The organism is Mesorhizobium sp. WSM4887 (genome assembly GCF_029625865.1).
GTDB lineage: Bacteria > Pseudomonadota > Alphaproteobacteria > Rhizobiales > Rhizobiaceae > Mesorhizobium.
Window position 1 is genome coordinate 1,502,138 of record NZ_JARTVP010000001.1, and the last position, 57,388, is coordinate 1,559,525.

At 63.5% G+C, this 57,388-nt stretch carries 51 protein-coding genes (1 of these 51 only partly in view); 25 read left to right on the forward strand and 26 right to left on the reverse strand.

Annotated features, from left to right (window positions below; genetic code table 11):
- Window positions 1–25 precede the first annotated feature (25 nt).
- The 3 genes from P9230_RS07210 to P9230_RS07220 form a co-directional block, all read right to left on the reverse strand.
- Window positions 26–472 carry a cyclic nucleotide-binding domain-containing protein gene (locus P9230_RS07210; RefSeq protein ID WP_067326300.1) on the reverse strand — a complete coding sequence of 149 codons (447 nt, stop codon included), beginning with the start codon at window positions 470–472 and terminating at the stop codon, window positions 26–28.
- Between the two features lie 102 nt (window positions 473–574).
- On the reverse strand, window positions 575–3,289 hold the full coding sequence (locus P9230_RS07215) for an ABC transporter ATP-binding protein (RefSeq protein ID WP_127246025.1): 2,715 nt from the start codon (window positions 3,287–3,289) through the stop codon (window positions 575–577).
- 15 nt (window positions 3,290–3,304) lie between these two features.
- Entirely contained in the window at window positions 3,305–3,658 is a 354-nt protein-coding gene (locus P9230_RS07220; RefSeq protein ID WP_095800379.1) for a hypothetical protein, read from the reverse strand.
- Window positions 3,659–3,741: 83 nt separating this feature from the next.
- Here P9230_RS07220 and P9230_RS07225 point away from each other — a divergent pair, with 83 nt between their 5' ends.
- On the forward strand, window positions 3,742–4,413 hold the full coding sequence (locus tag P9230_RS07225) for a class I SAM-dependent methyltransferase (protein ID WP_082953982.1): 672 nt from the start codon (window positions 3,742–3,744) through the stop codon (window positions 4,411–4,413).
- 77 nt (window positions 4,414–4,490) lie between these two features.
- On the opposite strand, the gene P9230_RS07230 is transcribed toward P9230_RS07225, so the two are convergent.
- Genes P9230_RS07230 through P9230_RS07240 form a run of 3 tightly spaced genes read right to left on the reverse strand, consistent with a single transcriptional unit; the run spans window position 4,491 to window position 8,104 of the window.
- A complete protein-coding gene (locus tag P9230_RS07230; protein WP_278118086.1) occupies window positions 4,491–5,648 on the reverse strand; it encodes a glycosyltransferase family protein in 1,158 nt (385 codons plus the stop codon).
- Window positions 5,645–6,889, reverse strand: a complete 1,245-nt coding sequence (locus P9230_RS07235) for a glycosyltransferase family 4 protein (RefSeq protein WP_278118088.1) — start codon at window positions 6,887–6,889, stop codon at window positions 5,645–5,647. The genes P9230_RS07230 and P9230_RS07235 overlap by 4 nt, the downstream gene beginning before the upstream one ends.
- A complete protein-coding gene (locus P9230_RS07240) occupies window positions 6,890–8,104 on the reverse strand; it encodes a glycosyltransferase family protein (protein ID WP_278118089.1) in 1,215 nt (404 codons plus the stop codon).
- 672 nt (window positions 8,105–8,776) lie between these two features.
- Between P9230_RS07240 and P9230_RS07245 the strand changes: the two genes are divergently transcribed.
- Window positions 8,777–9,640 carry a FecR domain-containing protein gene (locus tag P9230_RS07245; RefSeq protein WP_067326280.1) on the forward strand — a complete coding sequence of 288 codons (864 nt, stop codon included), beginning with the start codon at window positions 8,777–8,779 and terminating at the stop codon, window positions 9,638–9,640.
- 175 nt (window positions 9,641–9,815) lie between these two features.
- Here the strand turns inward: P9230_RS07245 and P9230_RS07250 are convergent, their stop codons facing one another.
- The 4 genes from P9230_RS07250 to uxuA form a co-directional block, all read right to left on the reverse strand.
- Window positions 9,816–12,020, reverse strand: a complete 2,205-nt coding sequence (locus tag P9230_RS07250; RefSeq protein ID WP_278118092.1) for an adenylate/guanylate cyclase domain-containing protein — start codon at window positions 12,018–12,020, stop codon at window positions 9,816–9,818.
- A gap of 215 nt (window positions 12,021–12,235) precedes the next feature.
- Window positions 12,236–13,480, reverse strand: coding sequence for an MFS transporter (locus tag P9230_RS07255; protein ID WP_067326274.1), 1,245 nt, complete (start codon window positions 13,478–13,480; stop codon window positions 12,236–12,238).
- A 139-nt stretch (window positions 13,481–13,619) separates the two neighbouring features.
- Window positions 13,620–13,757 (reverse strand): MaoC/PaaZ C-terminal domain-containing protein, encoded by a 138-nt coding sequence (locus tag P9230_RS07260; protein WP_206628220.1) that lies wholly within the window; start codon window positions 13,755–13,757, stop codon window positions 13,620–13,622.
- 71 nt (window positions 13,758–13,828) lie between these two features.
- Window positions 13,829–15,013, reverse strand: coding sequence for a mannonate dehydratase (uxuA, locus tag P9230_RS07265; protein WP_278118094.1), 1,185 nt, complete (start codon window positions 15,011–15,013; stop codon window positions 13,829–13,831).
- A gap of 190 nt (window positions 15,014–15,203) precedes the next feature.
- Between uxuA and P9230_RS07270 the strand changes: the two genes are divergently transcribed.
- From P9230_RS07270 to P9230_RS07285, 4 genes are all read left to right on the forward strand, one after another.
- On the forward strand, window positions 15,204–15,935 hold the full coding sequence (locus P9230_RS07270; protein ID WP_066994028.1) for an FCD domain-containing protein: 732 nt from the start codon (window positions 15,204–15,206) through the stop codon (window positions 15,933–15,935).
- Window positions 15,936–15,952: 17 nt separating this feature from the next.
- Window positions 15,953–16,738, forward strand: coding sequence for an SDR family oxidoreductase (locus P9230_RS07275; protein ID WP_095823341.1), 786 nt, complete (start codon window positions 15,953–15,955; stop codon window positions 16,736–16,738).
- Window positions 16,739–17,374: 636 nt separating this feature from the next.
- Window positions 17,375–18,055, forward strand: a complete 681-nt coding sequence (locus P9230_RS07280) for a WecB/TagA/CpsF family glycosyltransferase (protein WP_245457004.1) — start codon at window positions 17,375–17,377, stop codon at window positions 18,053–18,055.
- Window positions 18,052–19,278 carry an NAD(P)/FAD-dependent oxidoreductase gene (locus tag P9230_RS07285; RefSeq protein WP_128292960.1) on the forward strand — a complete coding sequence of 409 codons (1,227 nt, stop codon included), beginning with the start codon at window positions 18,052–18,054 and terminating at the stop codon, window positions 19,276–19,278. The genes P9230_RS07280 and P9230_RS07285 overlap by 4 nt, the downstream gene beginning before the upstream one ends.
- Before the next feature lie 99 nt (window positions 19,279–19,377).
- Here the strand turns inward: P9230_RS07285 and P9230_RS07290 are convergent, their stop codons facing one another.
- Window positions 19,378–20,535, reverse strand: coding sequence for a GNAT family N-acetyltransferase (locus P9230_RS07290; RefSeq protein ID WP_067326263.1), 1,158 nt, complete (start codon window positions 20,533–20,535; stop codon window positions 19,378–19,380).
- A 280-nt stretch (window positions 20,536–20,815) separates the two neighbouring features.
- On the opposite strand from P9230_RS07290, the gene P9230_RS07295 reads away from it, so the two are divergent.
- Window positions 20,816–22,291 (forward strand): hypothetical protein, encoded by a 1,476-nt coding sequence (locus tag P9230_RS07295; protein ID WP_067326258.1) that lies wholly within the window; start codon window positions 20,816–20,818, stop codon window positions 22,289–22,291.
- On the opposite strand, the gene P9230_RS07300 is transcribed toward P9230_RS07295, so the two are convergent.
- Both P9230_RS07300 and P9230_RS07305 read right to left on the reverse strand, forming a co-directional pair.
- Window positions 22,277–23,371, reverse strand: coding sequence for a glycosyltransferase family 4 protein (locus tag P9230_RS07300; RefSeq protein WP_278118099.1), 1,095 nt, complete (start codon window positions 23,369–23,371; stop codon window positions 22,277–22,279). The two genes, P9230_RS07295 and P9230_RS07300, sit on opposite strands and share 15 nt — an antisense overlap.
- On the reverse strand, window positions 23,368–24,780 hold the full coding sequence (locus P9230_RS07305) for a lipopolysaccharide biosynthesis protein (protein ID WP_067326253.1): 1,413 nt from the start codon (window positions 24,778–24,780) through the stop codon (window positions 23,368–23,370). Before P9230_RS07305 ends, P9230_RS07300 begins: the two co-directional genes overlap by 4 nt.
- Before the next feature lie 238 nt (window positions 24,781–25,018).
- Between P9230_RS07305 and P9230_RS07310 the strand changes: the two genes are divergently transcribed.
- From P9230_RS07310 to P9230_RS07320, 3 genes are all read left to right on the forward strand, one after another.
- A complete protein-coding gene (locus P9230_RS07310) occupies window positions 25,019–27,169 on the forward strand; it encodes a GumC family protein (RefSeq protein WP_278118101.1) in 2,151 nt (716 codons plus the stop codon).
- Window positions 27,170–27,189: 20 nt separating this feature from the next.
- On the forward strand, window positions 27,190–28,296 hold the full coding sequence (locus P9230_RS07315) for a cellulase family glycosylhydrolase (RefSeq protein ID WP_278118103.1): 1,107 nt from the start codon (window positions 27,190–27,192) through the stop codon (window positions 28,294–28,296).
- A 66-nt stretch (window positions 28,297–28,362) separates the two neighbouring features.
- Window positions 28,363–29,880, forward strand: a complete 1,518-nt coding sequence (locus P9230_RS07320; protein WP_278118105.1) for a hypothetical protein — start codon at window positions 28,363–28,365, stop codon at window positions 29,878–29,880.
- 41 nt (window positions 29,881–29,921) lie between these two features.
- Here the strand turns inward: P9230_RS07320 and P9230_RS07325 are convergent, their stop codons facing one another.
- A complete protein-coding gene (locus tag P9230_RS07325; RefSeq protein ID WP_278118107.1) occupies window positions 29,922–30,806 on the reverse strand; it encodes a hypothetical protein in 885 nt (294 codons plus the stop codon).
- A gap of 512 nt (window positions 30,807–31,318) precedes the next feature.
- On the opposite strand from P9230_RS07325, the gene P9230_RS07330 reads away from it, so the two are divergent.
- Genes P9230_RS07330 through P9230_RS07340 form a run of 3 tightly spaced genes read left to right on the forward strand, consistent with a single transcriptional unit; the run spans window position 31,319 to window position 34,163 of the window.
- On the forward strand, window positions 31,319–31,873 hold the full coding sequence (locus tag P9230_RS07330; protein WP_127215205.1) for a MaoC family dehydratase: 555 nt from the start codon (window positions 31,319–31,321) through the stop codon (window positions 31,871–31,873).
- The gene (locus P9230_RS07335) at window positions 31,870–33,027 is read left to right on the forward strand and encodes a CaiB/BaiF CoA-transferase family protein (RefSeq protein ID WP_278118109.1); all 1,158 of its coding nucleotides are present in this window, start codon (window positions 31,870–31,872) and stop codon (window positions 33,025–33,027) included. The genes P9230_RS07330 and P9230_RS07335 overlap by 4 nt, the downstream gene beginning before the upstream one ends.
- A 14-nt stretch (window positions 33,028–33,041) precedes the next feature.
- Window positions 33,042–34,163 carry an extracellular solute-binding protein gene (locus P9230_RS07340; RefSeq protein WP_067327085.1) on the forward strand — a complete coding sequence of 374 codons (1,122 nt, stop codon included), beginning with the start codon at window positions 33,042–33,044 and terminating at the stop codon, window positions 34,161–34,163.
- A 25-nt stretch (window positions 34,164–34,188) separates the two neighbouring features.
- Here the strand turns inward: P9230_RS07340 and P9230_RS07345 are convergent, their stop codons facing one another.
- Entirely contained in the window at window positions 34,189–35,025 is an 837-nt protein-coding gene (locus P9230_RS07345) for an amidohydrolase (protein ID WP_278118111.1), read from the reverse strand.
- Between the two features lie 120 nt (window positions 35,026–35,145).
- Complete coding sequence (locus P9230_RS07350) at window positions 35,146–35,931, reverse strand: IclR family transcriptional regulator (protein WP_095781194.1); 786 nt, start codon at window positions 35,929–35,931, stop codon at window positions 35,146–35,148.
- Between the two features lie 157 nt (window positions 35,932–36,088).
- Here P9230_RS07350 and P9230_RS07355 point away from each other — a divergent pair, with 157 nt between their 5' ends.
- The 10 genes from P9230_RS07355 to P9230_RS07400 all read left to right on the forward strand — a co-directional run bounded on the left by P9230_RS07355 (window position 36,089) and on the right by P9230_RS07400 (window position 45,400).
- Window positions 36,089–37,402: a sugar ABC transporter substrate-binding protein gene (locus P9230_RS07355; RefSeq protein WP_278118112.1), complete on the forward strand. Its 1,314-nt coding sequence runs from the start codon at window positions 36,089–36,091 to the stop codon at window positions 37,400–37,402.
- A gap of 106 nt (window positions 37,403–37,508) precedes the next feature.
- Window positions 37,509–38,405, forward strand: a complete 897-nt coding sequence (locus P9230_RS07360) for a sugar ABC transporter permease (RefSeq protein WP_278054618.1) — start codon at window positions 37,509–37,511, stop codon at window positions 38,403–38,405.
- Between the two features lie 2 nt (window positions 38,406–38,407).
- Window positions 38,408–39,274 (forward strand): carbohydrate ABC transporter permease, encoded by an 867-nt coding sequence (locus P9230_RS07365; RefSeq protein WP_278118114.1) that lies wholly within the window; start codon window positions 38,408–38,410, stop codon window positions 39,272–39,274.
- A 4-nt stretch (window positions 39,275–39,278) separates the two neighbouring features.
- Window positions 39,279–40,376 (forward strand): sn-glycerol-3-phosphate ABC transporter ATP-binding protein UgpC, encoded by a 1,098-nt coding sequence (gene ugpC, locus P9230_RS07370; RefSeq protein ID WP_278118116.1) that lies wholly within the window; start codon window positions 39,279–39,281, stop codon window positions 40,374–40,376.
- A 2-nt stretch (window positions 40,377–40,378) separates the two neighbouring features.
- Window positions 40,379–41,500: a mandelate racemase/muconate lactonizing enzyme family protein gene (locus P9230_RS07375; RefSeq protein WP_278118118.1), complete on the forward strand. Its 1,122-nt coding sequence runs from the start codon at window positions 40,379–40,381 to the stop codon at window positions 41,498–41,500.
- Between the two features lie 2 nt (window positions 41,501–41,502).
- Complete coding sequence (locus tag P9230_RS07380) at window positions 41,503–41,832, forward strand: L-rhamnose mutarotase (protein WP_278053754.1); 330 nt, start codon at window positions 41,503–41,505, stop codon at window positions 41,830–41,832.
- A complete protein-coding gene (locus P9230_RS07385) occupies window positions 41,825–42,898 on the forward strand; it encodes a Gfo/Idh/MocA family oxidoreductase (RefSeq protein WP_278054071.1) in 1,074 nt (357 codons plus the stop codon). The genes P9230_RS07380 and P9230_RS07385 overlap by 8 nt, the downstream gene beginning before the upstream one ends.
- Before the next feature lie 8 nt (window positions 42,899–42,906).
- On the forward strand, window positions 42,907–43,359 hold the full coding sequence (locus P9230_RS07390; RefSeq protein WP_095777210.1) for a MaoC/PaaZ C-terminal domain-containing protein: 453 nt from the start codon (window positions 42,907–42,909) through the stop codon (window positions 43,357–43,359).
- A gap of 18 nt (window positions 43,360–43,377) precedes the next feature.
- Window positions 43,378–44,109, forward strand: a complete 732-nt coding sequence (locus P9230_RS07395; RefSeq protein ID WP_278118120.1) for an SDR family oxidoreductase — start codon at window positions 43,378–43,380, stop codon at window positions 44,107–44,109.
- Between the two features lie 13 nt (window positions 44,110–44,122).
- The gene (locus P9230_RS07400) at window positions 44,123–45,400 is read left to right on the forward strand and encodes an L-fuconate dehydratase (protein WP_278118122.1); all 1,278 of its coding nucleotides are present in this window, start codon (window positions 44,123–44,125) and stop codon (window positions 45,398–45,400) included.
- 61 nt (window positions 45,401–45,461) lie between these two features.
- Here P9230_RS07400 and doeB read toward each other — a convergent pair whose 3' ends face one another.
- The 10 genes from doeB to P9230_RS07450 form a co-directional block, all read right to left on the reverse strand.
- On the reverse strand, window positions 45,462–46,463 hold the full coding sequence (gene doeB, locus P9230_RS07405; protein ID WP_127215511.1) for a N(2)-acetyl-L-2,4-diaminobutanoate deacetylase DoeB: 1,002 nt from the start codon (window positions 46,461–46,463) through the stop codon (window positions 45,462–45,464).
- Window positions 46,464–46,468: 5 nt separating this feature from the next.
- Window positions 46,469–47,647, reverse strand: coding sequence for an ectoine hydrolase DoeA (gene doeA, locus P9230_RS07410; protein ID WP_127241150.1), 1,179 nt, complete (start codon window positions 47,645–47,647; stop codon window positions 46,469–46,471).
- Between the two features lie 37 nt (window positions 47,648–47,684).
- Complete coding sequence (locus P9230_RS07415) at window positions 47,685–48,677, reverse strand: cyclodeaminase (protein WP_278118125.1); 993 nt, start codon at window positions 48,675–48,677, stop codon at window positions 47,685–47,687.
- Complete coding sequence (eutB, locus tag P9230_RS07420) at window positions 48,674–49,669, reverse strand: hydroxyectoine utilization dehydratase EutB (RefSeq protein ID WP_278118360.1); 996 nt, start codon at window positions 49,667–49,669, stop codon at window positions 48,674–48,676. The genes P9230_RS07415 and eutB overlap by 4 nt, the downstream gene beginning before the upstream one ends.
- An 11-nt stretch (window positions 49,670–49,680) precedes the next feature.
- A complete protein-coding gene (gene eutA / locus P9230_RS07425; RefSeq protein WP_067327080.1) occupies window positions 49,681–50,457 on the reverse strand; it encodes an ectoine utilization protein EutA in 777 nt (258 codons plus the stop codon).
- Between the two features lie 5 nt (window positions 50,458–50,462).
- Window positions 50,463–51,122, reverse strand: coding sequence for an ectoine/hydroxyectoine ABC transporter permease subunit EhuD (gene ehuD / locus P9230_RS07430; RefSeq protein WP_067002307.1), 660 nt, complete (start codon window positions 51,120–51,122; stop codon window positions 50,463–50,465).
- Window positions 51,123–51,138: 16 nt separating this feature from the next.
- Window positions 51,139–51,798, reverse strand: coding sequence for an ectoine/hydroxyectoine ABC transporter permease subunit EhuC (gene ehuC / locus P9230_RS07435; RefSeq protein ID WP_067326184.1), 660 nt, complete (start codon window positions 51,796–51,798; stop codon window positions 51,139–51,141).
- A 181-nt stretch (window positions 51,799–51,979) separates the two neighbouring features.
- Window positions 51,980–52,831 (reverse strand): ectoine/hydroxyectoine ABC transporter substrate-binding protein EhuB, encoded by an 852-nt coding sequence (ehuB, locus tag P9230_RS07440; protein WP_067326181.1) that lies wholly within the window; start codon window positions 52,829–52,831, stop codon window positions 51,980–51,982.
- Window positions 52,832–52,934: 103 nt separating this feature from the next.
- A complete protein-coding gene (gene ehuA / locus P9230_RS07445; protein WP_067326178.1) occupies window positions 52,935–53,720 on the reverse strand; it encodes an ectoine/hydroxyectoine ABC transporter ATP-binding protein EhuA in 786 nt (261 codons plus the stop codon).
- Window positions 53,721–53,856: 136 nt separating this feature from the next.
- A complete protein-coding gene (locus P9230_RS07450; protein ID WP_278118128.1) occupies window positions 53,857–55,242 on the reverse strand; it encodes a PLP-dependent aminotransferase family protein in 1,386 nt (461 codons plus the stop codon).
- 84 nt (window positions 55,243–55,326) lie between these two features.
- Between P9230_RS07450 and P9230_RS07455 the strand changes: the two genes are divergently transcribed.
- Together P9230_RS07455 and P9230_RS07460 are read left to right on the forward strand one after the other, a co-directional pair.
- Entirely contained in the window at window positions 55,327–55,812 is a 486-nt protein-coding gene (locus tag P9230_RS07455; protein WP_127216188.1) for an Lrp/AsnC family transcriptional regulator, read from the forward strand.
- 129 nt (window positions 55,813–55,941) lie between these two features.
- On the forward strand, window positions 55,942–57,388 hold the 5' portion of the coding sequence (locus P9230_RS07460; RefSeq protein WP_278118130.1) for an NAD-dependent succinate-semialdehyde dehydrogenase. The gene runs 47 nt beyond the window's last position; only the first 1,447 of its 1,494 coding nucleotides appear in the window; its start codon is at window positions 55,942–55,944; its stop codon lies off the right edge, out of view.

The following is a 57,388-nucleotide window of genomic DNA, read 5'->3' on the forward strand; positions in this document are numbered from 1 at the left end:
CGCCCGTCGTGGCCAACAACTGCTGCTAGGCGTTTCGTGCGTCGATCAGGTCCGCGGTCGTATGGCTTAGACGATCGGCAAGAACCCGCAATATCTCGATGGTCATCTCCGGGAACTCCTTCATAAGCCTCAGGAAATGATCCTTGCTGATTTTCAAGGCTTCCAGCGGACTTGCCGCTCTGACGGTGGCAGTGCGGGAGCTGTTGCACAAGATGGCGATCTCGCCAACGATCGAATTTGGCGCCAGTTCGGCAACTTTTATCGGCCCGCTGTCGGAATCGACCAGAACATCCGCACTGCCTGAAAGGATGACATAGGCGGCGTCTCCCTCGTCGCCCTGCCGGAAAAGGATCTGGCCGGCGCTGTAGCTCACACGATCGGATGTGAACGCAAGCAGCTTGAGCTTTGTCGGTTCGATGCCGGAGAACAAGGGAACGCGTTGCAGCATTCCAACTTCATCCTTGAGCAGCATTGTCGCAAACCTTCTCAAAATTCGCGTTTGCCAGGCGCCGTATCCCGAGGCCTTGCAGCCAATTCCCACCGACAGAACGATCCCATCTCAATGCCCGTTGATCTAAGACAGCAGTTCCTTGAAGATACCCTTCCCTGCCAAAAGTGTCTCGAGCGTTCCGTCTTCCACCAATTTACCCGAGTCGAAGACGATAACGCGATCGAACATCATCCCCATTGCCGGATTCGTCACGACCCACACAATTGCCGGCGAATGGCCGTCGCACCTGGCTTCGTCGAGCACGTTTCGCAGCACCTTGTCCTGCGCACGCTGGTCGAGCGCCGACAGCGGCCGGTTGAGAATGAGAAAATCGGGACGCTTGAGCAGGGCCCGGGCAACATCGAGCTTCTGCCGCTGTCCAGCGGTCAGCCGCCTGCCGCCGGCGCCGACGTTGAAGTCCAGGCCAACATCCAGAAGTTCGGCATAAAGCCCCAATTCGTCGAGAATGTCATAGACGATGGAGCGGATGCGATCCGGCGCGTCGGGATGGTTGTTGCCCACACGCCCGAACAGGACATTATCCATGACGCTGGCCGCGGCAATGTATTTGGCAGGATCATAGCGTTCGATCGCATTTTGCAGCTCGGACGGCAGGGTTTCATAGAACCGGTTGCGTGCAGCGACGATCTTGCTCATCAGATCCTCGCTCAGCAGGCCGAAGCGGTGCCGGGGCTCGATATAGGCAAAGCTCAGTGTAACGATCATGGCGCGATCGTTCTCCGAAACTGCCTCGTAGGGACGGTTCTTGAGCCGTTGTAACAAGGTTTCGTAGGCGGGTATCTCTTCGGCGCCCATGAAGGCGAGCTGCTGGAAGAACTGGTGATCGGGCGGCAGGTCGGCAAACAGCTCGATCGCCTGTTCGGCGATCTCCATGCCCATCTCGAAAAGCGTGCGGTCGAGGCCGGCTTGCCTCAGCACAGACGCAAAATAGGGATTGGCCGCTAGCGCCTTGTCGGCCAGTTCGGGGCCGGCGGCGGCTCCGAAGAGCAGGTTTTGGCCGATCGATGCTTCCTTGTTGTAGGCGCCTGGTTCGAAAGGAACCACCAGTCCGCTCAGCCCTTCCTGTTCCAGCCGGGTTCGAAGCGCCGCACGCAGTTCGACGATGCGCCTGGCGAGTTCCGTGTGACGCGTCAGGTCAGCCGAGGAGCGCAAGCCAAGATCCAGAATGTCGCGCGACAGAAGCACTGCGTCGAGCACCCGGCGCACCGCCTCAAAGAGGTCGTGCGGGCCGGTGGCGCCGGCGGATGCATAGTCGATCCAGTCGCTCCGGATGTCGAGGTCCGAATTGCCCGACCGCCGCGCCTCGTGAACGTTCCAGCGCTGCTGGTCTGCCGCAGCACCCTCATAAGGGACCGATGTCAGCGGCGCATGCTTCAACCCATAGAGCAGGTTATCACGGAGGCTTGCATGGAACAGGAAAACATCCGACGAGGCGTAGGACATGCGCCGGCCGGTCACCGCTTCGGGAAGTTCAAGCAGGTCGTCGGCGCCCGAAGCGATCTTCCCGCTGTCCGGCCAGTTCAGCCTCGCGAAGGCTTCCGCAAGCGCCTCCGCTCCACCTGTTGCGGTGCTGACCAGCGCCACCGTCTCACCCGGCTTGACCTGGAGCGAGATCCGGTCGAGGAGCATTCCACCGCCATCGTCCGCTATGGACAGATTGATCGCCGACAGCGGGTTGGTCATCGGACCGGGAGCATCGATCGTCAACGCCCCAATTCTTGGCGCAATGAGACCCTCGACGGTGAATTGCTCAACGACCTGCTGGTATTTGACCTGGACATCCTGGCGAGCCTGATCCCAGTCGATCAGTTCCTTCATCGGTCCGGGCAGGTCCTTGTAGGCGCTGATCACGGCCACCAGTTGGCCGACGTCCAGCCGCCCCCGAATGACCAGGTAGCCACCGATCATGTAGAACAGAAAGGGCGTGAGCTGCGCCAGGAAATTGTTGAGGAACTTCACCATGAATTTCCATTGGTAAAGATCGAAGCGGATCTTGAAAATGAGGCCGAGCCGGGCAGCTATGTCGGCGCGCTCGTAGTTTGATGTGTCGTGGACGTGAACCGCGCCGATGCCGTCGACGATTTCGCCGACCCGGCCCGAGAGCGCGCGCGCCGTCAACTGCCGTTCGCGCCCGAGCACGATCAGCCGCCGCCGCATGCGCGGGATGAGGACGATCTGGATCACCACGATCACGACCGCAATCGTTCCGAGCCAGAAGTTTTGCACCATGATGAACAGCATGGCCGTCAGCGCCTGACCGCCGAGCAGCACCGGCTGCAGGAAGGCATCGCCGATGAAGCCCCCCAGCGGCTCCACCTCGTCCTTCACCATGGTCGCCACTTCGGCGGATTTCACGCGTTTGAAGTAAATCGGCGGAAACCGCAGCACGCGATCGATCAGATCGAATCGGATACGCCGCAGCATACGCTCGCCAAGTCGGCCTTTGTATGTGTTGATGTAGAGTTTGAACAGGCCGTTGATGATGACTAGCAAAAGGAAAACAATACTCAGCGCAAACAGCGTCTCCGTGCGGTCGAGCTGAAAGCCGGAGAAGAACTGCACCTCACCAATGAATGGCAGGTCATAGTGCAGCCTCATGAACGGCTGGGTCGCACCGGGTTCTCCGAAACCCTTACCTTGGATGGGGCCATTGACGATCAGCTTCGGCAGATCGAAGGATATGAAATACGGGATCATCGAAAGCACGACGATCATCAATATCCAGACCTGCTGCTTCTTGGTGTGCGTCCAGATATAGCGGGCTAAACTGGGTTCCATCCGACCGTGGACCGTTCAATTGCAAGGCTGCAGGACATAGAAGCACCTGCTGGCTAATGGCGCATCGGCAATTTCTTCGTCGCCAACGACATGCTTCGAGCCACAGTGCACCGTGATTGTCCTGCGCTCAACGATGAAAGGACGCTGCGAGGCGGCGCGATCCAGTTCAGGCGCATGGTCGATGACCGCAACACGGGCATTGTTGATTAGCGAAGAAAGCAGCTGGCCAAACGATTGACGGCTGCCGTGGCGTTTTGGCGAACGGCCGCCACAGCTGCGCTGCTGATGCTGGCGCATGAACGCCGATGGTCCGGACTGATGCGACAGCCCCTCTCCGGCACGGGGCAATGGCGAAGCGGCGTGCAGCATGATCAACGTCCGCGAACCAACCAGCCTTGCCGGGGCAAGATTGCGTTGTGTCGCCCGAAATCCCAACCTACAAGACGAGTATGATGGATGTCACGCAACCACGCAATGCGGGCATGGACGGGCACGAACAGGCCTTGGACCTCACGCGGGGAATTGCCGCCTATGTCAACCACCCTCTCGTGGCAGGGCTGTCGCGCGTCATCGCGAGGCATCCGCAGGCCGATATCGCCAACGCCTTCAACCACAAGCAGGTCGCCTGCAAGATGTGGGCACTCGACAAGCTGTTCGATAGCTGCGGCGGCCGGTTCGGGCGCATATGGGTTCTGGGTGGATGGTACGGCGTATTGCCGGCAATGCTTTTCAACGATGCTCGCTTCGACATCGGAGCGATTGATAGCATCGACATCGATCCTGAAGTCGCGCCGGTCGCCCGGACCCTCAACCGGGATGCCGTTGACCGGTTCCGCGCGCTGACGGCAGATATGTACGCCGTTGACTATGCGGCCGCGCAGCCCGACCTGGTGGTCAATACGAGCTGCGAACACATAGTCGATCTGCGCGCCTGGCTTGCCCTGCTTCCGCGGGGCACGAATGTATTGCTGCAATCGAACGATTATTTCAGCGAGCCGACCCACATCAACTGCGTGGCTTCACTGGCAGCCTTCGAAGCAATGGCGGCCCTACGGGAGGTGCGGTTCTCGGGCGAACTGCCGACAAAAAATTATACGCGCTTCATGCTGATTGGAACTGTTTAACGCATTTCGCTCGAAAGAAGCGTGACGGCTGTCGAATAACGACGTCGCGCGAATCTCACCGGGGCGACGCGCGTTAGCTAGAGTTCCGTTTTCAGGGACCATGTTCGATGTCGCTCGCGCAGGATTTGGGCCGAGCGACGCGCGCCTTCCAGATCGAGACGATGCGCGGACGGCCTCGGTCCAGCAAGCGCCTGTTCGATCGCTCGCGCCAAACCTTCAGGCGTTAGGTCCTTTTCCGTCAGCACCGTTGCAAGACCCATTTCTTCGAGCATCAGGGCGCGAACCGTCTGTTCGGTTTCCGCACCCGCCGCAAATGGAACGAGTAGGGAGCGACAACCCGCGCGAAGCACGTCGCAGACCGTGTTGTAACCCGCCTGCGAGACCGAGAGGCGGGCGCCGGTCAGCAGGCTGGCGAAATCCTCGCGGAACCGGAAGACGGACAGGCCCGGCGTGGCATCACGTGCGATCGCGTCGAAATCGCCTTTCGGCAGGTTGGGACCGGTGATCAAACACCATTTCCAAGCGCTGTTGGCATTCCGCGCCGCTGCAACAGTGGCACTAACGAGGCTCTTTCCGGCAGCCCCGCCGCCAACCGACACCAGAACATCGAAGCGCTCGGAGACCGCGGGCGGTGGCGGCGCGGCAACGAGCCCAGTGTAGGCGACCTTGGCCCTGATCGCCCCGACCAGTGGAAAGGTCTTGTCGATGGTCGCGAAAGCCGGATCGCCGTGGACCATGACAAGGTCGAAATGCCTGTTGATGAGATCGACCGTTTCCTCGTTTCGGCCCGGCTTGACGCGCTCCTGAAGGATATCACGGACGGACGTCGCCAGCAGCGGTCTGGGTGATGTCGCGTCGATGGCCTCGATCAGCGGCAGGAGTTCGAAACGCATCTGCCGGCGTCCAAATGGAAACGCCTCGACAATGACGATATCGGGCCCGCAATCCCGATAGGCCTGCAACAGCATCTCCGAACGCCATCTCCTGAAAGCATCGTCGATGGGTTTGCCCTGCAGGTCGACAAGTCCGGAAAATCCCTCATCGCCGGAGGTGACGGGTGGCAGAGATACAGATTTGACGCCCGATCCTGGAAACCCCGCGATCGGCGCGCCGCCCGTCACCACGGTTACGTCAAACCCGTCATCGACCAGAGCCGCCGCAATGCGGCTGGCGCGCGCAAGATGGCCGATACCGAGGAGGTGCTGGACATAGAAGAAGGCGCGCAGTCGCTTCATTCGGCGGTCCGCCACTCCCGCTCGAAGAGTTCCTTGAGCTGCCCAATGCTTGTCATATGATCGAAATTGGCGCGCACGCGCCACTCTGCAGCGTCACCGAGGCGGGCGCGCAGCACGGGATCACGGATAAGGCGCTCCAGCGCCTGTGCCAGGGCAATTGGATTTTCTGTCGGGACCAGCAGCCCGGTTTCATCCGAAGATAAAAGCTCCGGCACGCCGGAAATATCGGTCGACACGCAGGCGAGCCGCTGGCTGGCCGCCTCAACCAGAACATTCGGCAGACCGTCCCGGTCGCCATTTGCGGTGATCCTGCAGGCCAGGGCGAAGATGTCGGCGCGGCGGTAGTGCTCAAGCACCTCCTCCTGAGCAAGCGCGCCTCTCCAAGAGACGCGACCATCCAGGCCGAGCTTTTGCGCCAGCGCCTTGAGCCGTTCCAGTTCGTCGCCACCGCCGATATGCTCGAAACGCCACGCCAAATCACCAGGCAGGAGGGCAAGCGCCTCCAGCAAGGTATCGTAACCTTTCTTTTCAACGGCGCGCCCGACACTCAGAACGATAACCGGTTCGTCCGGTGCCGAGCCGTCATGCGGTTTGCGCGCCCCGCGGAAGCTGCCGAAGCGATCAAGGTCGAGCCCATGATAGCTCAGATGTAAACACGAGTTGCCGTTTGCGAGTTTTTTCAGACGGTCGAAGCCGGTTTTCGTGCAGGTGACCGTCCAGCGGGCCGAGGAAAGCTTGCCAGCCAGATCCCAGTCAGCCGAAGTCCAGATGTCCTTTGCATGGGCCGAGCAGCTCCACGGCAGACCGCGAAGCTGGCTGGCATAGCGTGTCACCGATGCCGGTGTGTGCGCGAAATGCGCATGCAGCCAGCCCGCATCTTCCGGCCATTCGGCCGCCAACACGAGCGCTTGCCCGAAGCGGCGCACGCGATTGCGCGTAAAGTCGCGGGGGATGTCGGCAGCCAGCGATCCGAACGCGCGCCAGAAGCCTGGCCGCAGCAGACAAGCAAACAGCGAGCGAACCACGCGCAGCGGTTCTTCATGCAGGTATTCCGGCAGATAATGGACGGGCGCTTTGATCTCGTTATGCACCGGATGGCGTTTTGCGTCGGTTGGCCGCCTCAGCGCAACGAGTATCAGGTCGAACCCCGCTCGCTCCAACCCGAGCAGTTCCTGCGCGATGAAGGTTTCCGACAGCCGCGGATAACCCTTCAGAACCACGACGATCTTGCGATGTTGCACTCAGTTGATGCCTTCAATGACCGAAAGATGATGGCCGGCCTGCCTGTCGAGCAGTTCCGCGACGATCGCGGAAATATGAGGCAGCCCTTCCAGCCTCAGATGCGGATTGCTCTGCGATGGGCGGGGCCGATCCGGCAGCACCTTCAGTGTATCGGCAAACCGCTGGGAATCCTCAGCTTCTTCCGGGGAAAGCATCTTGATGAGACCGAGTTCGGCTGCTCGCCGTGCGCGGATCAGTTGCTCCTCGCGCGGCTTGACGCGGGGCACGATCAGCGCCGGCTTGTCGAAAGACAGTATCTCGCAATAGGTGTTGTAACCGCCCATCGCCACTACCGCCTTGGCGCCGGCAATCAGCTCTTCCATGCGGTTGTCGAATTCGATGATCTTGATATACGGGATTTTGGACCCCTTCTTAAGAAACTTGTTGCGCTTGCGCGCCGGCATGTAGGGCCCAAGCACGATCAGCGCCCTATGCTGCAATTGCGGATCCTGCTGATAGGCATCGATAACGTTGTGGATCAGATCGGCGCCGTCGCCGCCGCCACCGGTCGTAACGAGGATATAGTCGCCCTCGGGGCGGTGGCCGGGCAACTCGTTCTTCTGCAGGCTCCGTTGCAGGAAACCGACGAACTTCATCTTTGCCCTGATAGCCGGCGGCACATCCAGGCCGGTCAACGGATCGTAAAAATCCGGCGGACCGTAGGCCCAGACCTTGTCGTAGAACAGGCCTATCTTGCGCATCACATCCCTGCGTTCCCACTCTGCTTCCAGCAGATGCGGCGCATCCATCACCTCGCGCAGGCCAAGCACCAGCGTAGTGCCTCGCGTCTTGAGGTAGGACAGCGTGTCCTCGATCTCACCGCGCAGCCCGAGCGGTTCCTTGTCGACGATGAAGATATCCGGCCGAAACGTCTCGGCTGTGTGGCGAATGATCGACTGGCGCATTCTTAGCGTCTCATGCAGATCGATATCCTTTTCCAGCGAGGTGTATTCGCCGTTGCGCAACTTGATGACGCTCGGGATCTTCACGAAGTCGACGCGGGCGCGGTAGTCGAAGGCGCCGGCGATAGGCGCGCCCGAAATGATAAGCACCTGAAGTCCGTGGAAATCCTCGACCAGGGAATGCGCGATCGTGCGGCAGCGCTGCAAGTGGCCGAGCCCGAACGTGTCGTGGCTGTACATGAGAATTCGAGCATCTTGTACGTGCTGGGTCATTGTCGAACCTCTTTAGAATTCTCGCCTGAGGACCGCGGGCCCCCGCAGGATTCGAACCCATTTCTCGCGGGTCTATCGACCTGTTTTGAACATGAGGGAGCAATTTTTTCAAATTATATTACCCAAGAGGGTTCATATGCTGAGCAGCGTCTGCTCAGCTGCTATGCACATTGGATGCGATGCCCAGCCTATTTGCCTTGTCGGCCTCGTGCGCTGCAGATAGATCACGGCGGATACATGCACTTGTATCGAGACGGGTCGCGGGCTGGCCGATTGCTTGCTTTCAGAAAAGCGGCCAGGGCGATGGCGCTCCTCCCTCGTGGCCGACGCGGCTAAACTGCCCAAGAATGGGCTGAAGATCTTCAAAGACAGCGCGCCGACACAAACCATGATCGATGCCCCAGATGCGGGCGCTCTCGCGCCGCCCACGCAGAACATCGCCTTGTCCCTCAGCCAGACGAATTCAGTAACAGCATTGGCGTTATCCCACCTCCGACCCGATGAGCGAGGGGGCAACCCGCGCGGCCCACCCAAGCGCAGGACCTAACGTCGACGATTGTGCCTTCGAGCGTCGCCCAAGCGAAAGAGCCATATCCTACTCAAATTGAGGTATGACTCCGCGGGGACAGCCTTTCAAGCATGTGCTAATAAAGTCGTTTCGGGGAGGATGCCATGCCGTCCTTGAGGTGGGCTGCAGTTGTCGCGCTTGCCGCGAATCTCATCAATGCGACACCGACCATAGCCGCCGAAGCAGTGGGCCGGGCAGTCGTGATCAAGACTGCCGTTACCGGCGCAACCGGACCACTGGTGGTCAGCGCACCCGTTCATCGGGACGAACGAATCAGGACATCCAATACCGGGCTTGGCCAATTCGTGTTCCGGGATGGCACCAAGCTGGCGGTGGGGTGGGGTTCTTCCGTCGTCCTCGACAAATACGTCTTCAACGATGATAATTCGGTGAAGAAGCTCACCATCCGCGCTGCCAAGGGAACGTTTCGCTGGATAAGCGGGAACTCGCCTTCGTCCGCCTACCAGATTGTGACGCCCGCAGGCACAATAGGCGTGCGGGGAACAGCATTCGATGTCCACATCGCGCCCAACGGCAAAACCGCCGTCGTGCTGCTGAAGGGGTCGGCCCGATTCTGCAGCGGCGGCGGATGCAGGGAACTGAAGCGGCGCTGCGATTGCGTGGTCGCGACGCCGTCAGGCGCGATGTCCGACGTTATCAAGGTCAATCGATCTGTGCTCACCACACTCGGCACCTCGCGGGCATTGCCGTTTCTGACCGGCAATCAGCAGCTCTCGGGAGGCTTTGACGCAATCGGCGGAAATTGCGGGCTTACGGCTGCCATTCAGCAGGAGCATACGGCGCGGCCGGAGCGGCGCAACTCACCGGCACCACCCAGTCCGGGCACCCCCGATCCGCCGAGCCCGCCGCGGGGCGACAAAGATGACGGCAACAACGGCCATGGAAATGATCCGGGCAAGCACGATCCCAGCAATCCCGGAAAATCCAAGGGTCCTGGCAAAAAGTAGCGGCAGGGGTGGCCGGCAGTGGCAAGAGCAGCGGATAGCCGCTCTTTTTCTCGGCGCGTCCGTATCCGACTTCGCCAACCGGTCTGGGCCAACTCGCCCCTACGTCGGAGTGGACGAAATTGTTGCCCTTGAACACCACCGAGTCGAGCGGTCGACCGCCCTACATCAATGAAGGTCAGGAGCCGGAGCCGAATTGTTGCTCCGCATAGCCGGCATTCGCTTCCATCGCCGCTCCCGCCCGCTTGCCAACAAAATCATCCGCTCTGCGCGAGATCCGGCCATAGAATTCCTGCAACCCTGTCGGCAGGCCCGCAGCCTTGGCTTTGGCCGCCGCGATCATCTTTCGGGTGCCTGGCAAGCGCGATTGCAACGCCTCCACGAGCTTGCCGTGGAGAAGCCGCAATTCGGCAAAATCCGGCGACGACCCAACGTTTTCATCGCCTACGACGGCATTGATTCTGGTCCTCGTGCTCTTTCCCTTGAGTTCCAGCGATCCCGCGTCGAGCAAGGCCCAGCCTTGCAGCGATCTTACTGTGTCGTCGGACGCGAGGATATCAAAACTCACCGTCTTGCACGTTGTCTCGATACGCGCTGCGATGTTCACCGCGTCGCCAACGGCCGAATAGTTGAAACGCGACTCCGCGCCCATATTTCCGACACAGGCGACGCCGGTATGGATTCCGATACCGATGCGAACCGTCTGCCCGGCCCCGAATCCGAATGCATCGCTTTCGTTGAGGCGGGCAATCGTCTCGCGCATCGCCAATGCCGCGCGAGCGGCTTTGCGGGGATGATCGGTGACGTCGACCGGGGCATTCCAAAAGGCCATGATCGAATCGCCGATGAACTTGTCGAGCGTGCCTTCATTGGCGGTGACATGACGGCTGAGCGCGTCGAGAAGCGTGTTCAAAAACCGCACGACGGCGGTGGGCGGCAGTCTTTCGCTGATCTCCGTGAAGTTTCGCACATCGACAAACATCACGGTCAGCTCTCGGTCGTCGCCGCCAAGACGAAGCGCGTCGCGCGTGTGCTCGATCCGGTAGAGAAGCGATGGCGACAAATACTGACCGAAGGCCCGCCGGATCGCGCGCCGCTCTCGATCAGTCACCAGGAAGCGGAAAGAGGTTGTCGCGAAATGCGTGATCGTGCCCATGAGGATCGGCGCAAACGGGTCGAACAGCAGTCCCGCAAGCGAAAAGGCAAACCATGATGCGACGAGCGCCAGTCCCGTGATCGCAAGGCCGCAGGCGAGCGCAATCACGGGGCTTACGAAAATCGTCAGAATCACCAGGAGGCTGCCGAGCATCGCGATCGACGCGATTTCCAGCCCGTTTGCCCAATCAGGCCGAGACAGATAGTGGCCGGACAGCACCTGTTCAACGATCTGCGCGTGGATCGAGACGCCCGGCACGTTCTCACCGAGCGCGGTGACACGAATGTCCTGCAGCCCGGCGGCCGAAGTGCCGACAAACACGATGCTGCCTTCGATCGCGGCCCTCGTTTCGGACGAGACGCCGCCGGGTGCAAGCACGTCCTTCGCCGAAACATAACGCTCGGCCCTGTCGGGACTGACATAGAGCCAGAGTTCGCCGGCCGAGGTCACCGGGATAACGAAGTCGCCGATCTTGACGGAGGTCATTATGCCCTGCCGATCCGGCGCGCCGGCAATGAGATAGGTGGAGGCCCCCTGCGCTACTCTTATGGCTTCGAGGGCAAGATCCGGATAAAGCTGCTCGCCATCAGTCAGAAAGAGTGGGGCTGTCCTCACCACAGCGGTAGATCTGCCGGGATTGAGGCTGATGTGTCCGATGCCGGCTGAATTGGCCTCAAGCTGCGGCCGCAGCGGCGTGGCTGCCTTGATAGGCGGAGGAGCAGCGATCGGGCTCTCGCCCATAAAGGCAATGCCAGCCTTGATTTGCGGCCGATAGTTCCCTTCGTTGGAGATGCCGTAGCCCAGGATAACTGGCTTGCCGGCGATCGACCCGGCGAAGATCTCGTCATTGTCGGGCAGGCGGTCGAGCAGGGCCGGATCGATGCCCGGCACGTCGCGGAGGACAGTGCGAGGCGACAGACGGTCGGGCTCGGCGAAAAGAATGTCGAATGCGATGGCTGCCGCACCAAGCTCCGTCAGCTTTTCGACCAGGGCCGCCATGCGATCCCTGGGCCACGGCCACTGCCCGAACTGCTGCAATGAGGCCTCGTCGATGTCCACCACGCGGACGGGCATCGACTCGAAGCGGCGAGGTGCCAGCCTCTGATACTGGTCGAACGTCGCTTCGCGGGCGAGTCTCAACGGCTGCGGGTCGCTCGCCCGGACAATGGTAAGCGCTGCGACCAGCGACAGACCCAGGGTGACGCCGGCCAACTGGGCGCGTGTCATGACATCTGCACCAGTAACTGTGCCGCGTATCCTGCCTGCATGGCCCCGCTCCGGGAGGCAGCTTTCGAGCCTCGAAGCTAGGCTGCATTGTTCCCGGCAAATGTGCAATCGCCAACCTTACGCCCAACGGAGCAGCGCGGGCCGTGCGCTGGCGATTTGCGTAGCGACGAAGTTCTCAATCGGCTCCAGCGCTAGACAGTCGAGGAGCAAGAGCGCTAGCGGAGGCCGCCGGCCATTTTCTCGCTCTCCGGCAAGTTTCGCAACCACAGCATAGCGGCCGCCCCAAGAAGCGGACCCGGCACCAGCAGCAGGAAGGCCCAGCGCCAGCCACCGATGAAGTCGGCGAAGCGCGGCGTCAGCCAGATGGCGAGCACCGTCAGCGCAAAGCCGGCGCCAAGCTGCACCGACAGCGCCGTGCCGACGAAGCGGCGATCGCCGAGTTCGGTCACTGCGGCTGAGAATTGCGCCGAATCGCCGATCACCGAAATACCCCAGACGACGGCGACCAGCATGAAGAGCCAAAGCGGCCCGGCAAACAGGAAGCCCATCAGCAGCGCACAGCTTCCCGAGACGATCATCATGCCGGCGGTGGTCGCGGTTCTGCCGATGCGGTCCGACAGATAGCCGCCCAACAGGCAGCCAATGATGCCGGAGGCGACGACGAAGAAGGTCGAAAGCGAGGCGGCAGCGGCCGATCCGATCGCCTGCGCCTCGAATGCCGAGCGCGTATAGGCAAGCAGCCACGCCCACATGGCGTAGAGTTCCCACATATGGCCGAGATAGCCGAGATTGGCCAGGAGCAGCGGCCGCTCGCGAAACACCTGCCCGATGCGCGATGGCTCGAACACCGCCTTGCCGAAAGGATAGGGCCCCTCCCTTGCGAACAAGAGAAACAGGAGCGCGCCGACCGTCGTTGCTAGACTGGCGGCCGCGACCACCGGCCGCCAGTCGAGCGCGGTCAGGACAGCGCGAAAAAGATGCGGCAGCGCCGAGCCGATGGTGAGCGCGCCTATGACTGCGCCGAGCGCCAGCCCCCGGTCGCGCGTGAACCAGGTGGCGACGAGCTTCAGCGCCGGCGGATAGACGCCGGCAAGTGCTGCGCCGGTGACAATACGCGCGGCGATCACGCCGCCCGGCCCGAGATGAAACAGCAGGCTCGCATTGGCGAGCGCGGCGACAAAAGCGGCGGCCGCCATCAGCCGGCTGAGCCGCACCAAATCGGGAAGGTTGACCAGGCTCGCCCCCAGCGCACCGATCACGAAGCCGACCTGAACGCCGTTGGTCAGCCAGGCCTCCCCGCCGGCGCCGAGCGCAAGCTCCTGCCTCAGTTCGGGCAGGATGGCGGTCGCCGAAAACCAGGTGGTCAGCGACAGAACGACCGCCAGGCAAAGCAGCGACAGCACGCGCCAGCGGCCGCTGTCGGCGGCCATGCCAAGCGGGCTGCCGCTCACCGCGCTCATGCGCCTTGCAGCGGGACGGTCAACACGGTCGCCGCGCCGGTGGGACAAAGCTCCCCTGGCCGTTGCGTAGGCTGGTCTCGATCTTGCAGATCGGCTTGTCGGGGCGCAACTTCTTGACCTCCACGCGTCCGATGATCGCCTACTCAACGCCGACCGCCTTGACGAACTTCCATGCGATTTCGAGAAAGACGGTCCCGGGCCCGGGCAAATCCTCCGCGACCAGGGCATTGAGAATACCAGAACTGACGCCGCCGTGGAGGATCGGCTTGCCGAACACCGATTCTCGGCCAGCGCGGTCATTATGCAGCGAATTGCGCTCGCCGGTAATGTGGGTGGAGAGTTTCGATTCTATGCCAGCCCGAACCGTTCGACGGCCCGCATGATGCCGCGCAGTTCGGCGAGGCCCTTCAGCCTGCCGATCAGCGAATAACCGGGATTGATCCTGGTCTTGCCGATGTCGTCGGCGAGCAGATGTCCGTGATCGGGTCGCATCGGAATGCGCCAGTCGGCGCGGCCTTCCTTTCGACGGCGCGCTTCCTCCTGCATCAGGGCGAGGATGACATGCGCCATGTCGGTGCCGCCCTCGAGATGCTCGGCCTCATAGAAGGAGCCGTCATCCTCGATGGTGACGTTGCGCAGATGGACGAAATGGATGCGGCCCGCGAACTCCTTGACCATGGCGACGATGTCGTTGTCGGCGCGCGTGCCGTAGGAGCCGGTGCAGAATGTCAGCCCGTTTGCCGGGCTGTCCACGGCATTGAGGATGAATCGCGCATCGTCAGCTGTCGAAACGATGCGCGGCAGGCCGTAGAGCGAGAAGGGCGGATCGTCGGGATGGATGCACATGCGCACCCCTTCCTGTTCGGCGACCGGAATAATCTCGCGCAGGAACCAGGCGAGATTGTCGCGCAATTCCCTTGGCCCAATCGAATCGTACTCGGCCAAGGCCTCGCGAAAAGTGTCCCGGTTGTAGCTGCGCTCGGTGGCGGGCAGTCCGGCGATAAGGTTACGCTCGATCCGGTCGATTTTCTCGTCGCTGAGCTCTTTCAATCGCGCTTCCGCTTCGGCGATGCGCGCGGCGCTGTAGCCGGCCTCGGCATTCCGTCGCTTCAGCACGAACAGGTCGTAGGCCGCGAAATCGATCGCGTCGAAACGCAATGCATAACCCGTCGTCGGAAGGCGATACGCCAGATCGGTGCGGGTCCAGTCGACCACAGGCATGAAATTGTAGCAGATCGTCGCGATGCCGGCCTTCGCGAGCGCTCGGATCGTATCCTTGTAAAAGCCGACATAGCGCAGCCGTTCCGGCGAGCCGATCTTGATCGAGTTGTGGACGGGGATGCTCTCGACGACCGACCAGGTCAGCCCCGCCGCCTCGATGATCCGCTTGCGCTCCAGGATGTTTTCTAGCGGCCAGGCGCGCCCGTCATAGATGTCGTGCAGCGCCGAGACGACGCCCGTCGCCCCGGCCTGCTTGACGTGATCCAGCGTCACCGGATCGTCCGGGCCATACCAACGCCAGCACTGCTCCATTTGCTGCCTTCCTTTGAGAGAGAGCGGAAACTTATTGTTGGACCAGGATGAGAGTCAATCGACAATTTCGGCTTTCTCGAACGCCTGACGGCCGACAGGTAGCGCGGTAAACTGATCGAGACGGCGTCCAACTCGATTGTTTTCCCGGAATCTTGGGATATCCTGGTCCAACAATTTGGGAGATTCGTCATTGGAAAATTCTCATGCCGCGCGCGAGAGCGGCGCCCGCCGCCACGCCGGCGGCAGCTCGGCGGTCGATGCCGCGGCCGGGCGGATCCTCGATCTCATCCGCTCGCGGCAGCTGAATGTCGGCGACGTGCTGCCGACAGAGCGCGAGCTCAGCGAGATCACCGGCGCCAGTCGCAACACCGTGCGCGAGGCTTTGCGCGCTATCCGGACCTACGGGCTGATCGAACCGAAACCCCGCGTCGGGGCTGTGCTCGCGGACGGGCATAGCATCGCCATCCAGAATTTCTTTGCCGCGCATATGGATGTCTCGCGCTCCTCCTTCGCCGACATTCAGGGCTTCAGGCGCATCATCGAAGTCGGCATCGGCGACCACATCGTGCTCAACGCCACCAACGAGCAGATCGAAGCGCTCGACGCGGTCAACGCGCGGATCGTCGAGAGCCGCTCGATCCAGGAGGCCGCCGAGAATGATTTCGACTTCCACATGGCGTTGATCGGGCTGGCGGACAACCGCATGCTGTCGGACATGTATTCCTTCCTTTCCCCGGTGATCCTGCGGATCATGACCATCGGCAAGGAGATGCGCCCGGTCCTGGCCGACACCCGCGCCGCGCATGGCGAGATCGTCGCCGCCCTGCGCGCGCGCGACAGAGTGGCCTACGCCTACCTGATGAGCCGCCATCTGGATTTCGCCCTGCGATTCCTGCCGGAAGAGCCGGGTTCCGACACGTGACTGAAGGAGTTCCCGCAATGAAGGATTTTGTTGGCAAGGTCGCCCTGGTGACGGGGACGACGGGAATCGGTCTGGCAACCGCCAGGCGCCTCGCCGCAGGGGGTGCTGCGATCATCGCCTGCGGCATCGACCGCTCGGCCAATGCGGCAATGAGAGCGGAGCTGGAAAGTTCCGAAGCCGGCGCGCTGGTCGTCGACACCGACGTCTCCGTGGCGGACCAGGTCCGCGATGCCGTCGCTGCCGGGGTCGCACGGTTCTGCGGCCTCGACGTGATCGTCAATTCGGCGGCCGTCCATCCCTACGGGACCGCGACCACGACCGACTGGGAAACATGGAACAAGGCCATGACGGTCAATGTCGGCTCGATCTACCTGACGGCGCATTACGGCATCCCCGAAATGATCCGCCGTGGTGGCGGCGCCATCGTCAATGTCGCCTCGGTGCAGGGTTTCGCCTGTCAGCAGAACGTCGCCGCCTATGCCACGACTAAGGGCGCAATCCATACGCTGACGCGTTCGCTGGCGCTGGATTACGCGGCGGCTGGCATCCGGGTCAATTCGGTCAGCCCAGGCTCGATCCGCACACCGATCCTGGAGAAGGCCGCGCGTGGCGAAACCGGCAGCGATGCCGATGTCGAGGAAGCGTACAGGCGCTTCGGTGCGGCGCATCCGCTTGGCCGCATCGGCGAACCAGAAGAAGTGGCCGAACTCATCGCCTTTCTGTGCTCCTCCAGAGCGAGCTTCTGCACCGGCGCGGATTACAAGATAGACGGCGGCCTGACCGCCGGCATCGGTGTGAAATAGAGGCATGAAGATCGGTCTTGGCCTTTGCCGGAGTAGCTGACGCCGGACGATTTCCGCTTTGCCCGTCAGGCGGCGCCATGAATGTCGCTCCCCGCCTCACAACTGATTTTCGTGGCCCCGACGATCACCCAGGATAGATCAGGAGCTCGTTGGCATTGCAATGTGGTCGCACCAGTGGCGATCAAATCGCATTCGTGTTGAAAACGCAGGTTCAAAATCACCCAAAAGCAAGTGAAGTCGAGGTCAAAAGGTTTAAACTGATTTATATTTCGATTCAAATTGTCCATATTAACTAACTATTAACATGTCGCTTAACTTTTTGATTTTTTTACGTATGGTGCCATGAAGGAGGTAGTTCGAACTACCGGAGAATGGGGCGACTTCTCCTATGCGAAAAGTTTTAGAAACAGCGTTACGACCGGCGGATCGGATCCGCTCCACTCCAGCCAACATCTGAACCATGAGACCTCTCGTTTTCCGCGGCTGCAGCACCAGACTTCGACCGGACGTCCAAGCGTGACCGCCGTGGCAGCGCTAGAAGCAGCCCCTTCCCGGCAGGACCTGCCTGCATTGCCGACGGTGCAGCTTGGCGGGCTGCCTGTCACCGTGATCGACCGGCAGGGCGCCGCCCGCTTGATGCTCGCGGCGGCGCGGCAGCACCGCCATGGCAGCCGTCCCTACTACTTCACCTCCGTCAACGGCGAGGTCATCGCCCAGGCTCGCGCGAAATCGGAGATCGCCGCCCTCTTCCGCGAAGCCGATCAGATCTTCGCCGACGGCCAGCCACTTGTGCTCGCCTCGCGCCTATTGTGCCGCACGCGGTTGCCGGAACGGGTGGCCACCACCGATCTGTTCCACGATGTCGCTAAGCTCGCCGAGAACGAGGCCGCGACCTTCTACCTGCTTGGATCGACTGAGGCCGGGAACGCCAAGGCCGTGGCCGCCATCAAAGCCAGCTATCCGCGCCTGCGCATCGTCGGCCACAGCCACGGCTACCTGACCGGCGAAGCACTCGAGAAAAAGCTCGAAGAGATCGACGCGCTTGCACCGGACATTTTGTGGCTCGGCCTCGGCGTGCCGCGCGAGCAGATCTTTGTCCGCGATTTTGGCTCGCGGCTCTCGAATGTCGGTGTGATCAAAACTTCCGGAGGGCTGTTCGACCATATTGCCGGCAAGGTCCGGCGCGCCCCGCTCTGGGTCCAGAAGGCGGGTTTCGAATGGCTGTGGCGCATGTTGATGGAGCCGCGCCGGCTGTTCTGGCGCTACTTCACCACCAATCCCCGTGCCCTTTATGCCCTGTTGAGGTATTCCCAATGACAGCCGAACATTCGCTGCGTCCGCTGCCGGAGGGAACCGACACGGAGATCGCTGTCGTCGGCGGCGGGCTCTCCGGGACACTTGCCGCGACTCTCCTCGGCCGGTCAGGCTACCGTGTCACGCTGATCGACCGCCACCCCGTTTTTCCGCGCGAGTTCCGTGTCGAGAAGATCGCCGGCGACCAGATCGACAAGCTGCGCCGGATCGGCCTCCTCGACAGTCTTTCCACGGCGGCCGCGGCATTCGACGAGATCGTCAACGTGCGCAAGGGGCGAGTGCTCGACCGCACGCGAGCCCGCCATTACGGCATTTTTTACGACAACCTCGTCGCGGCGATGCGGGCCGAACTGCCCAAGACCGTTCGCTTCGTCGCCGGCAGGGTGAGCGCGGTGGAAGCCGGGCCGGAGCGGCAGCGTGTATCGATCATCGGGCAGCCGGATGTGACGGCTCGCCTGCTTGTGCTTGCCACCGGCATGGGCGACATCCTGCGGCGCGACGTCGGCATCGAGCGCCGGTTCGTCCACCAGCGCCAATCGTTGACTTTCGGTTTTAATGTCCGGCCGGCGGGAGCAAGCGCGTTCAAGCATCCGGCACTGACCTATTACGGCGAACGCGTTTCGGACGGCATCGATTACCTGAACTTCTTCCCGGCCGGCGGCGTTACCCGCGCCAACCTCTTTGTTTTCCGGGAGCATACCGACCCGTGGGTCAAGGCGCTGCGCGACCGCCCGCGCGAAACGCTCATTGAAACGCTTCCGGGACTCCTCAAGACCTTTGGCGATTTCGAGGTCATCGACCGCGTCTCGAGCTGGCTCACCGACATCACCGTCGCCGAAAATTGCAAGCGCGACGGCGTCGTCCTGATCGGAGACGCTTATCAGACATCCTGTCCGGCCGCCGGAACAGGTGTCAGCCGCCTTCTCACCGATGTGGAGCGCCTGTGCATGGTGCACGTGCCGGAGTGGATGGCCTCGCCCGGCATGGCGGCAGCGAAGATCGCCGCCTTTTATGATGATCCCATGAAGCAGGCGATGGATGAACGGGGGCTCGAGTTGGCAAATTTCCGCCGCAGCCTGACCATCGACACGGACCTGCGCTGGCGCGCGCGCCGGCAGGTTCATTTCAGCCGTCGCCGCATCCTGCACGAGATCGACAAGTTCAGCCCGAGCTTTGCCGCGCGGCTGCGCGGTCTCAAGCGGCCGCAAGTGGAAGCCGTGACCTGATTGCGGGTCAGCCGGCGCATTTCGTTCAAAGGACGCTTCGGCATAACCGTGCGCGACCGCCTGAAGCTAGCGTAAGGCGTCCGATCCGACCCGCTTCAACTAGGACGACTCGGCGGCTTCATCGGCAGCCGGCGGCACGATGACAGCCGAAGGCTTGGCCTTCTTGACATGCGCGGCCTCAAGGATATGCCGCGCCAGCGCCTTGGCCGCCGGCAATTTCTGCACCGTCAGATGCGCAGCATAGCCGAGCGGACTGCCTGCGCGGTAGATTTGCCACATCGGTGAAGGCCGGCCACCGAAGACGCGCTTGTAGGGCTCGTCGCCGATGGTGAAATCGAGGTGTTGATCGCCGCGCTCGATGCAATCGCGGGCGATCTGCTCGAACATCAGGCTGCCGATCGACTGCTTCCGGTAGCCGGCCTCGTCGAAACCGCCGAGGATGACCAGGAGCGAGCCGCGGTGCTCGAGCCCGAGCGCGCCGGCGATCGGCTGGCCGTTCATCCAGAATGCATAGGTGCGGGCGAAGCCGCCGCACCCTTCATTGGCCACGGCCAGGTAGAAATCGAAATAGGAAGGCAGCTGCAAAAGGTCGGCCGGACCGTTGCTGCCGTCGAAGCGTTTGCCGCGATAGAGCTTGAGGGCATCGAATGTCGTGCGGACCGCGGCCGGGCCGTCAACGCATTCGAAGCGCGCCTCCCCGATGCGGTTGAGCTGCCGGGATTTCTTGTCCAGCTCCTTGCGATAGGACTGGTCCAGCCGCTGCTCGCGCCAGCCGGCGAATGTCGGCTCCAGCTTGCTGGAATAGGCGCTCATGCCCATGCTGTCGCGCTTGTCGACGCCAAGCAGGCGCTCCATCGCCAGGGAGCGGTCCGCCAGCTTGCCGATGCGCAGGAGATCGTATGGCCGCAGATGCTTGCGGATGGCGGCGACGGTGCGGGCGTCGGCAAGAATGCGGGAGAAGGTCTCCTCGTCGGCGACGGGCGAGACATAGTCCGAAACCCGCATATCCGCGAATTCCACGACCTTCAGCAGCGTGTAGCGGCGCCTCACCAGCGGCAGGACCATCGCGAGCCTTCCGCTCGCACGCACGCGGACGACGATGATCAGTGGCGTGGCGGCGCCTCGCCGCACGAGCCTCTCATAAAGTTGCGCGAGCCAAATCGGATGCTGAAAAGCGGTTGCCGCCGAGCTGGCGAAGAGCTCGGCGTACTCCGTCGAACGGAAATCGAACGCATCCTCGGCAGTGACTTCAAACATGTGATCCGAACCGGCAGGGACAGCGGCTATCCACGACTTCTTACGTTCCAGGTCAAGACCGGTCGCCGCGATTGTTGGAATCTTGGTATATGCCGAAACCGCTAATCTTGCGTTGCATGGCAGGCCGGGCGGACGACCACAACCGCTTCGGGATCGCAAGTCGAAAATCATGCCGAAAAAGTAGAAATCCGGTTTTGCGTGTAACGCCGATGTAAGTATTTTCGGCCAGTCTCTCGTTCCTCATTGATGGAAATCCGAGCAGGACATAGCCGCCCAAGACATGCTGGCGATCGAGGTCATCGTTCCGCAATCGGCGCCCCGCCATTGGCAGCGGCTCGCCATAGAGCGGCTGGAGGCGGACGGCCACGATGTCGCGGTGGCGCATCAGCCCGGGCCGGCGACCTGGCCGGCAGCGGCAAAAGCCGCCTTCCAGTTCGAGCAACGTCTTTTCCGCCGGCGCGGACCCCTTCTCGGCTCCGCGCTGCAAGCAATCCCGGCACGGCCCGGCGGGCGCCCCGCCGCGCTGAGGCTCGATCTTGCCGGCGATGCGGCCTTGTCGAATGTCCCCACCATCGGCCTTCGCTTCGACGGATCCAGCGCCGATCTGTCGGCTGCAATCGCCGTCGCGGCCGGCAGGCTCCCGGTGATCGAGGCCGTGCTCGACAGGAAGACGGTAGTCGGCCAGGCGCGGCCCATGGTCGACAAGCGGGAATCCACCGCACTCGGCACCGAGGACGTGTTCGCCCGCGCCATTACTCTGGTTCAGTCGGTCACCCGCGCGTTCGCGGCGGACCGGCTGCCACGAGAGGCCGTGGCTGAAATCCATGGTCGTGGCGAGCGAGGCGGGTTCACATCCGCCTATCTCGGCGCGGCGCTGCCGCGGCTCGGCCGGGAAGCGCTTCGGCGCGCGCGCTTCCGCCACGCGCATTGGCGTGTCGGCTATCGCTTTACCGATGCCCTGGGCGTCGCCGATACCGGCAAGCTCGGCACCGGCTGGTCGGTGCTGCCGGACCCGGGCGATCATTTCTATGCCGACCCGTTCCCCTTCTGGTGGCAGGGTCAGCCCTTTGTGTTCGTCGAGGACTATCCGCACGCGACCGGAAAGGCGGTCATTTCCGTTGTCCCGTTCGACGCGGATGGCGTTCCTGGCGAGCCTCGGGTCGTGCTGGAGGAGGCTCACCACCTCTCCTACCCGCAGGTATTCGAGCGCGACGGCGCGATCTGGATGCTGCCGGAGGCGAGCGCCGGCGGCAAGCTCACACTCTACCGCGCGTCGGGCTTCCCGGACAGCTGGCTTGCCGAGACCGTGCTGGTCGAAGGCGAGATTTCCGATGCCACCTTGTTCGAGCATGAAGGCATGCTCTGGCTGTTCGCCACGGATCGTGACGGCCATGGAAGCACTTCCGACACGCTGGTGATTTTCTCCGCCCCCGCGCTTGCCGGTCCGTGGCGGCCGCATCCGGCGAACCCGATCCTGATCGACCACCGCATGGCCCGCCCCGGCGGAGCCTTCGTGCGCAATCGCGACGGCCGCGTGCTTCTTCCGGTCCAGGACGGAACGCTGGGCTATGGCGGCGGGCTGGGCCTGTCGAAGCTGCTGGAGCTCAACCAGCAGACGGTGCGGCTGTCGCCGCCGCGGCCGATCGATGCGGCTGGCGACTTTCCTTATCCGAAAATCCACACACTCAATCGGGCCGGGCGCCTGGAAGTGATCGACGGGATCGCCGCCGTGCGCAAGCGGTCAGGCAAGCAGTAGCGCCTCGTAGCCCGCGCACATCCTGGCCGGCGAATACTTATCCCGCAGCCGCCGTCCCGCCTCTGAAAGCCTGGCCTTGGCTTCCGGCCGCGCAAACAGATCGCCAAGGCCCCTGGCCATGCCGGCAGCGTCGGCCTCGACGAAGAGTGCGGCGGGAGAGCCGTCCTCCGCGGTCAGCACCTCGCGCAAGACGTCGAGGTTGCTGGCCACAACCGGCAGCCCGGAAATGGCTGCTTCGACGCAGGCGAGGCCGAAGGTCTCCGTCATCGAGGCAAACGCATAGGCATCCCCGGCCGCGAGGAATTCGAAGATGCGCGTCGGCGGAACCTCGCCCACGAGATGCAGGCGGTCGGCAACGCCGCGGCTTTCGGCAAAGGCGACGAGCGCTTCGCGCTCCGGCCCCGCGCCTGCCAGCGCGAGATGGACGTCGGGCAGTCGATCGAGCGCGCCGACAAGCGCGATCTGGTTCTTCATCCGCGTCAGTCGGCCCGATGATACGGCCAGCCAAACGTCCTGCGGCAGGCCGAAGGCGGCGCGCGCCGCTGCCTTGTCGAATTCCTCGCCCGGCGCGGGTACGCCGTGATCGATGCGACGCATGCGCCGCCGATAGGAGCGCGGATAGCGATCGAACTGCGCTTGAGTCCAGCCGGAATTGACGACATTCGCCTGGTAAAGGCCGACCGTGCCCATCAGCTTGTCGATTTGGGAGAGCAGCCCCATGACGCCCATGCTTTGCGGGGCGCCGCTTTGGTTTGCGACGATGTGCCTGACGCCGGCCAGCCGAGCGCCGATCGTGCCGAAGATATTGCCATAGTGTTGGTAAGTGATGACTGCGTCGGGGCGTGCCGCGCGCAGATATCGCGCCAAGCCGACGGTCGCCCGGATCTGCCCGGGCAATCCGCGCGGTCTGTCCGTCAGGACGAAATCCACATTGGGATCGCGGTCATAGGCTTCGGTCTTGCGGTACATGAAGACGGTGCGCACCTCGTGCCCGCGCGCCCGCAAGCCCTCGCCCACCATGTCGGAGATGCGCTGCGCCCCCGCTGCTTCCGCCTGGGTCTGCACTTGGACGATCTTCACGTGCGCCCCTTCAGGAGGGCATGAGGCACCAGCCCGATCCTGTCCAGGGACAAGCCGAGGATCGACGGGTTGATGCCGATTCTGCGCCGGGCGATCAATACCCCGAAAGCCGTCCATGCGATGACGGTTCCGGCAATGCTGAGGGCCGCTCCTATGGACCCGAGGTAGTAAGTTGCCACGGCCGTCACGCAAAGTCCGACAACGTTGACGATGACCAGCACCTTGAAGAGCGCATGCTGCAGACCCGTCAACTGCAACAGGACTTCGATCGGGCCGCAAGCGGTGCCGAACGTCGCCCCGATGCCGAAGATGACGAGCGTCGCCCTCATGGTCGGCGTCGCATAGGCCGGATTGAAGATGGACAGGATGAAGTCGCCGAATATCCAGAAGGACGCCAGCACGCACAGCGCAATGGCCGAGCCGCCAAGCGCGGCGAGGCTGGTGATGCGCTGCACGTGAGCCCTGTCGCCGCTGTAGAAGGCCGCCGATATCTGCGGCGCCAGCGCCTGGTTGATGCCGTTGAGGGCAAGGGTCACGAAGCGCGTGGTCCGGTCCGCCACGAAGATCGCGCCTGCCGCCTCTGGCCCCAGGATCATCGCCACGAGCAGGGTGCTGACCTGGCCGAGCGCGGGCGGCAGCGAGGTGACGCCCCACAGGCCAAGCGTCACCGTCTTGAATTCCTGCTTTTGCCCTTCCGTGAGACCACCGCGATCTGCCCGCGCCGTGTCGCGCAACAGCACAATTGTTTGCGGGACGACCGACAGGATGAGCAGCAGCGCCGTCAGATATGTCGCCGCGATCGCATCGATCTTCACTTGCATGAAGTGCAGCGCCGCAACGGCGGCGATTGTCGCCGCGCGCCAAATGATGTCCCGCGGCAGCAGGCCCGATATCAGCGCGTTCTTGGCCCGGAAGGCGCCCGAGGTAAACTCCGACCAGCCGAGCGAGAACGACAGCACCGCCGCCGCCACGCATAGCGGCAGCCATTCCGGCGTTCCCCTGCCGACGAAGGGCAGGAATCCCACCACGATGATGAGCAGGCTGGTGCCGACAAGCCCGGCCAGCGCCACGAGAATGGCACGCGCCATCAGCCCGTGAGCCGAGCCGAGATCGCCCAGCCCGGCATATTGAGGCCAGAACCTGAGCACGGTGCTCTGCTGGCCCACCGAAGCGAAGAAGGAAACCAGGCTCGCGCCGGCATAGGTAGCGCTGTAAAGACCGAACTCGCGTTCGTTCGTCACCATCGCCACGGCCACGAACATCAGGAAGGACAGGCCCGCGCTGGCAAGCTTGATGATGCCGGCCACGGCGCCGCTCTTGGCAAGCGCCGTGACCGACATGCGCATGTCGGTCGCCGGGCTGGCCCCTGCCCCGGGGGCGGCCTCGCGGTTCCCTTTAGTGTCCTTCAACCTCGCCTCCTGAGACGATCGGCGATGGGCTACCCGCACCTACGACGACGCTCAAAACCCGATCCTGCATAAGCAAAATGCCGCAACCGCGCCAGCGCGAACGCTTCGCATGGTTACCGGCATCGCCAGCGCCGAGCGCATCGTCACGCCGCCAAGCTTAACGGATGGCTAACGATAATCCTTAATACTGTGGAGACGAGTGAGGTCGTGAAGTCGCGGCTCTCGACGAGGAAAATCGATGAAGCCAGCCAGTATCGACGAGCGCACTCTTACGCCGTTGTTCGACATAGGTGCAGTGTGGGCCATCCTTTGGACGCGACGCGTGATGGTGCTTGCCATCGCCGGCGCGGCAGTGCTGCTGGCGCTCTCCTATCTTGCGGTGACCAAACCAAGCTATACCGCAACGGCCTCGATACTGATCGACCCCCGCGACACGCGCGCGACCAATTTCAACAACGTGCTTCCGGGGATCGGCTCCGACAGCGCCGCTATCGCCAGCCAAGTCTTCGTCATCCTGTCGCCAGACCTGCTCGGCGCCGTCTTCAAAAGCCAGAAGCTCGACAGCGATCCGGAATTCGCCGGCGGCGGCCTTGCTTCACGTCTGTTCGGAGCCGGCGCCAGCGCGCCGCAGGACGCCGCCTTCAAGCGCTTCCAGAGCAAGGTTTCTGTCGAGCGCGAAGGGCTGACCTACGTCATCAATGTCAGCTTCACGTCGCCGTCGCCGGAAAAGGCCGCGCGCATCGCCAATGCCATCGTCGATCAGTACCGGGCAGGCCTGGTGGGAGAACGCGAGAGCGCCAACAGCGACGTGAATACGCTGCTCACGGACAGGATCTCCGGCCTGCAAAAGGACGTCAGCGACGCCGAGCGGACGGTCGAAGACTTCAAGACGAAACACAATATCGTCAATTCGACGGACGGCGGCACGCTGCAGTCGCAGCTCGATCAGCTGACGACGCAGCTGATCGCCGCCCAGGGCGACGCCGACCAGGCCAAGGACCGCTACAATCAGGCGCTGGCTGCGGGCAGTTCGCCGGCCGGGCTCGCCAAGCTTGCGGATATTCTTACCTCCACCTCGGCCATCAAATTGCGCGACGACTACAACCAGCGCGCCACCGAGCTTGCCAGCCTGCAAACCATGTACGGGCCGCGCCACCCGACCATCGGGCGGCTGCAGTCCGAGCTGGAGCGGTTGAAGCGGCTGATGTCCGCCGAGGCGGATCGCATAAGGCAGCAGTTGAAGGCCAGCTATGATCTCGCCGTGCAGAATGTCGGCAAGCTGCAGGACAAGCTCGAAGCCCTGCGCCAACAGTCGACGAACTCGAACATCGCGCAGGTACAGCTGCGGCAGCTGGAATCGAAAGCCCAGGCGGCGCGCGCCGTGCTCGACGACTATCTCAAGCGTGCACAGGAAACGTCGCAGATGCAGGGCGTGCAGACTTCCGAAGCGCGCAAGATCGGCGTGGCTTCGCCGCCTGTCCAGCCGACATGGCCGAAGCCGGTCCTGCTTCTCTTGGTGAGCGCCGTTCTGGGGCTCCTCGCCGGATGCGGCCTCGCTCTGGCGCTTGGTCCGGTCCCGCAGCCGCAAGAGGACCCGCAGGCGCCGAAGGCGGCCGTGCCGGAGCCGGTCGTGGACCGTAAGGACAGCGCGCCGGTCAGCCCCCGGCCATTGCCGATGCCAGCCAATTTCGGCGAGTACCGTCTGCCCGGCGTCGCCGGTGGGACCGCCTACTCAAACATCAAGGCGATCAGGAAACAGCTCTTCCAGACCGGAAACGAAACGCTGTCGCTCGCCGTCCTGAAGATCATGCGGCAGATGGTCTTGCACCTGAACGACCACGGCAAACCGTTCGTCATCCTCGTGTCTTCGATCCACAGCAGTTTCGAGGCAAGGATTGCGGGCGCGATGCTGGGCATCGGAATGCAACGAGCCGATCAGAACGTGCTGATGGTGGAAATTGGCGATCGTCTGTCCAGCGCGACGACAGACGGAGCCGGTTTGTTCATCGATGGCGCGACCGGTCTGCAGACTGTCGTGTGCAGCTCAGTGGCGGAAAAAAGTCCTGGCGTTGCCGATCGCAACTCGTTCCGTGGCATTCTGGCCGAAGCCGGGAGCGCGTTCGATTTCGTCGTCGTGATCGCGCCCTCGCTCAATGAGAACGGCTGGAATCCGGAGCTCTTCGCCAAAGCCGATCTTGCGCTTCTGGCGCTCAGCCCCTCCGAGCAGCCTTCGGAAGCCGCCAGGCTGCTCGCGCAAAAATTCGGTGCCGGCCAGATCGGCCGCAGTGCCACTCTTGTCGTCGCGGCGGAAAGCGCGCGGCCAGCCACGGCGATCGACAGTCCGCGAGCGGCCGGCGAGCAGCGCCGCAGCGCCACCGTTCCGGGCTAGACCGTGGAGGCGGTGCATCGATGACATCGCCGCCCAAGGTGTCGAGGCGACAGGCGCTGGCCTTTGCCGCCGGAGCCGTTTTCGCCGCCTCCCCTCTGCCGCAATCCGCTGCGCTCGCGACGGCCGGCCAAGTTCCGTCGCGCGGCTTCAACCTTCCCGGATGGCTCGACCGAAACGATGGGCTTGCTCCCGCCACGGCCACGCTTGAGAAGCTGCGCCAATCAGGCTTCGAAACGATCCGGCTGCCGGTCAACGGCGATCTCGTCTCCAGCGGCGACCCGGCAACGCTTCGCCGCATCCAGAACGGGATCAGGGATCTTGTCGGGCTGGGCTTTTCGGTCCTCCTCGACATGCATCCTTCTGGCGAGCTTGTAGGAGTTTTTCGAAACGATCCCGAGGCGGCTGCAGGAAGAGTGCTTCAGGCCTGGACGGCGTTGCGTGCCGTCGTTGCCGATCTGCCTGCGGAGTGGGTCTATCCCGAGCTGCTGAACGAGCCACCGATGGAACGGAGCGCCTGGCTGGCGCTGCGGGAACGGATCGCCGCGGCGCTGCGGGCGAAATGTCCGCGCCACACGCTGGTCTGGGGACCGGCACGGTTTCAGGGCATCTGGGAAATCGCCGACGCGCCGCCGCTCGCCGACGACAACCAGATTGCCGCCGTTCACTATTACGCCCCCTTGGCCTTCACCCACCAGTGCGAGACCTGGGATGCCTCGCCGCTCGCCCGCATCGCGGACCTGCCCTTTCCCGCAAGCAAGGGAATGGCCCAGGTGAGCCGGCTTATTTCCAAACTGCGGTCGGCCGGCGACGAAGAAGCCGCCAGCCTCGTTGAAGAGGAATTGTCGGCGCCTTGGACGGCCGCGCGGATCGGCTCCGATTTTGCCGATCTGGCGCGCTGGTCCACCACCAACGGCTGCCCGGTCATGCTGAACGAATTCGGTGTGCTCAACTTCTGCGTGGATGCCGAAAGCCGCGCCTCCTGGGTGCGCGCCGTGCGCAAGGCGGCTGAAGCGAACCATGTGGCATGGACCTATTGGGAGCTCGATCAGGGCTTCGGCTTCATCAGGAGCAGGCAGAGCGTCGAGGGCTTCGACGGCTCGATGATTGCCGCGCTCCTTGGAGGTTAGGCCGGAAATGGACGACAGGCGCCATCTACGCTTGCTGGGACAAGTGACGAGCGGAGCGGATCAGCGATGAGCACGATGCAGGTCTCTTCGCCCGTCAGACTGGGTTTGCCGGGCAGGGATACGCCCGAAACCTTGCTGCATGTCGGCACGGCCTTGCTTGTCGTTGCGCTCGCCGTCTCCGCATTTGCCGTGTGGACGCCGTTCGGGATTGCCGCAACATTCGTGCTGACGCTGATCGTTTCGAACGCGATGCCGGCGGGCGTTCCGGTGCTGATCATCTGCGCCTTTCTCTTTCAGAACCTCGTGGTCGCCTGGTTCACCCCCTACATTCCCGACAACGACACGTTCGACGCGCTGCGCGGCACCAACTTCATCATCCTGATGACAGCGTTCGGCATTTTCCTGGCCGCCTCATTTCAGTACCGCGTCCGCGCGCTGACCGAGTTGCGCCCGTGGCTGCTGCTGAGCATGGTCCTGTGCGGAACGATTTGTTTCTATTTCGCTCTCGGCGTCGTGCATGGCGACCCCAAGGACGCGGTCGTCTATTTCCGCAACACGATCACGCCGCTCGCCTGCTTCCACGTCGCGGTCCTCGCCGCCAGCCTTTATCCCGTCGATCTGCGCAAGAGCATGCTGTGGCTCGGCGCCGGCGCGATCGTCTATGGCTATGCGGAACTGACCTTCACCATGGATTTCCTCGGACTGTTCCACGGCGACCAATATGTCGAGCGCAGCATCTCGCGGCAGGTCGAGACCGGCGTGTGGGAAAAAGCGCTTCAGGAAACCGGTTTCGTTTACCGTGGGATCGAAGACGTGATGACCACGACCTTCTTCAACACGCCCCTGTTCAACGACATCCTGCCAAGCGTCTTCCGTATCGGCGGCCCGAACTTCCATCCGATCAGCTATGCTTACGCCTTAAGCATCATTTCGGCCTGGCTGCTCTTCAAAGGACGATGGGTGCTGCCTCTCGCGGCTCTGCCGCTGCTGCTCGTCATCGGCTCCAAGGGCGCGACCTTCATGCTTTTCGTCGCAATTGCCGTGCGGCTAATCTACAGTCCCTCCCGCGCCGGTCTGGCGCTCATGGCCGCGATGGCCCTGGCCGTGGTCTGGACGACGGCGGCGATCGGCTATGGCGCCACCCATGGCGACTATCACGTCCTCGGTCTGATTGCCGGCATGCGCGATTTCCTGGCCGATCCGCTCGGCCAGGGCTTGGGTCTCGGCGGCAACCTGTCGAGCACCAGCATCAATCTCAACTGGCAAACCGCCCAGGCCGAAGGCGCCGCCTCCGTGCCGGTCGAGAGCGCGGTCGGTGTCATGCTTTACCAGATGGGCGTGGGGAGCCTCGTCTTCTTCGGCTTCCTGGCGGCGCTGGCCGTGGCATTGCGACGGCAGCTTATCCAGACCGGCGACCCGGATTTCCTGTTCGGCTTTGTCGGCATCGTCACCATTTCGGCCAATGCCGTATTACAGGAGGAGGCTTTCTACTCCCCTCTTGCCCTCGCCTTCTGTCTGCTGCTCGTGGGCGTCTCGCAGGGAACACGCTGGCGCATGGCGGCAAGAGCCGAAGCGGCGGACTGACTTCGGATCGGCTGGGCTCCAGACCGGCTTCACGATTTCGTTCAGGAACCGAACAGCACCATTTCGGTGAACGTCAGGTCTCCCGGAGAAGGCGATTTCGGACCCTTGAAATACTTGATCCCCTTGTTCGGAAAATACCTGCCGGACAGACCGGGAACCGGGCCCATCGCATCGACGAGGCAAAGCAGCTGTCCGCGCCGCAGGAGAAAGCGGCCTACGACCCCGGCGCACCTGACCAGATCCGCGTGGGATCGGCAGTAGACGACCTGGCAGCACGACACGAGCCCATGCAATATCCGGCGCGGCTTCAGCACAAGCGGCAACGCCAGACCGTCGCAGACGCAGATCAGCGAAAGACAGCCCAACGCGGCGTGCTCGAGCAATATGTATCTTTCGTTGTCGGTGAGTTCAGCCATTTCGGCGAGGTCCGCATGGGCTTCCAACACCCGGTCCGGACGCGGCATACCATTCAGAATGGGCAAGAAGGCGATCTGTCCGCCGGAAAACAGGCGAAAACCGAAGGCTTTGTTGAGCCTCACTGTCCCGGGCGATGGAGAAATATTGGTGTAGACCACATCCTTGCGCAGGGTAACCGTCGCGATCATCCGGCTGGCATAGGGCCGGAATTCCGCGTCCACGGACCAGCTCGAGAGATTGCAGCGGATTTCATCGCCTTCCAGGCTTCTGTGCTTGGCATAGAGCGTAAGCACCGCGCCGACGATCCGGCCCGACTTCTCCAGGACGAACCCATATCGCGGAAAATCGACGACCGCTGGCCGCTGCGCCAGGCGGGTCAGCGCTTCTATCCAATAGCTCCTGCTGCGCTCCGGAAACCCCCGGTGCAGGCAATCCGCCACGCCTCCCCAATCCCTCTCGTCGAAGGGCCGGCAACCGATACCGGGAGGGAATGCGCCGAGAACCGCCATAATCGACTCAAGAAAAAGGCACCAAATATGTCGAGGTCCGGGTTATCCTGACGATCGATTACTAACGAATTACACCGCTATCGAAGCTAATTTTATTGGCCGGATTTGACGGGATCGTGCAGTGCTCCTCCGCCTACAATTGATCGTCGCATTACCCTTAGGCGGGTTACAATTGTAGAATTGACTAAAACAATCATTGGTTTTGTATGATTCGGGCCGGTGGCGGTCCTTCCTGGCAGAAGCGCCTCGCCATCCCGGCCGGCACAGCGGCGTTCGCCGTGACCCGGAAGTCCGCTGGCAACTGCCGGAAGTAGCCGCGCCTGGCGCTGTGCCTGCTGCATCCAAGGCAACTCCGAGTTCGATCGTGCAGGCAAAATTTCACCTGACCGGCTTGTGCGCAAATCTCATATGTGAATATAGTATTCACAAAAGAAGATTTGGAGGATCGATCGCGTCCGACTCCGGCTTGCCGGAGCGGTGCGGCCATTCTCCCGGAGCGGACGAACAGCGCAATGACCAGCTTCCCGCCCACCGTCGGCGTCGCTTCGACCTGCCCTGCCGACATGCCGCCCGATCACGCCTTGCTGCCGGTATGGAATGCCGAAAACTGGTTCTATGAAGATTGGCCAATCGGCCAGAAAATCCGCTCGCTCCGGCGCACTATGGCCGAAGGCGACAGTCATCTCTTCAACACCCTGGTGCTCGACATCCACCCTTATGTGCAGGACCAGATGTTCGCCGAGCGCGAAGGTATCTTCGGCAAGCGCCTCGTGGCGGGCGCGTTCGTTTTCTCGGCCGGGCTCGGTCTAGTCGCCACCAACTGCGTCAATGCCTTTTCCTACGGCTATGACAAGCTCCGCTTCATAAAGCCGGTCTTCATCGGCGACACCATCTATTCGATCCGCACCAACATGGAAAAGAAGCCCCGCTACAAGGAAATGGGGCTGATCCGCGCCAGCTATGAAGTGTTCAAGGGCGAAGGCGAGCTGGTGCTCTACTGCGAGCATCTGCAGACGGTGAAATACAAGGACCCGGCCGACTTCGCCGGCAAGACGGAGAAGCAATGATGGCCGCCGACCTGCCGCTGTCCGGCCTTGTCGTCGTCGACATGAGCCAGTTCCTGTCGGGACCTTACTGCTCGCTGAGGCTCCTCGACCTCGGTGCCCGCGTCATCAAGATCGAGCGGCCCGATGGTGGCGACCTGTCGCGCCGGCTCTATCTCAGCGACACCGAGATCGGTGGTGATTCCACCATCTTCCACGCCATCAACCGTGCCAAGGAAAGCTTTGCGATCGATCTGAAGAACGAGGATGACCTTAAAGCGCTGCGCGGGCTGCTCGCCAAGGCCGACGTGCTGATCCAGAACTTCCGGCCCGGCGTCATCGAGCGGCTCGGCCTCGATTACGAGCATGTGCGGACGCTCAATCCGCGCCTGGTCTACGCCTCGATCAGCGGCTATGGCGAGGAAGGCCCGTGGGTAAAGCGTCCGGGTCAGGACCTGCTTGCCCAGGCGCGCTCCGGCGTCATGTGGCTGAACGGCGACGAAGATCAGGGTCCGGTGCCGTTCGGCCTGGCAATCGCCGACATGCTGGCCGGCGCCGCCTGTGCGCAAGGCATCCTTGCAGCACTGGTCCGGCGCGGCACCACCGGCGCGGGCGGCCATATCGAGACCAGCCTCTTCGAAGCGCTGATCGACCTCCAGTTCGAGGTGCTGACGACGCATCTCAATGACGGCCGGCGGCTGCCGCGCCGTTCGTCGTTCCATAGCGCCCACGCCTATCTGGCGGCGCCCTACGGAGTCTATCCGGCCAAGGACGGCTTCCTGGCGATCGCCATGACGCCGATCCCGAAGCTCGCCGACCTGCTCGAGATCGAGGCGCTGGCGCCCTATCGCGACCAGCCGGCGACCTGGTTCACGGCGCGCGACGAGATCAAGGCGATCATCGCGCAGCGCATCGCGCAGAAGTCGGTCGACGAATGGCTGGCGATCCTCGAGCCCGCCGACATCTGGTGCGCGAAGGTGCTGAACTGGAAAGAGGTGCTGGAAAGCGACGGCTTCAAGGCGCTCGACCTGCTGCAGACCGTGACGCGCGAGGACGGTGTTTCGATCGACACCACCCGGTCACCGCTCAGGATCGACGGCATGCGTGCCAAAGTCGAGCATGCGGCGCCGCGCGTCGGCGAGCACAGCGAAAAAATCCGCAAGGAGTTCGGCCTGTGACGACACTCAAGGGCATGACCTGGAACCATCCGCGCGGCTATGATCCGATGGTCGCCTGCTCCCGGCTTTGGCGGGAAAAGACCGGCGTCTCTATCGAGTGGGAGAAGCGCTCGCTGCAGGACTTCGAGTCCTTCTCTGTCGAAGAACTCGCCCGCGCCTACGACCTGATCGTCATCGATCATCCGCATGTCGGCCAGATCACCGCCGAGAAGTGCCTGGCCCCGCTCGACGTGCCCGGCCGCGAGGCGGAGCGCGAAGCGCTGGCGAAGGCAAGCGTCGGCCGGTCCTATCCGAGCTACACTTGGCAGGACCGGCAATGGGCCTTTCCGATCGACGCCGCGACGCAGGTGCAGGCCTGGCGACCCGATTTGATAGACGCCGCGCCGAAGATCTGGACCGAAGTGCTGGAGCTTGCCCAGCGGGGCCGCGTGCTCTTGCCGCTCAGGCCGCCGCACTCGCTGATGTGCTTCTTCACGCTTGCCGCCGATCTCGGCCGGCCATGTGCAGTCGAAAGCCCGAGCGATCTGATCGATCCCGATACCGGCGAGACCGTCTTCGAAATGCTGCGTGAGATCGCGGCACTCCTCGATCCCGAGTGCCTGACGATGGATCCGATTGCGGTGTTCGAAAAGATGGCCGAGGCCGGCTCGCGCATCGCCTGCGCGCCGCTGATCTATGGCTACGTGCCCTATGCCACTGCAGGCTTCCGGCCGAACCGGCTCTTCTTTTGCGACATGCCGACTGTGGGCGGCAACGGCCCGGTCGGCTCCGCGCTCGGCGGCACCGGCATCGCCGTCTCGGCCTTTTCCGCTGCCGGCGAGGAAGCGATCGACTTCGCCTACTGGATCGCCAGCGGCGACGTGCAGCGCGGCCTCTATGCCGCCGCCGGCGGCCAGCCCGGCCATGCCGCCGCCTGGGAGGACGAAGCCGTCAATGCCGCGACGGGCGACTTCTACCGCGGCACGCGGGCGACGCTGGAAGGCGCCTGGGTGCGCCCGCGCCACGACGGCTACATGGCGTTTCAGCAGGCGGCGTCCGATCGCCTCAACGAGGGTCTTGCCGGCCGGCAGGACGCCCCCCGCGTCGTCGCCGACATCAATCGCCTGTTCCGGCAGAGCTTCGCGGCGCCCGGCTAATACAGTCGGGCATCGGCCTTGCGGCTCACAGCCGCCAGAGCTTCTTCGCGTTGCCGGAGAGCAGTTTCGCGCGCTCGGTTTCGCTCGCCCCGGCAAGGAGCGCGTGCGTCGCCGCTACCCAGCCGAGCAGCCCGCCACCGAGCGTGCAGACCGGCCAGTCGCTGCCCCACACGACGCGATCCCAGCCGAAGCTGCCGATCGTGTGCTCGACATAACGCCGCAGGGTCTCGACGGTCCAGCTCGCCGGATCGGCATAGGCGACGACGCCGGAGATCTTGCCGACGACATTGGGGCGCCGGGCGATCTCGGCGATCTGCTCGCGCCAGGGATGCTCGGCCTTGCCCCGGATGTCGGGCACGCCGCAATGATCGAGGACGAATTGCACGTCTGGCGCCAGATCGACCAGCGCGATCGCTTGGCTCATCTGTTGCGGCAGGACGCAAAGATCGAAGGTCAGCCCGCTGCCGGCGATGCGCCTGATGTTCTCGCGGAACAGGGCGCCCTCGGAGACGTCGTCGGGCACGACATGCAGCACGCGGCGGAATCCTTTGACAAATGGATCGGCCTTCACCTTGTCCAGCCAGGCGGCGAAGCCAGGTTCTTCCGGCCGGCACGACACGATCGCGCCCCGCACCAGGCTGCCCGGCTTCTTCGACAGTCCTTCGACAAGGGCTGTCTCAGCCTCGATATCTGCCGGGTGGACGTCGACCTCCATATGGAGCGCCAATTCTATGCCCGCGCGGCGCGCCTCGGTGGCGTATTCGTCGTGGGAAAAATCGCGGTCGAGGGCCGGCACGCCGGAGAGCCATGGATAGCGTAGCGCCGCCCTGTCGATGAGATGCAGGTGGGTATCGACGATCATGGCTTCCTCCCTTGTCGCGCTATCCACGTGGCCCGAATTGCGCAGCGGCTTTTGCGCAAACGACATGCTTCAGACATGGACTCGATTATCTCACCGGAGAATTCGCCATTCAAATAAGAATTATTCCTTTGACCTGACATCCGACCCGGCGAGTTGCGACAGGCGGGCCGCTGCTGCCTGGAGCAGCGTGATGGTCCTGGTGATATCGGGCGCTGCCGGCGCGTTGACCAGAGTGATATAGGGTATGGTGAGCGCGGCGATGCCGTGCCCGTCGGAACCGAGCACCGGCGCCGACAGATTGTAGACGCCGGCGGTCTGCAGCGAAGCCATCATCTCGTAGCCACGATCGCGCACCTGGTCAAGGCGGGCGAAGAAGTCGGGCGACAACTTCATCTCCTCGTTGCTGCGCAAATGCTCGGCGATCATCATCTCGCGCTCTTCCGGCGAGCGGAAGGCCAGCAGCACATGTCCCGAGCCGGTGTCGAACAGGCTGATATGCGAGCCGACGCGGATCGAGATGCCCCAGTATCGCGGCGCTTCCTGCTGGGCAATGACCACGGCGCTGCCACGGTCGAACACGACGAGCTGGTTTGCCTGCCAGGAGGTCTCGGCCAGCTCGCGCATGATCGAGGTGGCGTAGGAGACCAGCCTGCGCACCGGTGCATGCAGCTGGCCAAGCCCGAACAGCTTCAGAGTCAGCGAATAGCGGTCGCCGTCTGGCCGGGTGACGTAGCCGCGTTTCACCAGACGGTCGAGCATCCGGTAAAATTCGTTCGGGCTGCGGTCGAGCCGCTTGGCGATCTCGGCCTGGGTCAGGCCGCCATCGACGCTGGCGAGCAGTTCCAGAATGTCCAGCCCCTTGTCCAGTGCCGGCGCGCGATAGCGGTCTTCCTCGTCGTCCTGCACCCGATGCCCTCTGGGTGAATTGTGATCTTCATATACGCAAGACAGCCTTCATAGGGAAGAAGTTTCGGCTTGACGACTTATGAATAATTTGTTTGCATATGAATGAAGCATGGAGCTTCAGCCATGACGGCCTGCGGCCGTTCCAGGGAGGATATTCATGAACAGACTGCTTTCCGGCGTCGCCGCCGGCGCATTGCTCATGGCATCGGGTGCGGTCTTTGCGGCCGACCTGCCGGGCAAGTTCACCGGCGTCACGATCGACGCCAAGCTGATCGGCGGCCAGCAATACGAAAAACTCTACGCGCGCATCGGCGAGTGGGAGAAGGCGACCGGCGCCAAGGTCAACGTCATCTCCAAGAAGAACCACTTCGATCTCGACAAGGAGATCAAGTCAGACATCGCCTCCAACTCGATCACCTGGTGCGTCGGCTCCAACCACACCTCGTTCGCCCCGCAATATCCGGGCATCTACACCGACCTCGCCAAGCTGCTGCCGAAGGAGGAGATCGACGCTTTCGTCCCGGCCAACATCGCTGCCGGCACGCTCGACGGCAAGCTGGTAATGCTGCCGCGCGCGCAGTTCGACGTCTCGGCGCTCTACTACCAGAAGAGCCTCTACCAGGACGAAGCCAAGAAGAAGGCCTACAAGGAGAAATACGGCGAGGAGCTCGCCCCGCCGGACACCTTCGACGAGATGGCTCAGCAGGCGGAATTCTTCGCCAGCCCGCCCGACTTCTACGGCACGCAATATGCCGGCAAGGAAGAGGCGATCAACGGCCGCTTCTACGAGATGCTGATCGCCGACGGCGGCGAATATCTCGACAAGGATGGTAAGCCGGCCTTCAACTCCGAGGCCGGCGTCAAGGCGCTCGACTGGTTCGTCAAGCTCTACAAGGCTAAGGCTGTGCCCGCCGGCACGACCAACTATTTGTGGGACGATCTCGGCCAGGGGTTCGCGTCCGGCACGGTGGCGCTCAACCTCGACTGGCCGGGCTGGGCTGGCTTCTTCAACGACCCGAAGTCGTCCAAGGTCGCCGGCAATGTCGGCGTCAAGGTGCAGCCGAAGGGCTCATCCGGCAAGCGCTCGGGCTGGTCCGGCGCGCATGGCTTCTCGGTGACCGAAAGCTGCGCCAACAAGGAGGCCGCCGCCTCCCTCGTCTGGTGGCTGACCAACGAGGATAGCCAGAAGCTGGAAGCCGCGGCCGGCCCGCTGCCCACCCGCACCAAGGTGTGGGAATGGGACCTCGAGCAGGCCAAGTCCGATCCTTACAAAACCGAAGTGCTGCAGGCCTTCCAGGAAGCCGCCAAGAACGCCTTCCCGGTGCCGCAGACGCCGGAATGGATCGAGATCTCCAACGCGGTCTATCCCGAACTTCAGGCAGCCATCCTCGGCGACAAGACCTCCAAGCAGGCGCTCGACGACGCTGCCGCCAAGGCGACGCAGATCCTCGAGGACGCCGGCAAGCTCTAAGGACTATCCTCCCAGCGGCGCCGGTCTTCGCGACCGGCGCCGCTTTGACCGAGGCGGCCGCCCTGCGATTGGATCGCCGGCCGTGCAAACAATTTTGGGACTTTGCATGAGGGCCAAGCGGCTTTCCGCGCCAACGCTTCTTCTGCTGCCGGCCGTCCTCGTTCTGGCGGCCGTGGTGGTCGTGCCGCTCTGCCTGTCATTCTATTCGAGCTTCACGCCGTTCAGGCTGACGCGGCCGGAAACCTTCTTCACCTTCATCGGCCTGCGCAACTATCGCAACATTCTGTCCGACGCGAATTTCTGGTGGGCCTTCGGCCGCACCGTGCTCCTGCTCACCATCGCGCTCAATCTCGAAATGCTACTCGGTCTCGGCCTCGCGTTGCTGGTCGAGAAGGCGAGCCGCGGCCAGCGGCTGCTGCGCACCATCATGATGTTCCCGATGATGTTCTCGCCGATCCTGGTCGGCTTCCAGTTCAAGTTCATGTTCAACGACAACATCGGCCTGGTGAACAACGCGCTGCAGTCGCTAGGCATCACGCGGGACGCCATCCCCTGGCTGATCGAAGGCCATCTCGCCTTCATCGCCATTTCAGTCGCGGAGATCTGGTCGTCGACCTCGATCTTCGCGATCCTGATCCTCGCCGGCCTGCTCGCCATGCCGAAGGAGCCGGTCGAAGCGGCGCGCGTCGACGGCTGCACGCCGTGGCAAACCTTCCGCTATGTGACCTGGCCCTTCATCATGCCCTTCGCCTATATCGCCATGACCATCCGCTCGCTCGACGTTGCGCGCGCCTACGACATCGTCAAGATCATGACCGATGGCGGCCCGGCCGGTCGCACGGAACTGTTGTGGACGCTGGTTGCGCGCACCGCATACAGTGACGCGCGCATGGGCGTGGCCAATGCGATGGCCTATTTTTCGATCCTGCTGTCGATCGTCTTCACCGTCTATTTCTTCAAGAAGCTCGCAGCGGCGCGGACCCAGATCGGCGCGGAGTGGTGAGGATGGACGCCAACGCATCCGCCCGTCTGCAGCGCCGCGCCGGCGTCGTCGCCCACCGCGTCGGCCTGTTCCTCGCCATGCTTTTGATCTGCCTGCCCGGCATCTGGATCGTGCTGTCCTCGCTACGGCCGACGGTCGAGATCCTGGCCAAGCCGCCGGTCTGGATCCCGCAGCAGGTCTCGCTCGATGCCTATGTCGCCATGTTCAGCGGTGTCGGCAAGGGCGGCATCCCCGTCTTCGACTATTTCCGCAATTCCCTGATCATCTCGGTGACCTCGACCGTCATTGCCATCGCGATCGGCATGGCCGGCGGCTACGCTTTCGCGCGCTACCGGTTTCGTGGCAAGTCGGCGATGTTCCTCGGCCTTATGCTGACCCGCACCGTGCCTGGCATCGCGCTGTCGCTGCCGCTGTTTTTCATCTATGCGCGGCTCGACATCATCGACACGCATTTCGGCCTGATCCTCGCCTATGTCGCGCTCAATGTGCCGTTCACCATCTGGCTGATCGACGGCTTCTTCCGCCAGGTGCCGAAGGATCTCGCCGAGGCCGCGCAAATCGACGGCTGCACGCGCTGGCAGGCCTTCTGGCAGGTCGAGTTTCCACTCGCCGGGCCAGGCATCGCGTCGGCCGGCATCTTCGCCTTCCTTACCTCCTGGAACGAATTCGCGCTCGCCTCGCAGCTGACGCGCTCGATCAATTCCAAGACGCTCCCCGTCGGGCTGCTCGACTACACCGCCGAATTCACCATCGACTGGCGCGGCATGTGCGCGCTGGCGGTGGTGATGATCATCCCGGCGCTGCTCCTTACCTTCATCGTCCAGAAACACCTCGTCGGGGGCCTGACTTCCGGCGCGGTGAAAGGTTGATCCGATGGCGATTGTCTCGCTCAAGAAACTGACCAAGCATTACGGCAATATGGAGATCGTGCACGGCATCGATCTCGATGTCGCCGACCGCGAATTCATCGCGCTAGTCGGGCCGTCCGGCTGCGGCAAGTCGACCACGCTGCGCATGATCGCCGGGCTGGAAGACATCTCCGGCGGCACGATCGAGATCGGCGACCGCATCGTCAACGATCTGCCGCCGCGTTCGCGCAACATCTCGATGGTGTTCCAATCCTACGCGCTTTATCCGCACATGACGGTCCGCGAAAATCTCGGCTTCTCGCTGAAGATCGCCGGCGCGCCCAAGGAAGAGATGGACCGTCGCGTGGCCGAGGCCTCGGCCATTCTCGGCCTCGACGCGCTGCTCGAGCGCCGCCCCTCCCAGCTTTCCGGCGGCCAGCGCCAGCGCGTCGCCATGGGCCGCGCCATCGTGCGCGATCCGGACGTCTTCCTGTTCGACGAGCCGCTCAGCAATCTCGACGCCAAGCTGCGCACGCAGATGCGCACCGAGATCAAGAAGCTGCACGCCAAGGTGAAGTCCACGGTTATCTACGTTACCCACGACCAGGTCGAGGCGATGACGCTCGCCGACCGCATCGTCATCATGCGCGACGGCAACATCGAGCAGGTCGGCACGCCGGACGAGGTCTTCCAGCGGCCGGCGACACGCTTCGTGGCGGGCTTCATCGGCTCGCCGCCGATGAACCTGCAGGAGGCGACCGTGGACGACGGCAAGATCGTCTTTTCCGGCGGACAGAGCCTGCCGCTGCCCGGCCGCTTCAAGGCCAAGGTGAACGCCGGCGACAAGGTAGTGTTCGGCCTGCGTCCCGATGACCTCTACCCCGTGGGCCACGGCCTGCATTCGGGCGATGCCGCTGACGTCCACGAGATCGAGCTGCCGGTGACGGTGACCGAGCCGCTCGGCAACGAGACGCTGGTGTTCGCCGAATTCGACCGCCGCGACTGGGTTTCGCGGATGCTGAACCCGAGGCCATTGCGGGCGGGCGATCGCGTGGCGATGAGCTTCGACCTGTCGCAGGCGCATCTCTTTTCCGCGGAAACCGGCAAATCCTTGAGGGCCTGACGATGGCGAAGATCGAGAAAGTCGAGCTTGCAATGGTTGATCTGGTGCCGAAGGTGAAGCGCACCGACGCCATCCAGAGTTTCGTCAGCCAGGAGACGCCGATCGTCACCATCACCGACGTCGACGGGGCGGTCGGCATCGGCTACAGCTACACGATCGGCACCGGCGGCTCTTCGGTGATGCGGCTTCTGGCCGACCACCTCGCGCCGCGCCTGATCGGTGAGGATGCCGACCGGATCGAGGCGATCTGGCACGATCTCGAATTCGCCACGCACGCCACCACCATCGGCGCTATCACGGCCATCGCGCTCGCCGCCATCGACACTGCGCTCTGGGACCTTCGGGCGAAGAAGCAGAAGCTGCCGCTCTGGAAGCTCGCCGGCGGCGCCAAGGACCGCTGTCCGCTTTACACCACCGAAGGCGGCTGGCTGCACATCGAGACTGAAGCGCTTGTCGAAGATGCGCTGGCCGCCAAGGCGAAAGGCTTTACCGGCTCGAAGGTCAAGATCGGCAAGCCGCACGGCGCCGAGGATTTTGCCCGGTTGTCGGCCGTGCGCAAGGCGGTCGGCGACGGCTATGAGATCATGACCGACTGCAACCAGGGTTTTACCGTCGACGAAGCCATCCGGCGCGCCGAGCGGCTGCGCGATCTCGATCTCGCCTGGATGGAGGAGCCGCTGCCGGCCGACGACATAGACGGCCATGTGCGGCTATCGAATTCGACGGCGACGCCTATCGCCGTCGGCGAGTCGCTCTATTCGATCCGCCATTTCCGCGAATATATGCAGAAGGGCGGCTGCAGCATCGTCCAGGTCGATGTCGGCCGCATCGGCGGCATCACGCCCTGGCTGAAGGTGGCGCATATGGCGGAAGCCTTCGACATGCCGATCTGCCCGCATTTCCTGATGGAACTGCATGTCAGCCTGGCCTGCGCGGTGCCGAACGGCAAATATGTGGAATATATTCCGCAGCTGGATGAGTTGACGGGCAAGAAGATGTTGATCGAAAACGGCCACGCCCTGGCGCCGGACGAGCCGGGCCTCGGCATCGACTGGGATTTCGATGCGATCAAGGCGCTGAGCGTCGTCGAATTCAGCGTCACCGTCACGGAGCGGAGGAACTGAGAATGCAGCGAATGGGCATGGTGCTTGGCCTGAAGCCGGAAAAGGTCGAGGAATATGTGCGCCTGCACGCCACCGTCTGGCCGGACGTGCTCGAGATGATCTCCGCCTGCAACATCAAGAACTACTCGATCTACCTCAAGCGGCCGGAGAACCTGCTGTTCTCCTATTTCGAGTATCACGGCACCGACTACGCCGCCGACATGGCCAAGATGGCCGCCGATCCGAAGACCCAGGAATGGTGGTCGGTCTGCATGCCATGCCAGGAACCCTTGCCGACAAGGCAGGAGGGCGAGTGGTGGGCGACGATGGATGAAGTCTTCCACCATGACTGATGCCTTCGATCCCGCCTCGCTGGCGCAATCCTGGCCGATGCCTGCAAAGCCGCGTCCGATCGTCACCTTCGGCGCCGGCTCGATCGTTGGCGATGCGCATTTCCCGGCCTATCGCAAGGCTGGTTTTCCAGTGGTGGGTCTCTACGATCCGGACCAGGCCAAGGCTCGGAAACTGGCCGAACAATGGGGCGTGACGGCATTCGGCTCGGTGGACGAAGCGGCTGCCGTCAAGGATGCGATCTTCGATCTCGCAACGCCGCCCGGCCGGCACGCCGAGGTGCTGAAGGCCCTGCCCGACGACGCGGTCGCATTGATCCAGAAGCCGATGGGCAACTACCTTGGCGAGGCAACCGAGATCCTTGAAATCTGTCGCGCCAAGAAGCTCAAGGCTGCAGTGAATTTCCAGCTTCGCTTTGCGCCGATGATGCTGGCGCTGAAGGACGCGATCGCCAAGGGCTGGCTTGGCGAGGTCGTCGACTTCGATGCCTGGCTGGCGCTCGCAACGCCGTGGCAGCTCTGGGAATTCCTGCTTACGGCGCCGCGTGTCGAGATCGCCATGCATTCGATCCACTATCTCGACCTGATCCGGCAGCTTCTCGGCGACCCGAAGGGCGTGCATGCCAAGACGCTCGGCAATCCCAATCACAAGGTAGCGCAGACCCGGACAAGCGCCATCCTCGACTATGGCGACACGGTGCGCTGCGCGCTCTCGATCAACCACGATCATAAGTTCGGACGGCGGCATCAGGCCTGCGAGTTCCGTATCTGCGGCACCGAGGGCGCCGCCTACGTCAAGCTTGGCCTCAATCTCGACTATCCGCGCGGTGAGCCCGACGTGCTGGAAATCCATCCTAAAGGCGGCTCCGATTGGGTCGGCGTGCCGCTCACCGGCGAATGGTTCCCCGACGCCTTTGTCGGGCGCATGGCCAATGTGCAGCGCTTCGCCTCCGGGGAAGACAAAGAGCTGGTCAGCTCCGTCGAAGATGCCTGGAACACCATGGCACTGGTGGAAGCCGCCTATCGTTCGAGCGCCGCGCCGGCGACGCCGCTCACCGCAAAACCGTAAGGAACGGCATGGAACAGGTCACCTATTTCGACGACTACGAGATCGGCTCGTCGCGGCTGACCAGCGGCCGCACCATCACCGAGACCGACTTTGTCGTCCATGCCGGCCACACCGGCGATTTCTTTCCGCACCACATGGACGCCGAGTTCATGAAGACGACGCCCTTCGGCCAGCGCATCGCGCATGGCACGCTGGTGTTCTCGGTCGGCGTCGGCCTGACCGCGAGCGTCATCAACCCGGTCGCCTTCTCCTACGGTTATGACAGGCTGCGCTTCATCAAGCCGGTCTTTATCGGCGACACGATCCGCACGCGCACGACGATCGCCGCGAAGGAAGACGATCCGAAGCGGCCGGACTCCGGGCGCGTCATCGAACGCGTCGAGGTTTTGAACCAGCGCGACGAAGTCGTGCTGGCCGCCGATCACATCTATATCGTCGAGCGGCGCCCCCGGCTCGGCTGAAGACGGAGACAAAACAACATGGCTGATCTGACAGGCAAGGTGGTGGTCGTAACGGCCGCTGCGCAAGGCATCGGCCGGGCTAGCGCGTTGGCTTTCGCCAAGGCTGGCGCGATCGTCCACGCCACCGACATCAATGAAGCGGCGCTGGCCGATCTCGGCGGCCACAAAGGCATCGTCAGTCGCAAGCTCGACGTGCTGAACGACGACGCCGTGAAGGCCGCCTTCGCCAAAATCGGCCGCGTCGATGTGCTGTTCAACTGCGCCGGCTTCGTCCACTCCGGCTCGATCGTGGAGATGAAGGACGAGGACCTCGACTTCGCGTTCAACCTCAATGTGCGCGCCATGATCCGCACCATCCGCGCCGTGCTGCCCGGCATGCTGGAGCGCGGCGATGGGGCGATCATCAACATGTCCTCGGTCGCCGGCGCCCCGAAAGGCGTGCCGAACCGCTTCGCCTATGGCGTGACCAAGGCGGCCGTGATCGGGCTGACCAAGTCGATCGCCGCCGACTATGTCGGCAAAGGCATTCGCTGCAACGCGATCTGCCCCGGCACGGTGGAGAGCCCCTCGCTCGAAAGCCGCATGCGGGCGCAGGGCGACTATGAGGCCGCCCGTGCCGCCTTCATCTCCCGCCAGCCGATGGGAAGGCTGGGCACGGCGGAGGAGATCGCCGATCTTGCCGTCTATCTCGCCGGCGCCACCTATACCACCGGGCAGGCCTATAATATCGACGGCGGCTGGTCGATCTGATGAGGCACCGAGCATGACCCGCATTACCGATCTTCGCGTCTTCGATCTGCGCTTCCCGACGTCGCAGAGCCTCGACGGGTCGGACGCGATGAATCCGGACCCCGATTATTCGGCCGCCTATGTCATCCTCGACACCGATAGCGAGGGGCTTAGCGGCCACGGGCTCACCTTCACCATCGGCCGCGGCAACGAGATCTGCTGCGCGGCGATCGAGGCGCTGCGCCATCTTGTTGTCGGGATCGACTTGGACTGGGTCAAGCAAGATCCCAGCCGCTTCTGGCATCACGTGACCGGCGACAGCCAGTTGCGCTGGATCGGCCCGGACAAGGGCGCCATGCACCTCGCCGTCGGCGCGGTTGTCAATGCGGTCTGGGATCTTTGGGCCAAGGAAGCCGGCAAGCCGGTCTGGCGCCTTGTCGCCGAGATGAGCCCGGAAGAGATCGTGCGCATCGTCGACTTCCGCTATCTCACCGATGCGATCACGCCGGCCGAAGCGCTGGAGATCCTGAGGAAGGCCGAGGCCGGCAAGGCCGAGCGCATCGCCAGCCTCCAGCGCGAAGGCTATGCCTGCTATACCACATCGGCCGGCTGGCTCGGCTATCCCGACGACAAGCTGAGGCGCCTCTGCCAGGAAGCAGTCGACGAGGGGTTCAATCACATCAAGCTGAAGGTGGGCCGCGACCGCGCCGACGACATCCGCCGTCTCAGGATCGCCCGCGAGGTGATCGGTCCGGACCGTTACCTGATGATCGACGCGAACCAGGTCTGGGAAGTCGACCAGGCGATCGACTGGCTGCGCGATCTTGCCTTCGCCAAGCCCTTCTTCATTGAGGAGCCGACCAGCCCGGACGATGTCGCCGGCCATGCCAAGATCCGCAAGGCGGTGGCGCCGATCAAGGTTGCGACCGGCGAGATGAGCCAGAACCGCATCATGTTCAAGCAGTTCATCGCCGGCGGCGCGATCGACGTCGTGCAGATCGATTCCTGCCGCATGGGCGGCCTGAACGAGGTGCTGGCCGTGCTTTTGATCGCCGCCAAGTTCGGCTTGCCGGTCTGGCCGCATGCCGGCGGCGTCGGCCTGTGCGAATATGTCCAGCATCTGTCGATGATCGACTATATCGCGGTGTCGGGCACCAAGGATGGACGGGTGATCGAGTATGTCGATCACCTGCACGAGCATTTCCTCGAGCCCTGTGTCATTGAGAATGCGGCCTACATGCCGCCGACGGCGCCGGGCTTCTCGATCGAGATGAAGCCGGACTCGATTGCCGCCTACCTATTCCACAGTTGAATGCGAGCCGTAACGCAGGTGGCCTTGGCGGCGTTACGGCGTCGCTTCTACCTGGCGCGCTTCAGTCAACCTCGACGGCAAGCACCGCAACACAATCGCCGGCCTTGACCAGGCCGGGGAAATGGCGCGCGGCCAGGAGCCCTGACATCCTGGCCTTGATCTCCTGGGGCGCGGTGCCGGTGCGACCGGTCGAATGGATGCGCGCCACGACCTGGCCTTCCTCCACCTTCTCGCCGAGATCGATCATGGTCTCGATCATGCCCTCGTCCTCGGCAAACGCAAAGCAGTCCCCCGAGGGCATGTCGAGCCATTGAGTTCGATTTTTCTCGATAGCACCATCAACGATGCCGGCATGGCGAAGCACATTGAGGATGCCACGGCGAGCGATGCGCACCGTCTCGGCCCGGGCCGTGCCGCCACCGCCGAGCTCGGTAGTGACGAAGACCTTGCCCATCTGCTCGGCCGCGGTGTCATACATGCCAACGGTATCGATCTCGGTCATGCGCATCGAGAACGGAGCCGCGAAGGCCTCGACCGCGGCGAAGGCCTTTTCCTCCTGCTCCTTGTCCAGCAGCGTATGCGCGGCGCAGAACGGCACGAAGTCCAGCGTCTTTCCGCCGGAGTGGAAGTCGAACACGATGTCCGCCCGCGGCAACAATTCGCGCTGGAAATAGTCGGCGATCTTTTCCGTCACGCTACCGTCCGGCCGGCCAGGAAAGCTGCGGTTCATGTTGCCCTTGTCGATCGGCGAGGTGCGGCTGCCGGCGCGGAACGCCGGATAGTTCATCGCCGGCACGATGATGACGGTACCGGTGACATCCTTCGGGTCGAGCGTGCGGGCGAGCTCGTAGAGCGCCAGCGGGCCTTCATATTCGTCGCCGTGATTTCCCCCGGTGAGCAGCGCCGTCTGCCCCTTGCCGTTGCGGACGACGCAGATCGGAATCATCACCGACCCCCAGGCGGAATCGTCGCGGCTGTAGGGCAGGCGCAGAAAGCCGTGCTGGACACCGTCGCGCTCGAAATCGACCGTCGGCGTGATCGGCGATGGAGGCAGAGCTGACATCGGGCTCAATCCTTGACGAACAGCTTGCGCGGCACATTGGCCAGGCACTCGACGCCGGTCTCGGTGATCAGGATCGATTCGGTGATTTCAAGTCCCATTGTCTCGAGCCACAGACCCGTCATGAAATGGAAGGTCATGCCGGGCTTGAGCTCGGTGCGATCGCCGGGGCGCAGGCTCATCGTGCGCTCGCCCCAATCCGGCGGATAGGAAAGACCGATCGAGTAGCCGGTGCGGTTGTCCTTGACGATGCCGTACTTCTTCAGCACGGCGAAGAAGGCATTGGCGATGTCCTCGCAGGCATTGCCCGGCTTGGCGGCGGCAAGGCCCGCCTCCATGCCCTCGAGCGTCGCCTTCTCGGCGTCGAGGAAGGCTTGCGTCGGCTTGCCAAGGAAGACGGTGCGCGACAGCGGGCAGTGGTAGCGATTGTAGCAGCCGGCGATCTCGAAGAAGGTGCCCTCGCCCGCCTTCATCGGCTGGTCGTCCCAGGTGAGATGCGGCGCCGAGGCGTCGGCGCCCGATGGCAAGAGCGGCACGATCGCCGGATAGTCGCCGCCGATGCCCTCAACGCCGCGCGTGCCGGCATCATAGATCTCGGCGACCAGATCGCATTTGCGCATGCCGACCTCGATCTTGTCGACGATGCGCTGATGCATGGCCTCGACGATGCGGGCGGCCTTGCGCATATAGTCGATCTCGGTCGGGCTCTTCACGGCGCGCTGCCAGTTGACCAGCGCGGTGGCGTCGACGAAGCGGGCGTTGGGCAGATGCTTCTGCAGCGAGGCGAAGGCAGCCGCCGAGAACCAATAATTGTCCATCTCGACGCCGATGGTCAGCTTGTCCCAGCTGCGATCGGCAAGCACGCTGGCGAGATGGTCCATCGGGTGCCGCTCGGTCGACTGCACGTAGTGATCGGCGTAGCCAATGATGTTGTCATGCGCGAGATAGGCGGTGCGCTTGGCGCCGTTGGCATCCTGGCCGCGGCCATACCAGACCGGCTCGCCCGAAGGCGGCACGATGACCGCCTGATGCACATAGAAGGACCAGCCGTCATAGCCGGTCAGCCACGCCATGTTGGAGGGATCGCTGACGATCAGCAGATCGACCCCCTTGGCCTCCATGGCTTTCCGCGTCTTGGCCAGGCGATCGGCAAATTCGCTTCGCGAGAATTTCAGGTTCGGCTGCATTTTGTTGGTCCTCGTTTGTTGGGCCTCGCGGCCATATTCAGCTTTCGAAAATCGTTCCCGTCTTCGCCGCCCCAGCGCGGTCGCGGGCAAAGGTGGCGATCGCGGTGTCCTGCACGCCGGTGCCGGTGAGATCCGCGATGGTGATGTCGCCGGCCGATCGTCGTCCGTGCTTTTTCCCGGCGATGACCTGGCCGAGCTCAGTGACTTCCGCGTCGGCCGCCATCGCCCCTGCCTCGATGGCGTGGTGAAGCTCGCCCAAGCGCCGCGTCTGCTTCGCGCTGTCTGCGACATAGAGATCTGCCAGGCGAAGGATCGCCGGCGCGATCTCGTTCTTGTGCTCGGCATCCGAGCCCATCGCGGTGATGTGCTGGCCGGCCGAGACGAACCCGGCCTTGATCAGCGGCTCGGTCGAAGGCGTGGTGGTGACGATGATGTCGGCGCCCGCTGCCGCCCTCGCCGCATCCGGCTCGGCACGCACCATGATGCCCAGCCTCTTGCGCAAGCGGGCCGCGGTCGCCTCGGCCTTGGCCGCATCGCGCGCCCAGACGCGCGCCTCCGCGATCGGCCTGACGAGGCGCAGCGCTTCCAATTGCAGGCCGGCCTGCAAACCGGCGCCGAAGATCGCCGCTATGCTGGAGTCTTCGCGCGCCAGATGCTTGGCCGCGACCGCGCCGGCTGCGGCGGTGCGGACATCGGTCAGATAGCCATTGTCGAGCAGCAGCGCCTCGACCACACCGGTCTTGGCCGAAAGCAGCACCATCATGCCGCCGCCGCTCGGCAGGCCGAGCTTCGGATTGTCGAAGAAGCCGGAGCTTATCTTGACGGCGAAGCCATCTATGCCGGGCACGTAGGCGGACTTCACGTCGACCTCGCCGCGATGCTCGTGAATGTCGAGCCTCAAGATCGGCGGCATCGCCACCGGCATTGTCGCCAAAGCCCGAAAGGCGTTCTCGACGCAGGCGACCGCATCCAGATCGAGCGTCACGATCTTGCGCAGCTCGGTTTCGGTGAGGATGGTCATGCGGTTCATGTAGGGCGCTCCGTCAGTGCAGCGTCGCCGCAGACGATGCGGCGATGCAGGCTCATGTCGATGTTGCGGCCAGACAGGATGGCCACCACCGGTCCTTTCGCAGTGACCTTCCCAGCAAGCAGCGCGCCGATGCCGACCGCGCCCGCGCCTTCGACGATCTCGCGCTCTTCCTCATAGGCATGCCGAATGCCGGCGGCGATCTCGTCCTCGGAAAGCAGGATGACGTCGTCGAGCAGCTCACGGCACATGGCAAAGGTCAGCCGGTTATCGAGGCCGATGCCGCCGCCCAGCGAGTCCGCAAGCGTCGGCAATTCCTCGATCTGCACGGGGCGGCCGGCATCGAGGCTCGCCTTCATCGCGGCACCGCGCGACATCGAGACGCCGACGACTTTGGTGGCCGGGCTTACCCCCTTGACCGCCGCCGCAACGCCGGCTGTCAGGCCACCGCCGGAGAGCGGTACGAGCACGCTTGCTGCGTCCGGAATCTGCTCCAAGATCTCCAGCCCCAGCGTGCCTTGCCCAGCGGCGATGTCCGGATGGTCGAAGGGCGGCAGCATGACCAGCCCCTCCTCCGCAACCAGTCTGTCGACCTGCTGCTGGGCATCGTCCTGGCTGTTGCCGACGATGCGGATCTCTGCCCCGAGCCGCCGGATGGCGTCGAGCTTGTTCTCGGGCACCAGCCTCGACATGCAGATCACCGCGCGCATGCCCTCGAGCTTCGCCGCATGGGCCAGCGCGCGGCCGTGATTGCCGGTCGATGCCGCGACGACGCCGCGCGACCTTTCCTCCGGACTCAACGCGGCGATCGCGTTGGACGCGCCGCGCAGCTTGAACGCGCCGGTCGTCTGGTGATGTTCCAGCTTGAGGTGAACGGGATGTCCCGCCCGATCCGAGAGGCTTTGCGACAACACAGTCGGCGTCCGCTCGACCTTTCCGGCAATGCGTTCGCGCGCAACGCGGATATGCTGAAGCGTGACTTCCGTTTGATTCATTGGCATGCCGCTCACCGAGCCAATGGCTTCGTCATCAGCCGGCCGAACTGCGGCCGCGCCGTGTCGTCGCCGCAAAGCCGCAGGCAGTTCCAGGCGCTCGCCTGGTTGCTGGTGACGACCGGGCGGCCGATTGCCTCCTCCATGCCTGGAACGGCGAGCGCCGCGCGTAGCGCGGTGCATGAAACGAACAGCGCATCCGCCTGCGCATGCGTCGCCTTGCGCGCCAGATCGACGAGCGAGGTAGGCTCGATGCGTGCCATCTCCCGATCGTCCTCGAAGCCGAGGCAGGTGACGCTCTCGATGTCGAAGCCGTGCGCGGCGAAATAGGCGGCCATCGGCCGGCTGGTCTCGACAGTGTAAGGGGTGAGAATGCTGATCCGCTTCACGCCAAAAGCGTTGAGGCCGCGCACGCCGGCCATGGGCGGCGTGACCACGGGAACATTCGGCTTGGCCGCCTGGATCGCCTGCTCGATCTCGGCGTCGCCGATCACCACGGAAGCAGACGTGCAGGAATAGCAGACGGCATCGAGCGTCTCGTCCGGCAGGATCAGTGCCGCGCCCGCCGAAAGCGAGGGCTGCATCTTGCGCAGATTGTCCGGCGTCGTCGGATTGGCGTAGGGGATGCGCGCGACGTAGACGCCGATCCGCTCGCTCGCCACCATGCGGCGGAAGTCGACCTCGCTGGTATGATCGGTGGCCAAAGCAATCAGCCCGACGCGCTTTTCGAGCGGACGCGCATCGAGTGCGGGCCGGGTCGATGCCAGCTCGATTTCGGGCAACAGTTTCATGACTTTCATCTCTCGATCCTGCCGTAACGACGCTCCAGCCAGCGCAACAGCACGACGGAGCAGAGGCTGATGACGAGGAAGAAGGCGCCAACCAGCGTCATCGGCTCGATGTAGCGGTAATAGGTATTGGCGACGCTCTTGGCTTGGTTCATCAGCTCCAGCACGGTGATCGCCGAAAGCAGCGGCGTCTCCTTGAACATGGCGATGAAGTAGTTGGCCAAGGCCGGGATCATCGGCGGGATCGCCTGCGGCAGGATGACATGCGTCCAGGTGTGGCGGCCGTTAAGATTGCAGGCCTTGGCAGCCTCCCACTGGCCGCGCGGCACATTGTCGATGCCGGCGCGATAGACCTCGGCCGTATAGGTGCCGTAGTGCAGTCCAAGCCCGATGACGCCCGCCACCAAGGGCGGCAGCAGGATGCCGATATCGGGCAGGACGTAGAAGATGAAATAGAGCTGCACCAGAAGCGGCGTGCCGCGGATGAATTCGGCGAACCAGCCGACGCTGCGCGACACCGTGCGGTTAGGCGAGCGCCGCGCCAGCGCGATCGCCAGACCGACGATCCCGGCCAGGATCGAGCCGAGCACGGTCGCCAGGATCGTGATCTTCACCCCCTGGATCAGGGTCGGCATGATCTCCCAGACAAAGTTCCAATCCCATTCCATTAGCGGGCCCATTCCATCAGACACGCACTCCGTCGAGACCGCGCGCCATGCGGCGCTCCAGCGAGCGCACGCCCCAGGAGATGATCAGCGCGAGCGCGAAATAGATGACGAGAACGGAGACGAAGGGCATCAGCGTGCTGCCGGTCTGCGAGCGAACCACCTGCGCCTGGAAGGTGAGATCGGCAAGCGAGATCAGCGATACGACCGAGGTCGCCTTGAGCAGCTCGATCGCGTTGTTGCCGAAGGTTGGCAGCATGATGAGCAGCGCCTGCGGCAGGATGACGTAGCGCATGCCTTGCCAGCGGCCGAGATTAAGCGCGGTGCAGGCCTCATATTGCTCACGGCCGATCGACAGGATGGCGCCGCGCACAACTTCCGCCGCATAGGCCCCGACATTGAGCCCCAGCGCCAGCACGCCGGCCTGCAAAGGCGTCAGCGACAGACCGGCGAAGGGCAGCACGAAATAGGCCCAGAACAGCTGCACGAAGATCGAGGTGCCGCGGAAGAACTCGATATAGGTCGTGGCAATCGCGCGCACGATGAAGAAGCGCGACACACGTCCCATGCCGGCGAGAAAGGCCATGACGAGCGCGAGCACCGACCCCATCAGCGTCAGCTCGATGGTGACAAGCGCTCCCTGCAATATCAGGCCGAGATAGCCGGACCACTGGGTCATTGAGTTTCAAATTTTCCTAACGTTTGCAGTCGTTGCGAGAGGCTGCGACAGCCTTGTCCCCGCCCACGGGAGAAGATGCCGTCAGGCAGATGAGGGGCAGCGCTGACCTTGAAATGCTGGCGCGCCGCCCCTCATCCGGCTCTTCGAGTGACCTTCTCGCCGCAAGCGGGAAGAAGGGAGATTACTTCGCCGCGCAGAGCTTCTCGCGCGTCGTCGACATCGCCGCCTTGGCCGAGAAGCCGTAGGGCTCTATGATCTTGGCGAACTCGCCGGACTTCTTCATCTTGGCGAGCTCGACGTCATAGGCATCGCGCAGCGCCTCGTCGCCCTTCTTGAAGGCGGCGCCGTCGCAATAGACCGGCGCGCCCTGCACCGGCGCGATCACTTCGAGATTCGGATCATTGGCCTTCTTGATGAGGTCGTTGATCGACAGAACGGGCAGCGAATAGGCATCGATGCGGCCGTCCTGCACCATCTTCAGGCCGCTCTGGCCGTCCGGCACGACGATGACGCGGTCGCGCGGCACGCCGGCATTGAGCGCCAGCTTCTCCTCGGTGCCGCCGCCCGGCGCGCCGATAGTGGCCGACGTGTCCTTGGCGACGTCCTCATAGCTCTTGAAACCCTTCGGGTTGCCCTTCTTCACCAGCATCGCTTCCGCATCGCACAGCACCGGCTCGGAATAGGCGACCGCCGCGCAGCGCTCAGGCTTCATGAACAGGCCGGCGGTGACGACGTCGAAGCGGCCGGCCTGCAGGCCGGGGATCATGGCGCCGTATTCAGAGATGGAGGCGACGATATCGTTGACGCCGAGGCGCTTGAAGATCTCGCGCGCTACGTCGGGTGCAGCGCCCGAGACCTTGCCGTCCGCGGCGACCGCCGTGTAGGGCGGCTCGTTGGCAATGGCGACGCGGGCAAAGCCCTGCTGCTTGAGCTGCTCGAGCTTTGCGTCGTCTGCCGAACGCGCGCCGGAGGCGAGCAGCATGGTGCTTACGGCGAGACCGGCGACGCCAGCCAGGATGCCAAGTTTCTTCATCGTTCCCAACTCCTTGTTTCTCTTCTTGGTTCGCTCGGTTCGGATGGCGTCCTTGCCACCCGTTTCTGGCTTTCGGGACGGCTTCGCCGCCCTGGCATGACGGTCAGACGCGATGTCCGGCCGCGATGATCTTCTTCAGGAAGCCCTGCGTGCGTTCCTGCTTGGGATGGCGGAAAATCTCATCGGGCTTGCCTTCCTCGACGATCCTGCCGCGATCGAAGAACAGCACGCGATCGGCGAAGTCGTGGGCAAAGCCCATCTCATGAGTGACGAGCAACATCGTCATGTCGGTTTCGGCGGCGAGCTTGCGCATGACATTGAGCACCTCCTCGACCAGCTCGGGGTCGAGCGCCGAGGTGACCTCGTCGAACAGCATGATCTTTGGCGACAGCGCCAGCGCGCGGGCGATCGCGACGCGCTGCTTCTGGCCGCCGGAAAGCTGTGCCGGCATGCTCTTCGCCTTATCGGCGAGGCCCACCATGTCGAGCAGTTCCATCGCCCGTTTTTCGGCGGCGGCTCGCGCCACGCCCTTGGTCAGCATCGGCGCCAGCGTGACATTGTCCATGACGCATTTGTGCGGGAAAAGATTGAAGAGTTGGAAGACCATGCCGATCTTCTGGCGCATCTTGGCCAGGTGCCGCTCGTCGGCCGGCACTAGCTGGCCGTTGCGCTCCATGTGATAGAGCTGCTCGCCGTCGATCTGGATATGGCCGCCGTCGATCTTTTCCAGCGTCATCAGGATGCGCAGGATCGTCGTCTTGCCCGATCCGGATGGGCCGATCAGCGCCAGCTTCTCGCCTGGCATGACCTGCATCGACAGGCCGTCCAGCACCTTGAAGGCGCCGAAGCTCTTCGAAATGGCGTCGACCTTGATGATGGGCGCGGGCAATCCATTTCCCCGTTCTGAAGCGGCCTATGCTCCTAACGATGCGAAACGCGCTAAATCATGTCAATTAGGAAAATAATATCATGACAATTTTTCGAGCGCTGCACAATTTCAGGGCAATTGGCGATCCGCTTTTGCATCAGATGGCGAGCAGAAGATGCTCCGGATCGCCCAGCAGGAGCTTGGCGACAACGCTCAAGCCCGAGCGCAGTTCCCCTTCGGTGGTCGAGCCGAGCGAGATGCGCACGGCCGGATGCCACGGCGTGTCGGCGATGCGGAACGACGTGCCCGGCGCGATCGCCACGCCGCGCAGGCGCGCCTGCGCAACGAAGCTTTCCTCGGCGCGGTCGCCCGGCAATTCGAGCCACAGATGCAACCCGTCGCGATGGGAGCGATAGTCGACGCCGGCCAGCATTTCGGCTGCGATTTCCTGCCGGCGTCTCAGCGCCCCGCGTTGCCAGTTGACCAACTCAAAAGCCGTGCCGTCGTTCACCCACCGGGTCGCGATTTCCGCCACCATCGGCGTCGCCATCCAGTTCGAGACGAGATGGCGATTGGCGACCGCCGCAACATAGCGGTCGGGCACCGCGAGATAGCCGATGCGTAGGCCGGGCACGGTGATCTTGGTGAAGGAGGTGACGTAGAGCGTCCGCTCGGGCGCGAAGGCGGCAACCGCCGGAGGCCGGCCTTCGACGAGCGGCCCGAGCACGTCGTTCTCGATGATGGCGATGTCATGTTTGCGCGCGACCGCGGCGATCTGCTCGCGCCGGCTGGCGTCCATCAAGCTCGCCGTCGGGTTGATAACCGAAGGCTGGACGAAAACGGCGCGAATGTCGGAGAGACGGCAGGCCTCGTCCAACGCTTCCGGGATCAGGCCGTTGTCGTCGATCGGCAGGCCTTCGAGATTGAAGCCGAGGTAGCGGGCGAGCGGCACCAGCGTGTGGTGGCCGATCGCCTCGGTGGCGACCGTCGAGCCGGGCGGTGCGACGCTCATCAGCGCTACCGTCATGCCGGCGGTGGCGCCGTTGGTGAGGCTGATGTTCTGCGGTGAGGCGTCGAGGCCGCAGAGCTTCAGCCATTCGACCGCCACCGTGCGATGACGCGGGAACACCATGTTCGGCCGGAACGACAGCGCCGAACTCGACGGCAGGTTCTCGGCCAGCCACCCCAACGCCTGCTTCAGCTTCTCCAGATGCATCGGCTCGCAGACCGGCTTCAGGATCGAGAGGTCGATGACCTCGCCCAACCGTTCCGGGAGGTAGGGCGGCTCCGGCTCGCGGCGCTGCGTCTGCACGAAGCTGCCGCGCCCGACCTCGCCGGCAATCAGACCGCGGCGGATCAGTTCCTCATAGGCGCGGCTGACCGTCTGGACCGAAAGTTTCAGGTCGTCGGCAAGCCGCCGGTGCGTCGGCAGTCGCGCGCCATTGGCGAGCTTTCCGTCATGGATGGCGCGCGCGAACTGATCGGCCAGCGAGAGGTAGGCCGGGCGGCGGATGAGCGCAGGATCTGGCTGCCATAATGTCATGACTTTATTAGAGATCGAAATCAGTGCAATTGACAATCGAAATAATGCATCGTCATGGTGTCCGGAACAAAAACTGGAGCCGGCATGGCGGCAGCAAAACTCGATCCGATCGACCTCAAGATCCTTGACGCCATCCAGCGCGACGGGCGCATCACCAAGCTGGCGCTGGCCGAGAAGGTCGGCCTGTCGCCGACGCCTTGCTGGATGCGGCTGCGCAAGCTGGAGAAGGCCGGCATTGTCTCCGGCTACCACGCCGCAATCACCATGCGCGCGATCGCGCCGGTGGCGACCGTGCTGATGGAGGTGACACTGGCCAGCCACCGGCAGGCCGATTTCGACCGTTTCGAGCGGGTCATCCGCGACGTACCCGAGATCGTCGCCTGCTGGTCGGTCGGCGGCGGCGTCGACTATGTGCTGAAAGTGATGGCGCGGGACATCGACGCCTATCAGCGGCTGGTCGACGCCCTGCTGGAACGCGAGATCGGCATCGACCGCTACTTCACCTACATCGTCACCAAGACGGTGAAGGAGGAGTCCGTGGTGCCTGTCGCCGACCTGTTGCCAGGCTGAAGCCGGAGAGATCGTCTGGCCCGGCGGGCCATGGGAGACAATCTCTCTCCTGGCGGCTGCCGAAAAAGCTTCTCTGTCTCGGTCGCGCGGCTAATCTCTCCGCATCGCCTTGGCACCGGGAGACAAACGATGTCCGCGCATTTTGCACGCCCACACCGCCACGAAGCACTGGATCGTCTCGCCGATCGCCGGCTGCTGCGCGATCTCGGCTATATCGGGGGCCATTGGACCGCCGGCGACTCGGCTGCGAGCTTCGCAGTCACCGATCCGGCCACCGGCGCCACAGTCGCCTTCGTTGCCGCCCTCGGCGCAAGCCAAACGGCGGAGGCTGTCGACGCGGCAGCGCGTGCCCTGCCGGCCTGGCGCTCCGCGCTGCCGCAGGAGCGCTCCGGAATCTTGCGAAAATGGTTCGAGCTGATCGTCGCCGCCAAGGACGACCTGGCGCTGCTGATGACGCTTGAACAGGGCAAGCCGCTAAAGGAATCGCTGGGCGAGATAGACTACGCCGCCTCCTTCGTCGAGTGGTATGCCGAGGAAGCAAAGCGCCTCAATGCCGAAAGCGTCACCAGCCATTTGCCGAATGCTCAGATGACCGTTCGCCGCGAGCCGCTCGGCGTCGTCGGCGTCGTCACCCCATGGAACTTTCCGTCGGCCATGCTCACCCGCAAGGCCGCTGCGGCGCTTGCCGCCGGCTGCACCGTGGTGGCGCATCCGTCCTCGGAAACGCCGCTTTCGGCGCTGGCGCTGGCCGAGCTCGGCGAGCGTGCCGGCCTGCCCGCCGGCGTCTTCAACGTTGTCACCGGGGATGCGCGCACCATCGTCGGCGCGATGTGCGCTGACGCCCGGGTGCGCGCCATGAGCTTCACCGGTTCGACCGACGTCGGCCGGCTGATTGCCGCGCAGAGCGCGCCGACGATGAAGCGACTGGTCATGGAGCTCGGCGGCCATGCGCCGCTGATCGTCTTCGGTGATGCCGATATCGAAAAGGCGGTGACGATCGCCCTCGACGCCAAATTCGCCACCTCCGGCCAGGATTGTCTTGCCGCCAACCGCATCTATGTGCAGCGCCAGATCTATGACCGCTTCTGCGCCGCCCTCGCCCGTCGCATCGAGCGTCTGCGCACCGGCAACGGGCTTTCACCCGACGCCGATATCGGCCCGCTGATGCATGAGCGCGCCGTCAAGAAGGTGGAGGAGCAGGTCGCAGACGCGCTGGCTCGCGGCGCGCGCTGCCTCATCGGCGGCAAGCGCCATGCGGCCGGGCCGCTGTTCTATCAGCCAACGCTGCTCGTCGATGTGCCGGACGAGGCGCTGATCATGCATGAGGAAACCTTCGGCCCGGTCGCCGCCGTCACCCCGTTCGACGAGGAAGCGGAAGTCGTCGCCCGCGCCAATGCTACCGAATATGGCCTTGTCGCCTATGTCGTGACCGAGAACGGCGCGCGCCAGGCGCGCATGGGTCGCGCGCTTGAATACGGTATGGTCGCGCTCAACCGGGTGAAGATCACCGGCGCGCCGATCCCGTTCGGCGGAGTCAAGCAGTCCGGCATCGGCCGCGAAGGCTCGCGCCATGGCC

Excerpts from the sequence above, each read along its gene's own strand:
- P9230_RS07285 (WP_128292960.1), top strand. The coding sequence starts at position 18,052 with ATGACAGCCGAACATTCGCTGCGTCCGCTGCCGGAGGGAACCGACACG.
- ehuC (WP_067326184.1), bottom strand. The coding sequence starts at position 51,798 with ATGACCCAGTGGTCCGGCTATCTCGGCCTGATATTGCAGGGAGCGCTT.
- P9230_RS07215 (WP_127246025.1), bottom strand. The coding sequence starts at position 3,289 with ATGGAACCCAGTTTAGCCCGCTATATCTGGACGCACACCAAGAAGCAG.
- P9230_RS07245 (WP_067326280.1), top strand. The coding sequence starts at position 8,777 with ATGCCGTCCTTGAGGTGGGCTGCAGTTGTCGCGCTTGCCGCGAATCTC.
- eutA (WP_067327080.1), bottom strand. The coding sequence starts at position 50,457 with ATGAAACTGTTGCCCGAAATCGAGCTGGCATCGACCCGGCCCGCACTC.
- P9230_RS07230 (WP_278118086.1), bottom strand. The coding sequence starts at position 5,648 with ATGAAGCGACTGCGCGCCTTCTTCTATGTCCAGCACCTCCTCGGTATC.
- P9230_RS07365 (WP_278118114.1), top strand. The coding sequence starts at position 38,408 with ATGGACGCCAACGCATCCGCCCGTCTGCAGCGCCGCGCCGGCGTCGTC.
- P9230_RS07385 (WP_278054071.1), top strand. The coding sequence starts at position 41,825 with ATGACTGATGCCTTCGATCCCGCCTCGCTGGCGCAATCCTGGCCGATG.
- P9230_RS07310 (WP_278118101.1), top strand. The coding sequence starts at position 25,019 with ATGAAGCCAGCCAGTATCGACGAGCGCACTCTTACGCCGTTGTTCGAC.
- P9230_RS07340 (WP_067327085.1), top strand. The coding sequence starts at position 33,042 with ATGACCTGGAACCATCCGCGCGGCTATGATCCGATGGTCGCCTGCTCC.
- ehuD (WP_067002307.1), bottom strand. The coding sequence starts at position 51,122 with ATGGAATGGGATTGGAACTTTGTCTGGGAGATCATGCCGACCCTGATC.
- P9230_RS07250 (WP_278118092.1), bottom strand. The coding sequence starts at position 12,020 with ATGACACGCGCCCAGTTGGCCGGCGTCACCCTGGGTCTGTCGCTGGTC.
- P9230_RS07345 (WP_278118111.1), bottom strand. The coding sequence starts at position 35,025 with ATGATCGTCGATACCCACCTGCATCTCATCGACAGGGCGGCGCTACGC.
- P9230_RS07295 (WP_067326258.1), top strand. The coding sequence starts at position 20,816 with ATGCTGGCGATCGAGGTCATCGTTCCGCAATCGGCGCCCCGCCATTGG.
- P9230_RS07275 (WP_095823341.1), top strand. The coding sequence starts at position 15,953 with ATGAAGGATTTTGTTGGCAAGGTCGCCCTGGTGACGGGGACGACGGGA.
- eutB (WP_278118360.1), bottom strand. The coding sequence starts at position 49,669 with ATGAATCAAACGGAAGTCACGCTTCAGCATATCCGCGTTGCGCGCGAA.
- P9230_RS07325 (WP_278118107.1), bottom strand. The coding sequence starts at position 30,806 with ATGGCGGTTCTCGGCGCATTCCCTCCCGGTATCGGTTGCCGGCCCTTC.
- P9230_RS07320 (WP_278118105.1), top strand. The coding sequence starts at position 28,363 with ATGAGCACGATGCAGGTCTCTTCGCCCGTCAGACTGGGTTTGCCGGGC.
- P9230_RS07220 (WP_095800379.1), bottom strand. The coding sequence starts at position 3,658 with ATGCTGCACGCCGCTTCGCCATTGCCCCGTGCCGGAGAGGGGCTGTCG.
- P9230_RS07255 (WP_067326274.1), bottom strand. The coding sequence starts at position 13,480 with ATGAGCGCGGTGAGCGGCAGCCCGCTTGGCATGGCCGCCGACAGCGGC.
- P9230_RS07390 (WP_095777210.1), top strand. The coding sequence starts at position 42,907 with ATGGAACAGGTCACCTATTTCGACGACTACGAGATCGGCTCGTCGCGG.
- P9230_RS07355 (WP_278118112.1), top strand. The coding sequence starts at position 36,089 with ATGAACAGACTGCTTTCCGGCGTCGCCGCCGGCGCATTGCTCATGGCA.
- uxuA (WP_278118094.1), bottom strand. The coding sequence starts at position 15,013 with ATGGAGCAGTGCTGGCGTTGGTATGGCCCGGACGATCCGGTGACGCTG.
- doeA (WP_127241150.1), bottom strand. The coding sequence starts at position 47,647 with ATGCAGCCGAACCTGAAATTCTCGCGAAGCGAATTTGCCGATCGCCTG.
- P9230_RS07415 (WP_278118125.1), bottom strand. The coding sequence starts at position 48,677 with ATGAACCGCATGACCATCCTCACCGAAACCGAGCTGCGCAAGATCGTG.
- P9230_RS07225 (WP_082953982.1), top strand. The coding sequence starts at position 3,742 with ATGGATGTCACGCAACCACGCAATGCGGGCATGGACGGGCACGAACAG.
- P9230_RS07450 (WP_278118128.1), bottom strand. The coding sequence starts at position 55,242 with ATGACATTATGGCAGCCAGATCCTGCGCTCATCCGCCGCCCGGCCTAC.
- P9230_RS07290 (WP_067326263.1), bottom strand. The coding sequence starts at position 20,535 with ATGTTTGAAGTCACTGCCGAGGATGCGTTCGATTTCCGTTCGACGGAG.
- ugpC (WP_278118116.1), top strand. The coding sequence starts at position 39,279 with ATGGCGATTGTCTCGCTCAAGAAACTGACCAAGCATTACGGCAATATG.
- P9230_RS07210 (WP_067326300.1), bottom strand. The coding sequence starts at position 472 with ATGCTGCTCAAGGATGAAGTTGGAATGCTGCAACGCGTTCCCTTGTTC.
- P9230_RS07360 (WP_278054618.1), top strand. The coding sequence starts at position 37,509 with ATGAGGGCCAAGCGGCTTTCCGCGCCAACGCTTCTTCTGCTGCCGGCC.
- P9230_RS07395 (WP_278118120.1), top strand. The coding sequence starts at position 43,378 with ATGGCTGATCTGACAGGCAAGGTGGTGGTCGTAACGGCCGCTGCGCAA.
- P9230_RS07455 (WP_127216188.1), top strand. The coding sequence starts at position 55,327 with ATGGCGGCAGCAAAACTCGATCCGATCGACCTCAAGATCCTTGACGCC.
- P9230_RS07330 (WP_127215205.1), top strand. The coding sequence starts at position 31,319 with ATGACCAGCTTCCCGCCCACCGTCGGCGTCGCTTCGACCTGCCCTGCC.
- P9230_RS07400 (WP_278118122.1), top strand. The coding sequence starts at position 44,123 with ATGACCCGCATTACCGATCTTCGCGTCTTCGATCTGCGCTTCCCGACG.
- P9230_RS07335 (WP_278118109.1), top strand. The coding sequence starts at position 31,870 with ATGATGGCCGCCGACCTGCCGCTGTCCGGCCTTGTCGTCGTCGACATG.
- P9230_RS07240 (WP_278118089.1), bottom strand. The coding sequence starts at position 8,104 with ATGACCCAGCACGTACAAGATGCTCGAATTCTCATGTACAGCCACGAC.
- P9230_RS07280 (WP_245457004.1), top strand. The coding sequence starts at position 17,375 with ATGCTCGCGGCGGCGCGGCAGCACCGCCATGGCAGCCGTCCCTACTAC.
- ehuB (WP_067326181.1), bottom strand. The coding sequence starts at position 52,831 with ATGAAGAAACTTGGCATCCTGGCTGGCGTCGCCGGTCTCGCCGTAAGC.
- P9230_RS07375 (WP_278118118.1), top strand. The coding sequence starts at position 40,379 with ATGGCGAAGATCGAGAAAGTCGAGCTTGCAATGGTTGATCTGGTGCCG.
- P9230_RS07315 (WP_278118103.1), top strand. The coding sequence starts at position 27,190 with ATGACATCGCCGCCCAAGGTGTCGAGGCGACAGGCGCTGGCCTTTGCC.
- P9230_RS07380 (WP_278053754.1), top strand. The coding sequence starts at position 41,503 with ATGCAGCGAATGGGCATGGTGCTTGGCCTGAAGCCGGAAAAGGTCGAG.
- doeB (WP_127215511.1), bottom strand. The coding sequence starts at position 46,463 with ATGTCAGCTCTGCCTCCATCGCCGATCACGCCGACGGTCGATTTCGAG.